Source organism: Anaerovirgula multivorans, assembly GCF_900188145.1.
Taxonomy (GTDB): domain Bacteria; phylum Bacillota; class Clostridia; order Peptostreptococcales; family Natronincolaceae; genus Anaerovirgula; species Anaerovirgula multivorans.
Genome location: NZ_FZOJ01000016.1, coordinates 57,672 through 104,267 on the forward strand (window position 1 = coordinate 57,672; position 46,596 = coordinate 104,267).

The 46,596-nt window shown below is 34.0% G+C and carries 33 protein-coding genes, 2 pseudogenes and 1 other annotated feature (1 of these 36 cut by a window edge); of the genes and pseudogenes, 7 read left to right on the plus strand and 28 right to left on the minus strand.

Annotated elements, in window-relative coordinates; all coding sequences use genetic code 11:
• A protein-coding gene (locus CHB72_RS15485) for an amidohydrolase family protein (protein ID WP_089283799.1) crosses the window boundary here: on the minus strand, window positions 1-788 show its 5' portion. 82 nt of this gene lie to the left of the window's left edge; only the first 788 of its 870 coding nucleotides appear in the window; it begins with the start codon at window positions 786-788; its stop codon lies beyond the left edge, outside the window.
• Between the two features lie 247 nt (window positions 789-1,035).
• Here CHB72_RS15485 and CHB72_RS15490 point away from each other — a divergent pair, with 247 nt between their 5' ends.
• The gene (locus tag CHB72_RS15490; RefSeq protein ID WP_089283800.1) at window positions 1,036-2,376 is read left to right on the plus strand and encodes an aminotransferase class V-fold PLP-dependent enzyme; all 1,341 of its coding nucleotides are present in this window, start codon (window positions 1,036-1,038) and stop codon (window positions 2,374-2,376) included.
• 335 nt (window positions 2,377-2,711) lie between these two features.
• Entirely contained in the window at window positions 2,712-3,191 is a 480-nt protein-coding gene (locus tag CHB72_RS15495; RefSeq protein WP_330397053.1) for a DsrE/DsrF/DrsH-like family protein, read from the plus strand.
• Between the two features lie 67 nt (window positions 3,192-3,258).
• Here CHB72_RS15495 and CHB72_RS15500 read toward each other — a convergent pair whose 3' ends face one another.
• Window positions 3,259-4,083 carry a Gmad2 immunoglobulin-like domain-containing protein gene (locus CHB72_RS15500; RefSeq protein WP_089283802.1) on the minus strand — a complete coding sequence of 275 codons (825 nt, stop codon included), beginning with the start codon at window positions 4,081-4,083 and terminating at the stop codon, window positions 3,259-3,261.
• Between the two features lie 243 nt (window positions 4,084-4,326).
• The gene (ileS, locus tag CHB72_RS15505) at window positions 4,327-7,431 is read right to left on the minus strand and encodes an isoleucine--tRNA ligase (RefSeq protein WP_089283803.1); all 3,105 of its coding nucleotides are present in this window, start codon (window positions 7,429-7,431) and stop codon (window positions 4,327-4,329) included.
• A gap of 203 nt (window positions 7,432-7,634) precedes the next feature.
• Window positions 7,635-7,851, minus strand: a binding site (T-box leader).
• Window positions 7,852-8,664: 813 nt separating this feature from the next.
• Between ileS and CHB72_RS15510 the strand changes: the two genes are divergently transcribed.
• The 4 genes from CHB72_RS15510 (at window position 8,665) to CHB72_RS15525 (ending at window position 13,296) form a co-directional block, all read left to right on the plus strand.
• Window positions 8,665-10,029 carry a YfcC family protein gene (locus CHB72_RS15510; RefSeq protein WP_089283804.1) on the plus strand — a complete coding sequence of 455 codons (1,365 nt, stop codon included), beginning with the start codon at window positions 8,665-8,667 and terminating at the stop codon, window positions 10,027-10,029.
• A gap of 26 nt (window positions 10,030-10,055) precedes the next feature.
• A complete protein-coding gene (locus CHB72_RS15515) occupies window positions 10,056-10,352 on the plus strand; it encodes an ArsR/SmtB family transcription factor (protein WP_089283805.1) in 297 nt (98 codons plus the stop codon).
• A gap of 346 nt (window positions 10,353-10,698) precedes the next feature.
• Window positions 10,699-11,877 (plus strand): M20 family metallopeptidase, encoded by a 1,179-nt coding sequence (locus CHB72_RS15520; protein ID WP_176431407.1) that lies wholly within the window; start codon window positions 10,699-10,701, stop codon window positions 11,875-11,877.
• 12 nt (window positions 11,878-11,889) lie between these two features.
• The gene (locus CHB72_RS15525; protein ID WP_176431408.1) at window positions 11,890-13,296 is read left to right on the plus strand and encodes a YfcC family protein; all 1,407 of its coding nucleotides are present in this window, start codon (window positions 11,890-11,892) and stop codon (window positions 13,294-13,296) included.
• 122 nt (window positions 13,297-13,418) lie between these two features.
• On the opposite strand, the gene CHB72_RS15530 is transcribed toward CHB72_RS15525, so the two are convergent.
• From CHB72_RS15530 to CHB72_RS15650, 25 genes and pseudogenes are all read right to left on the minus strand, one after another.
• Window positions 13,419-14,432: an electron transfer flavoprotein subunit alpha/FixB family protein gene (locus tag CHB72_RS15530; RefSeq protein WP_089283807.1), complete on the minus strand. Its 1,014-nt coding sequence runs from the start codon at window positions 14,430-14,432 to the stop codon at window positions 13,419-13,421.
• A 15-nt stretch (window positions 14,433-14,447) separates the two neighbouring features.
• The gene (locus CHB72_RS15535; protein ID WP_089283808.1) at window positions 14,448-15,230 is read right to left on the minus strand and encodes an electron transfer flavoprotein subunit beta/FixA family protein; all 783 of its coding nucleotides are present in this window, start codon (window positions 15,228-15,230) and stop codon (window positions 14,448-14,450) included.
• 15 nt (window positions 15,231-15,245) lie between these two features.
• Entirely contained in the window at window positions 15,246-16,385 is a 1,140-nt protein-coding gene (locus tag CHB72_RS15540; protein WP_089283809.1) for an acyl-CoA dehydrogenase, read from the minus strand.
• Between the two features lie 492 nt (window positions 16,386-16,877).
• Window positions 16,878-18,020 carry a beta-aspartyl-peptidase gene (gene iadA, locus CHB72_RS15545; RefSeq protein ID WP_089283810.1) on the minus strand — a complete coding sequence of 381 codons (1,143 nt, stop codon included), beginning with the start codon at window positions 18,018-18,020 and terminating at the stop codon, window positions 16,878-16,880.
• A 16-nt stretch (window positions 18,021-18,036) separates the two neighbouring features.
• Complete coding sequence (gene nhaC / locus CHB72_RS15550; RefSeq protein WP_089283811.1) at window positions 18,037-19,473, minus strand: Na+/H+ antiporter NhaC; 1,437 nt, start codon at window positions 19,471-19,473, stop codon at window positions 18,037-18,039.
• Between the two features lie 229 nt (window positions 19,474-19,702).
• On the minus strand, window positions 19,703-21,706 hold the full coding sequence (locus CHB72_RS15555; protein WP_089283812.1) for a sigma-54 interaction domain-containing protein: 2,004 nt from the start codon (window positions 21,704-21,706) through the stop codon (window positions 19,703-19,705).
• 562 nt (window positions 21,707-22,268) lie between these two features.
• Window positions 22,269-24,446: a tyrosine-protein phosphatase gene (locus tag CHB72_RS15560; protein ID WP_207652580.1), complete on the minus strand. Its 2,178-nt coding sequence runs from the start codon at window positions 24,444-24,446 to the stop codon at window positions 22,269-22,271.
• A 251-nt stretch (window positions 24,447-24,697) separates the two neighbouring features.
• Window positions 24,698-25,030 carry an EamA family transporter gene (locus CHB72_RS15565; protein WP_330397054.1) on the minus strand — a complete coding sequence of 111 codons (333 nt, stop codon included), beginning with the start codon at window positions 25,028-25,030 and terminating at the stop codon, window positions 24,698-24,700.
• A gap of 254 nt (window positions 25,031-25,284) precedes the next feature.
• Window positions 25,285-26,478 (minus strand): annotated as a pseudogene (locus CHB72_RS15570) (IS1182 family transposase); the annotation flags it as partial.
• A gap of 251 nt (window positions 26,479-26,729) precedes the next feature.
• Window positions 26,730-27,611 (minus strand): hypothetical protein, encoded by an 882-nt coding sequence (locus CHB72_RS15575; protein WP_089283814.1) that lies wholly within the window; start codon window positions 27,609-27,611, stop codon window positions 26,730-26,732.
• A 318-nt stretch (window positions 27,612-27,929) separates the two neighbouring features.
• Entirely contained in the window at window positions 27,930-28,253 is a 324-nt protein-coding gene (locus tag CHB72_RS15580; protein WP_089283815.1) for a hypothetical protein, read from the minus strand.
• A 376-nt stretch (window positions 28,254-28,629) separates the two neighbouring features.
• Window positions 28,630-28,872 (minus strand): hypothetical protein, encoded by a 243-nt coding sequence (locus tag CHB72_RS27060; RefSeq protein WP_089283816.1) that lies wholly within the window; start codon window positions 28,870-28,872, stop codon window positions 28,630-28,632.
• 192 nt (window positions 28,873-29,064) lie between these two features.
• Window positions 29,065-29,895: a hypothetical protein gene (locus CHB72_RS15590; RefSeq protein ID WP_089283817.1), complete on the minus strand. Its 831-nt coding sequence runs from the start codon at window positions 29,893-29,895 to the stop codon at window positions 29,065-29,067.
• 521 nt (window positions 29,896-30,416) lie between these two features.
• The gene (locus CHB72_RS15595) at window positions 30,417-33,182 is read right to left on the minus strand and encodes a S8 family serine peptidase (RefSeq protein WP_089283818.1); all 2,766 of its coding nucleotides are present in this window, start codon (window positions 33,180-33,182) and stop codon (window positions 30,417-30,419) included.
• Between the two features lie 157 nt (window positions 33,183-33,339).
• Window positions 33,340-33,762, minus strand: coding sequence for a hypothetical protein (locus CHB72_RS15600; RefSeq protein WP_089283819.1), 423 nt, complete (start codon window positions 33,760-33,762; stop codon window positions 33,340-33,342).
• Window positions 33,763-33,808: 46 nt separating this feature from the next.
• Window positions 33,809-34,723 carry a DUF4367 domain-containing protein gene (locus tag CHB72_RS15605; protein ID WP_089283820.1) on the minus strand — a complete coding sequence of 305 codons (915 nt, stop codon included), beginning with the start codon at window positions 34,721-34,723 and terminating at the stop codon, window positions 33,809-33,811.
• Between the two features lie 82 nt (window positions 34,724-34,805).
• Window positions 34,806-35,351 carry a sigma-70 family RNA polymerase sigma factor gene (locus CHB72_RS15610; RefSeq protein ID WP_089283821.1) on the minus strand — a complete coding sequence of 182 codons (546 nt, stop codon included), beginning with the start codon at window positions 35,349-35,351 and terminating at the stop codon, window positions 34,806-34,808.
• Window positions 35,352-36,163: 812 nt separating this feature from the next.
• Window positions 36,164-37,051 (minus strand): subclass B1 metallo-beta-lactamase, encoded by an 888-nt coding sequence (bla, locus tag CHB72_RS15615; protein WP_141131447.1) that lies wholly within the window; start codon window positions 37,049-37,051, stop codon window positions 36,164-36,166.
• Window positions 37,052-37,655: 604 nt separating this feature from the next.
• The gene (locus tag CHB72_RS15620; protein ID WP_089283822.1) at window positions 37,656-38,381 is read right to left on the minus strand and encodes a hypothetical protein; all 726 of its coding nucleotides are present in this window, start codon (window positions 38,379-38,381) and stop codon (window positions 37,656-37,658) included.
• Window positions 38,382-38,662: 281 nt separating this feature from the next.
• Entirely contained in the window at window positions 38,663-39,718 is a 1,056-nt protein-coding gene (locus tag CHB72_RS15625; RefSeq protein ID WP_089283823.1) for a DMT family transporter, read from the minus strand.
• A 481-nt stretch (window positions 39,719-40,199) separates the two neighbouring features.
• Window positions 40,200-41,603: a dipeptidase PepV gene (pepV, locus tag CHB72_RS15630; RefSeq protein WP_089283824.1), complete on the minus strand. Its 1,404-nt coding sequence runs from the start codon at window positions 41,601-41,603 to the stop codon at window positions 40,200-40,202.
• A gap of 194 nt (window positions 41,604-41,797) precedes the next feature.
• Entirely contained in the window at window positions 41,798-42,628 is an 831-nt protein-coding gene (locus tag CHB72_RS15635) for a transporter substrate-binding domain-containing protein (protein WP_089283825.1), read from the minus strand.
• 46 nt (window positions 42,629-42,674) lie between these two features.
• Window positions 42,675-43,322: an amino acid ABC transporter permease gene (locus CHB72_RS15640; RefSeq protein WP_089283826.1), complete on the minus strand. Its 648-nt coding sequence runs from the start codon at window positions 43,320-43,322 to the stop codon at window positions 42,675-42,677.
• Window positions 43,323-44,078 (minus strand): amino acid ABC transporter ATP-binding protein, encoded by a 756-nt coding sequence (locus tag CHB72_RS15645; protein ID WP_089283827.1) that lies wholly within the window; start codon window positions 44,076-44,078, stop codon window positions 43,323-43,325. It abuts the gene before it with no gap.
• Window positions 44,079-44,444: 366 nt separating this feature from the next.
• Entirely contained in the window at window positions 44,445-45,620 is a 1,176-nt protein-coding gene (locus CHB72_RS15650; RefSeq protein WP_089283828.1) for a MalY/PatB family protein, read from the minus strand.
• Between the two features lie 474 nt (window positions 45,621-46,094).
• On the opposite strand from CHB72_RS15650, the pseudogene CHB72_RS15655 reads away from it, so the two are divergent.
• Window positions 46,095-46,409 (plus strand): annotated as a pseudogene (locus tag CHB72_RS15655) (transposase); the annotation flags it as partial.
• Window positions 46,410-46,596: the final 187 nt, after the last annotated feature.

Genomic DNA, 46,596 nt, shown 5'->3' on the forward strand with positions numbered 1-46,596 from the left:
TTTATTTCATCTAATAAACCACTTCCATGACCTACTTTATAAGCTCCAGCATCACTACCTAAAGCTATCTTTGTACCTATTTTCATAGCTTTTTCTATATTCTTAATCTGTCCGTCATATACCCTATAAATAACATCCCGTTCCTTTTGAAATCTCATATCATCAGAAGCTAGAATATTACCTAAAGGGGCAAGGGTAGGGATCCATATAATACTTTTTTCAGCCATATGATAAAGTTCTGCCTCTGAGATTAAATATCCATGTTCAATCGTATCAACACCTGCTTCAATCGCTCTTTTTACTCCCTCTTCACCATTAGCGTGAATCATCACTGGTATATTATGATACTTTGCCGTTTCAACCATATATTTCAATTCATCTATCGAGAAAGCGGTTTCTCCAACCTCCCCATATTTTTTGAAGCTCACCATCCCCGTCATTACAATTTTTAAATGGTCTAATCTATTATTTAAAAGGATCTGAAACTCTTTTTTAAAACTGTTCACATCAACAATTGACTTACCTAAAAAGGCGCCATAATGTCCTTGTTTATAAATAGCATATATAGGGGATTTGTAGATCATACCCTCTGTTTCAGCTATTTCTCTAGCTAATTTAGAAACTTCAAGGCCATCTCCTCCATCCCTTACTATACTGATTTTATACTTTTTATATCTTCTTAGGATTTCTTTTATGTATTTTATTTTCTTATCTATACTGGCGGCTTCCCACAGCTTTTTATTATACAGGTTATTAAAAGCAACGTGGACATGGGCGTCAATCAACATTGTATTACCTACTCTCTGTATTGTAAATTTAGAAACTCTTTAGAGACTCTATTGTTCTTTTCATTTAAGAACATAATCCTATTATCTTATATATATCAATAAACTTCAAACCCATAATTTATCCTTTAGTGTATTGCTAAGGCTCTCACTTCAAATAAACAAACTTAATGGTATTATTCTTTAATCACCCTTTTTGTTTTTACACATAGAATGATTAGAAAAAGATCATGTAAGGTGGGTGAAAAAAGTGCAATACATAAACCAATTTTCAAACTATAGAAAATTGATTGCAGGTATTGATACAAAAGTACCTTTAAGCAATAGTAGATACTCTACTGCCATTAACTTTGATAATGCTGCTACAACCCCTCCCCTTCTCCCAGTACTAGAGGAAATCATTAAATTTTCTCCTTGGTATGCTTCAGTCCATCGAGGTGCAGGCTACAAATCTCAATATTCATCTCAATTATATGAGGATGCTCGGAGCATTGTCGCTGATTATGTAGGCGCCAACCTAACTCATCATACGGTAATATTCGTAAAAAATACTACTGAAGCTATTAACAAGCTTTCAAATAGATTACTAAGCAGCTACGGAGATGCTGTGGTTCTATCTACTTGTATGGAACACCACTCCAATGATTTACCCTGGAGAAATAAGTACCAAGTTGACTACATTGATATAGATCAGGAGGGAAAGCTTTCTATAGAAGATTTACAAGAAAAACTTAGACAATATAGAGGAAAAGTAAAGCTTGTTACGATCACTGGGGCTTCAAATGTAACTGGCTATAAAAATCCTATCCACGAAATAGCTCAATTGGTTCATGAATATGGTGCTGAAATTCTAGTGGATGGAGCACAATTAGTACCTCATGCTCCTGTAAATATGAAATCCCCTGATGATCCTAGACATATTGATTATCTAGCATTTTCAGGCCATAAAATGTATGCTCCCTTTGGCACCGGTGTTTTAATTGGCTCTAAAAAAGCTTTTAAAAAGGGAGCACCGGATTATACTGGTGGAGGCACAGTTCAGCTAGTTACCCATCAGCATATTCAATGGCTTGATCCTCCCTTAAAGGAAGAAGCTGGTACTCAAAATGTAATGGGGGTAGTAGCCATGTCAAAGGCTATAAAGATTTTAAAGGATATTGGCATGGAAGAAATAGAAGATTATGAAAGAGGACTGACAGCCTATACCTTGAAGCAGTTGAGTCGTCTACCTCACCTCCAGTTATATGTTGATCGTCGTCATGTACATGATCGTGTCAGCATCATACCCTTTAATATAAAAGATATGCCTCATGACTTAGTAGCAAATATACTTTCTCAAGAGGCCGGTATTGCTGTTAGAAGTGGTTGTTTTTGTGCTCACCCCTATATTCAACGGTTATTAAATGTGCCTCAGGATGAAATGCAGAAACGAATTGAAGATCCTACACTTCCTCACCCTGGAGTAGTGCGGGTCAGTTATGGTTTCTATAATACCTATCAGGAAATAGACATCTTAATCAATACCCTTCACAAAATTCTTAATAATAAGAAGGCATTGATTGAAAAATATCAAAACAACCCTCACGTATAACTGCATAAAAGTAGATGACCATAAGTAGACAACAGAAAGTTTGGCTTGCAACTTTCGTGTTGGTCACTTATACAGAGTGCAAGTTTGATTTATAACTTTTGAGTCAGTCACTTTCACAGAGTGCAACAAGTAAAATGGCTACTATTTTCTGTAGCCTTTTTTTGCTTATCTAGTTTTTTACATAAGCATACGCCTCCAAATTATAAAGACGTATATTTATAAATCACATCGTCTCCTACGTATAATAAAAAATATAGCTTTGGTTAGACTAAAGCTTATACCGTTGATGGTAAAGAAGGATGGTAAATTCTATTAAATTTAAGGAGGTTACAGATTTGGAGAACAAAAAGATAAACCTTCTCATGTTTAGCGGGGAATATGATAAAGCGTTAGCAGCCTTAATCATCGCCAATACAGCTAGAGAAATGGAAGCTGAAGTAACAATATTCTTTGCTTTTTGGGGGTTATTTTTAATTAGAGATCCTGAAAAAATGACATTAGAAGATAAGACTACCTATGAAAAAATGTTCAGCATGATGACCCCAAAGGGACCAGAAGAATTACCTTTATCTAAAATGAATTTCAGTGGTTTAGGAAAACAAATGTTGCTGGAAATGATGGAAGAGGATGAAGCACCAAAGCTAATAGACTTTTTAAACGGTGCTGTTAAAAAAGGCGTACGCTTCTATGGCTGTAAACTATCTATGGAAATCATGGGATTAAAAAAGGAAGAGTTTATTCCTGAGCTAGAGGTAGTAGATGCAAAAACCTATTTACAAGACGCTTTAGCATCGGACATGCAGCTATTTATATAAAAAATTGGGAGAAAGCCGGATAGCTTCTCCCTTTCAATTGAATAAGAAAAGATGTTGAAATTTTAGATTATTGGCTAGTATTTTTAAATCTAACAGAAACTTGTTCCCTCATAATATATTCTCCGTCCTTTGCACTATATTCCCCAACCTCTAGTCTGCCTTCTTCTGCATCAGGAACAGGATATCTAATCTCATCCTGGAAATTACCCCAGTAGGGTCCACCCGCATCTGCCTGTAGATGTTCTTCATGGATGAGTTCATCTTCATCATCAATAATTCTTACCACAAAAGCACCTTCAAAGGCAATAATTCTTCCCCTCACTTCTACTGGATTATCTATCTCTTGATTTTCCTCTGGTAATTCTAATGTTGCAAAAACCAAAGTGCTTTCAGTAGGCAATTCTTCCCCCTCCGTAGTTCTCACTTCATATTCGGCTGCCATATCTGTATCAATTTGTAAAATGACAGAAGGATAAGCAATTGCCTGAGTAACTACATCCTCGTCATCGGGAACCATATACTCTATGTAAATCACTCTAGGGTATTCTTCTTCATCATAATCCACTACCCGAATCCCATAGCCTCCAGTAGGTCTTTCACCAGCATTGATTTTTACATAGGTTGCATCTGGATGCTGATGTATGTAAGCCCCCTCTTGATTCTCAAACTGCTGAAACCATTCCCTTATGGATTCTGGCACTGTAGCTTCCTCCACGATCCTCATTCTGTCTCGTAGATCCTCTTTAATCTCATGCTGCTCATTTGGAAGTTCCTCTCCTACATCTGTTGGATCTCCATTCTGCTGTGGTGGTGCTGGCTGTTCCTGAGGTTGGCAGGCTACCATAACTATAATTAGAAATATGCTCATAATCAACATACTAATTTTTCTCATCTTCATACCTCCTCTTCAATAAGGGCTTTGCCCGTCATTCAACGTTTTCAGTGGGAGATTAGACTCCCACTGAAAAAATTAAGTGGAACCCGCCGCCTATAGAGGCGGGGGACATCTTAATTTAGTTATATTTAAAATGCCCATATTTCTAATAGTTATTTTCTTTTTTCCCTTTAATTATTCAGTATAGTTCTTATAAACAACAAAAAATCTCCAGAGGATCTCTGGAGATTTTTAATTATATTATGCTTTTACTTTTTCAATTTTAATACCTGTATCATGGTCATTTAAGTTTTGCTTCTCAAAACTATCATCTTTGACTCTTTCTATACTGACAGCCAAAGTTTCCTGCATAATATAATCCTTATATAACTCTAAAGCTTTAGCAATTTCATCGTCTCCATCAAAGTAGACCTTGATGTTATCAATTACTTCGAAGTCATTGTTCTTTCTCATCTGCTGAACCTTAGATACAAACTCTCTAGCAAAACCTTCATCAATTAATTCTTCAGTTAATGTAGTATCTAAAATTACAAATAGATTGTTTTCCATCTCTACTGTAAAACCTTCTTTAGCAGAAATGTTAATCATCACATAATCCTTTGTAACTTCTACCTGATCACCATCTATATCTAACATGATAGCTTCTCCAGCTTCTAGTTTAGGTACTACCTCAGAAGCATCCAGTGTTGCTAAAGCATTTCCAAAGGCTTTTATTTTGCTGCCTAATTCAGGTCCTGCTACTCTAAAGTTTGGCTTCAAGTTAAAGTCCATGAAATCCTTTAGATTCTTTTCAAAGTGAACTTCCTTTACATTTAGCTCCTCTTGAACCAAAGGTACTAGATCAGAGATTAAAGCCTCATATTTACCGTCCACCAAGATTTTTTGCAATGGCTGACGAACCTTAATTTTCGCTTGAGCTCTTGCAGCTCTGCCTAATCCTACTAAATCTCTTACAAGGTCCATTCTTTCCTCTACTTCTTTATTAACCAAAGCAGCATCTGCTTTAGGATAATCTGCAAGATGTACAGATAACTCACCTGTCAAATTCTGATACATTTCGTCTGCTAAGAAGGGTGAAAAGGGTGCCACTAGCTTAGATACTCCTACAAGGATTTCATAGGTTGTATTGTATACTGCTTTTTTATCATCGTTTAACTCAGTAGCCCAAAAACGTCTTCTAGCTCTTCTAATATACCAGTTGGACAGGTCCTCATTAACAAACTCTTGAATCTTTCTTACCGCCTTTGTTAATTCATAAACCTCCATATCACTTCTTACTTCTCCAACTAAGCTGTTGTATTTTGATAAAATCCACTGATCCAGTTCAGGACGATCCTTATATTCTATGAAGAAATCCTTTGGATTGATTTCATCTGTATTTGCATAAAGGGTAAAGAAGGCATATACGTTTTCAATGGTTGAGAAGAACTTGCTCTGTATTTCCTTTAAGCCTTCAATATCAAATTTAGTAGGTGTCCATGCTGGAGACACATGAAGTAAATACCATCTTAAGGCATCTGCCCCGTACTTATCAAACATTTCAAATGGGTCAACAGTATTTCCTTTAGATTTTGACATCTTTTGACCATTTTTATCTAAAATCAAGTCATTTACTAGCACATTCTTGTAAGGAGATTTCCCCATTACAAAAGTAGAAATTGCAATGAGAGAATAGAACCAACCCCTCGTTTGATCGATACCCTCACAGATAAAGTCCGCTGGGAATAACTGTTCGAAGTTCTCTTTGTTTTCAAAAGGATAATGATGCTGAGCAAAAGGCATAGCGCCACTATCAAACCAACAATCAATAACCTCTGTTACCCTTGTCATAGTGCCTCCACAATCATCACATTTCAAATGAATGTCATCTACATGGGGTCTATGGAGTTCTATTGTTTCATCTATTTTTTCTACAGCCCTTTCCATTAACTCTTTTCTTGAGCCTATAGAGGCCTGATGTCCACATTCACAACGCCAGATGTTTAAAGGTGTTCCCCAATAACGATTTCTAGAAATTGCCCAATCATTTAGGTTTTCTAACCAGTTGCCAAAGCGCTTTTCCCCTACATAATCAGGGTACCAATTCACCGTATTGTTATTTGCAATTAATTGATCCTTTAGCTTAGTCATTTCAATGTACCAGCTAGGCTTTCCATAATATAACAGCGGTGTACTACAACGCCAGCAGTGGGGATAATTATGATTCATTTTTTCCTTTTTAAATAGCTTTTCCTGTGAATGAAGCCATTTAATAATATCTATATCTGCATCAATAACAAATTGTCCTTCCCAAGGGGTAGTTGTGTATTTACCTTCTTCATTTACAGGCTGTAATACTGGTAGATCATATTTTCTACCTACTTGATAGTCGTCTTCCCCAAAGGCAGGAGCAATGTGAACAATACCTGTACCGTCCTCTGTTGTTACAAAGTCAGCCAGCGTAACAAAAAAGGCTTTTTTGTCTGGCTTTACGAAAGGCATCAATTGCTCATATTCTACATATTCTAAATCTCGACCCTTTAATTCCTCTAATACTTCGTATTCATCTCCTATAACCTTTGGTGCCAATGCCTTTGCTATAACATATACCTTATCATTGTACTTTACTTTTACGTAGGTTACTTCAGGATGTACAGCTAGGCCAACGTTAGATGCTAACGTCCAAGGGGTAGTTGTCCACACTAAGAAGTATTCATCTGCACCTTTTCTCTTCATGGGCACGATTACGGTATTGGATTTGATTTCTTTATATCCCTGTGAGACCTCATGGGAAGCTAGTCCAGTTCCACATCTAGGACAGTAGGGAAGAATCTTATGACCCTCATAGATATAACCTTCCTTAAAAAACTTATCTAGAATCCACCATACAGACTCAATATAATCATTGTCCAAAGTAATATATGGGTTATCTAAGTCTATAGTATACCCCATTCTTCTGGTCATTTCTCTCCATTGCTTTTCATAAGAGAAAACAGATTCTCTACACTTTTCGTTGAAGGCAGCAATACCATAGCCTTCTATTTCTCCTTTGCTGGAAAGCTTCAATTGTTTTTCTACTTCGATCTCTACAGGTAAGCCGTGGGTATCCCACCCCGCTTTTCTCTTTACCTGTTCTCCCAACATGGTATGATATCTACACACAGAATCTTTTAAAGTTCTAGCAAGTACATGATGTATTCCTGGTTTACCATTGGCTGTAGGAGGCCCCTCAAAGAATACAAAGGATTTTTTTCCCTCACGATTTTCAATACTTTTGTCAAGAATTTTATTTTCATCCCATAATTCAGCGACGGCTTTTTCTCTTTCAGCTACAGGAACATTGGATAAAGGTTTGAATCCCTTCATTTTTTATCATCCTTTCTAATATATTTAATGTGATAACTTTCTATCAATGGTGACACTATACTTGAATTTTAATATACTAAGGGCTACATTTGCAGCCCACGGTTTTGGGCGAAACCGTAGACCGTGTATATTAAAATTCTTAATCCCACATCTAGAAACAGATTACTAAATTCATCAAAAAATATAAAAAGTCCCTAAAATCACTTAGGGACGAATAAACCGCGGTACCACCCTCATTACAAGATAATAACTATCTTGTCACTCGAATACATCATAACGTATGTCTACGGAAAATCCTACTGATGCTTCAGATCTTCTGCTCTGAGGTGATCTTCATAAAAAGCCCCTAATAATCTCTCACCAAACGATTATCTCTCTGGAAAGGTTCCTCTTTACTACTGTCCTCTTCATAGCATTTGCTTCTTAAAATTTTTTGAGAGTACAACTACCTTTTTTAAATCTTCAAAATACATTATACATTTACTTTTATCTAAAAGTCAAGTAGTTTGATATTTTGAAACATTCTGTCGTATTGTTTGAATCTTGACAGTTTTTGAGAAAAGTATACATAGTAGATATTTAGTTACATGCTATTTGTTTCTTCTTATTTTGCTCCATAAGTTTATGAAAAAATTTCCTATCCCCAAAATTTCGCCAATATAATTTGCAAATCTCATATAAAATGAGACTTAATTCAGAGGGAGTTTTTACTCCCTCTGAATTGTAGCCGAATTTACTTCGAGGATGTAGTGCTTGATCTCCCGCTTTAAGTAGACAACCGAAAGTTTGGTTTCTAACTTTCGTGTTGGTCACTTAGTTTGTTTATCTATAAGCAGATAACCAAAATCTTTGATTTTGTGTTAGTCGCTTAGTTTGTTTATCTAGAAGAAGCGGGAGTCTTAGCAATACACCGAAGGATAAATTCCTATAATTGTAGTAAATACAATTAAAACTATGAAAAAGCTTAGGCCAGACTGAATATATTCGATAATTCTCTCCTCCTTTACAAGCAGTGCAATAAGCGGACTATTCTCACCTTTAGTTGTTTTTTTGCAATGCTTCCATGGTAAACTTAGGAAAATGCTATGGTTTTGTTTGTACAAAATCTAGGTAAATAGATTTAAATAGAATTATTTTAATTATTTTAATTATTTTAAGATTGTGATACAATAAATTTTAATGAAACGTCGATATGTGTAAACATAACAAAATGTATTGTTGGGGGAACAGACAATGAAATTAAAAATTCCTAGTTCTTATGTTTTATTATTTTATATTATTATTGTTTTAGGATTAGCAACATATATTGTACCAGCAGGAAGTTTTGATAGAGAAATAGATACCAAGACAGGAATAAATTATGTAATTCCAAACAGTTATCAAGAAATAGAAAAAACTCCAGTTTCTGTTTTCCAACTATTTAAAGCAATACCTCAAGGAATGATGGAAGCAAGTGATATCATAATCTTTGTCTTGCTGACAGGAGGAAGTTTCGGTATTATTCAAGCTACTGGAACTATAAATGCTATAATAGGTAGTTTAGTTCGCAAATATATAGGTAAAGAGAAAATGCTTATTCCTATACTCATGATAATTTTTTCCTTGGCAGGAGCCGTATTCGGAACTGCTGAAGAGGCCCTGCCCTTATATCCTATGGTAATAGCACTTGCTACAGCCCTTGGATTTGATAGAATAACTGGAGTAGCAATTATCTTACTTGGTACTGGTGCTGGATTTGTGGCAGGATTTTTAAATCCTTTTACTACTGGAATAGCTCAAAGCATATCAGAATTACCAATATTTTCAGGAATTTTCATGCGAATTATTTGCTATCTTGTATTTCTTTCAACAAGTATAATCTATGTCTATAGACATGCTAATAATAATTGTGATAAACTTCAATTAAATGGAAACATCAAAAACTTTAATATACACAAAGTACCTACATTATCATCTGAACATAAAAAAGTAATGGTTGTGACTATTATTTCATTTATATTTTTGATAATAGGTATCGCAAATTATGAATTTTACATATTAGAAATATCCACTACATTTTTAATTATGGGCATAGCTTGTGGAATAGTTGGTGGGCTTAATCCTGGAAGAATTTCATCTGAATTTGTTAAAGGTGCTTCTAGTTTAACCTATGGTGCATTAATTATTGGTATAGCTAAAGCTGTTTCGGTTATTATGATTTATGGAAATATTATGGATACAATTATATATAACCTATTAAAACCAATAGAAGGTTTTGCTCCAACTATCAGTGCTACAGGAATGTTTATAGTTCAAAGTATAATAAATATATTTATTTCATCTGGCAGCGGGCAAGCGGCGGCAACAATGCCTATAATGAAAACATTAGCAGATATGTCTGGCATCACAAGACAAACAGCAGTACTGGCTTTTCAATTTGGTGATGGGTTTTCTAATATTATTAGCCCTACGTCTGGATATTTTGTAGCTGCTTTGGCTATTGGAAGAATAGAATGGAAAGAATGGACAAAATGGGTTCTGCCATTATTTATAATATGGTGTATACTAGGATGGATTTTAATAGTTATTTCATACTTTATAAATTACGGTCCTTTTTAAATTAGCTTAAGATAGTAGGTGTACTTATGTCGGGAATCATTGAAAACAATTTACAATTAGAAGTTATTAAAGCTTTAGGAGATGAAACTAGGTTGCAAATTTTGGAAATACTGGGAAAAGGCGAATTGAATGTAAGTGAAATTGCCGAAAAATGCACAGTTTCACGGCCTACTATATCACATCATTTGCAAATATTAAAAAGAGCTAGAATAGTTGAATCTAGAAAAGAAGGAAAGGAAATATATTATTCAGTAAATATGTATACATTAACGTCCTTATCAGAATCTATGTTAGGATTTGTAAGTTTTGGAACATTTAATTAATATTAGTAGATGGAAAGGATTTGTGCAGAAAACAAGTTGATATGTTTAAACATATAATTTTTTAAATAAAGGAGGGATATTTTTTTGAACAACATGTTTATGAACTTAAACACGTAGACGCATTTGTGAAGAATATAACCTCGAAAACTTTTTTAAAAACCTGAAATTTGTATTGAGATCCGAAATCAGGTTTCTACAGCCAACCCGAGATAAAATGAGACTTAATTATCTGGGCTTTGGAGCTTTCGAGGAAATTAGAGGATTTAAAGGAGGTGTTTATTTTGAAAAGTTGAGAGCAATGAGATCATATTATAAATTTCTACACGAACTAGAGGGGGTTAATAAAATGGAATTGACAAAATTAATAAGTCAGGAAGAAATAATTGACATAACAAAAAATCTTATATCAATAGAAGGTCATAAAGATATAGAGGATAAGGAATCAAAAGTGGCCTATTACATTAAGAATTTGTTAGAGAGTGAGAATATTTTAGTAGAACTTAACGAAATAGAAAAAAACAGACCTAATGTTTATGCAAAAATAGAAGGACAGGATAAAAAAATTGAATTAATGTTTAATGGACATATAGATACTATTCCAGGATTTAGCATGGATTATGAACCTTTTAAACCATATATAAAAGATGGGAAGATATACGGTAGAGGCTCTGCTGATATGAAAGGGGGAATCGCCGCCATGCTCGCTGCTATGTTGGCAGTAAAAAGAGGAGGTATAAAATTAAATAAAACAGTTATGTTTGCAGGCGTAATAGATGAGGAAGAACGTTCAAAAGGAACAGAACAACTTATTAAAGATAATATCATTCCACAAAATGTAGTTATAGGTGAACCTACTCAGTTAAAGATAGGAATAGCTCACAAAGGCATGGAATGGATAGAAGTAAAATTTAAAGGTAGAGCAGCCCATGGAAGTAGGCCTCATGAGGGGATAAATGCTATTTATATAGTATCTGAATTCTGTAGATTAATCAATGAAAAGTTGCAATTCGAAATAGAAGCTAGAAAATCCGAGCTATTAGGTAGTGGCACCATTAATTTGGGATGTATACATGGTGGTAATGACCCTAATATAGTGCCTGATAGTTGTAGCGTGCAAATTGACAGAAGATGGTTGCCCAATGAAACTTTAGAATTTATACACAAAGAAATAGAAGAAGTTGCCAAGGATGCAGCAGAAAAATTTGGAGGAATTTATGAAATTAGAGCAATGCGTGAATTCACAGCTTCAATGATTAATAGACCCTATAGCATTGACTCTGATCATGAATTAGTTAAAAATGCCCTTGAAATTGTGGCCGAAATAACTGAAGAAAAACAGGTACCAAAAGATTTTCCAGCTTGGAGTGATGCAGGGTTACTATCTAACCATACAAATGCTAAGTGTATCATTCTAGGTCCTGGAAGTATTAATCATGCACATTCTAATAATGAGTTTTGCGATGTAGATGAAATAATTAAAGCTTCTAAAATCTATTTCAATTTAATTAAAAAATTTTGTTTATAAGGAGAGAGAGAGATGGAAAAGGCGAAAGATATAAAAAAAATTAAAATACCACATACTTATGCTTTGTTGTTTATTGTCATCATTTTAGTAACTTTGTTAACTTACATAGTTCCAGCAGGTGAATTTGATAGAGCACAAGACACTGAAACAGGTAGAATCTTTGTTGTTGCAGATAGTTTTCATGAAGTGGAAAGGATGCCGGTATCGCCTTTTGGATTGTTTAAAGCAATACCAAAAGGAATGGAGCAGTCAGGCTATATAATTTTCTTTGTATTAATGATAGGTGGTGCCTTTGGGATAATTCAAGGAACAGGAGCCATAGATGCTGGAATAGTTGAAGTAGTAAACCGTATGAAAGGAAAAGAAAAAATGGTTATACCTGTGACCATGTTTATTTTCTCTTTAGCAGGAGCTATACTTGGTTCCGCTGAAGAAATGTTGCCATTCTATCCAATAGTTATATCCCTTGCCCTAGCATTAGGATTTGATACGCTTACCGGTACTGCAATGGTTTTATTAGGGGCAGGGGCAGGATTTGCGGGAGCTTTCCTCAACCCATTTACTATAGGAATAGCTCAAGGAATAGCAGGATTGCCACTATTTTCAGGGATGTGGTATAGGCTTATAGCATATGTGTCAATCTTAGGAGTTACAATAATATATGTATATAGATATGCAAGTAAAATCCAAAAAAATCCAGAATTAAGTATTACTTATGAAGAAGATAGAAACAAACATGAAGATTTTAACTTAGATGAAATACCACAATTCACGAATAAACATAAAATGGTTATGGCCCTACTAGGCATTGGTCTAGCCATCTTAGCATATGGAGTTGTAAGATTAGGTTTCTATATAACTGAATTAACAGCAATGTTCTTAATCATAGGCGTTCTTGCAGGTGTTTTTGGTGGATTGTCAATCAATCAGGTAGCTGAAGAATTTGTAAATGGTGCAAAAGAATTAGTGTATGGAGCATTAGTAATAGGTCTAGCAACTTCAATTATGGTAGTAATGAGTGAAGGGAAAATAATGGATACAATTATATACAGTTTAGCTAATCTAGTGAAAGGCCTCCCACCTGTTCTAAGTGGTATAGGAATGTTCATAGTTCAAAGTTTTATAAATTTCATAATACCATCTGGCAGCGGTCAGGCGGCTGCTTCAATGCCAATAATGGCGCCTATGGCTGATATAGTTGGTATCACCAGACAAACAGCAGTACTAGCTTTCCAATTTGGAGATGGTTTTTCAAATGTTATCAACCCAACATCAGGGTATTTTATGGCTGCCCTAGCAATAGGTGGCGTGAAATGGGAAAAATGGGCTAGATGGATGCTGCCACTACTTTTAGTTTGGTCAATAATTGGCGTTACCTTAGTAGCAATATCAGTAATAATAGGATATGGCCCTTTCTAAACATTTATAAAAGTAGATGACCCAAATCTTTGATTTGCTGTCAGTCACTTTCACAGAATACAATCAAAAATCGCTGACTCTTTACTTTATAGAGTCAGCGATTAAATTGTTTTGAACATAAACTACTTTTCCTGCCCCTTTATCTGTCTAATCTCTTCTGTTACAGCAGGTATGACTTTGTTGATATCTCCCACAATTCCTAAGTCTGCTATTTCAAAAATTGGTGCAGAAGCATTTTTATTAACTGCTATAATCAAATCTGATTCCTCCATGCCGGCTAAATGTTGAATAGCTCCTGAAATGCCGCAGGCAATGTATAGGTTTGGCCGTACTGTTTTTCCGGTTTGTCCTACTTGACGATCTCTTTCTATCCAACCTGCATCTACTACAGCACGAGAAGCAGAAACAACACCACCCAGTTCCTTCGCCAGCTCTTCCAGTATAGAAAAGTTTTCTTTATTTCCCATTCCTCTGCCACCAGATACCAAAATCTCTGCTTCTTCTATTTTAATCTTTTCCTTCGTTTCTTTAACCACTTCTATAATCTCTACATTGAAATCCTCTGGTGTTAACTTAGAGCTATATTCAACGATTTCTCCCCCACGCTTTTCATCTCGCTCCAATTTAATCATTACCCCTGGTCTTACGGTGGACATTTGCGGTCTATGATCGGGACAGATAATTGTTGCTAAAAGATTTCCTCCAAAGGCAGGTCTTGTCATTAATAAGTTATTTGTCTCTTCCTCTATTTCAAGGGAAGTGCAATCTGCTGTTAAGCCTGTATGGATTCTCGCTGATACCCTTGGTGCTAAATCTCTTCCGATTGCTGTTGCTCCTAATAAAATGATTTCCGGCTTTTTTTCTTCAATAATTTCAGTCATTACCTTCGTATAAGGTTCTGTTACGTATAGATTTAAAAGTTTATCTTCCACCAAAATAACTTCGTCTGCTCCATAGTATATCAACTCATTAGCAACCTTCTTAACATCATTCCCCAACAGTACAGCAGTCAATTTTGTCTTTAAAATATCTGCCAGTTCCCTTCCTTTTCCCAAAAGCTCTAGAGAAACTTTTTGAATCTCTCCATCCCTCTGCTCTGCAAAAACCCAAATACCCTTATAGTCTTTATTGTTCAATGGTAGCCCTCCTAACTATATGATAAATTTTTCCTTTAATTTTTCAATGATTCTTTCCGCTGCTTCCTTTGGAGCCACATCGTAAACCTTGCCTGCAGTTTTCGCCCCTTTAGTAAAAGCCTTTTTTACTTTGGTTGGTGAACCTTGTAGTCCAATATTTGATGTTTCTATCTGTATGTCTTTCAGATTCCAAATATCTACTTCCTTCTCTCTATAGGCATCAAATATTCCACCTATCCTCATATATCGTGCTTCATTCATTTCCTTTAATGTGGTAATCAAACAAGGTGTTTTTACTTTAACCATATAATATCCATCTTCAAAGCTTCGCTTTAAAAGCAGTCCATCCTCTTGCAACTTTAGATCCTCCACATAAGTTACTTGGGGAATATTTAAATGTTCTGCAATCTGAGGTCCTACCTGAGCTGTGTCTCCATCAATTGCTTGTCTTCCTGCAATAATCAAATCATATTCTAGATTTTTTATAGCTGCCGCCAGTGTACAAGAGGTTGCCCAGGTATCCGCTCCTGCAAAAGCACGATCTGTCAAAAGAATCCCTCGATCTGCACCCATAGCCAATGCCTCTCTTAAAGCCAAGTCCGCCTGTGGTGGCCCCATGGATAACACAGTAACATGGGCTCCAACTTCATCCTTCAATTGCAAAGCTGCTTCCAATCCACTTTTGTCATCGGGATTGATAATGCTTGGAACACCATCTCTTATCAAGGTTCCCGTCTTAGGATCAAGTTTTACTTCTGTAGTATCTGGTACTTGTTTAATACAAACGATAATCTTCATAGGTTTCAGCCTCCTCTATTTCAACAAATGTGCAGAAATTACCATTTTTTGCACTTCAGATGTACCTTCATAGATCTCTGTAATCTTTGCATCTCTCATCATTCTTTCAACAGGATACTCTCGTGTGTAGCCATATCCTCCATGGAGCTGTACCGCTTTAGTGGTGACCTCCATCGCCACTTCTGACGCATAAAGCTTTGCCATAGCCGCTTCTTTTGAGTAGGGTAGTTTGTTTTCCTTATGAAAAGCCGCCTTATAAACCAGCATTTTTGCAGCTTCTATCTTTGTGTACATGTCTGCTAATTGAAACTGCGTATTTTGAAAGGCTGCAATAGGTTTGCCAAATTGTTTTCTTTCTTTCACATAATTTATGGTTTCCTCTAAGGCCCCTTCAGCGATCCCAAGGGCTTGGGAAGCAATCCCAATACGTCCTCCATCTAAGGTCTGCATTGCAATCTTAAAGCCTTTTCCTTCACTGCCCAAAAGATTTTCCTTTGGAATTTTACAATTTTCAAAGATTAATTCACAGGTGGCAGAGCCTTTAATTCCCAACTTCAATTCTTTCTTTCCAATAGTAAAGCCCTCTGTATCTGCTTCAACGATAAATGCAGAAATTCCCCTTGTTCCTTTGCTTTTATCCGTCATAGCCATGATCACATAGATATCTGCATAGCCTGCATTGGTAATAAAAATCTTCGTTCCATTTAAAAGATAATAATCTCCCTGTAGCTCAGCTGTAGTCTGCTGTGCAGATGCATCGGTTCCAGCGTTTGCCTCTGTTAATCCAAAAGCTCCTAGTTTTTCTCCTTTAGCTAAGGGGATTAAATATTTTTCTTTTTGTTGTTCTGTTCCAAACTCATAGATAGGTGCCGCACATAAAGAAGTATGGGCTGATACAATTACCCCTGTGCTGGCGCACACCTTTGATAATGCTTCTACAGCCATTGCATATGCTAAAATATCTCCCCCTTCTCCACCATATTTCTTTGGAAAGGGAATTCCCATAAATCCGTATCGTTTCAATTTTTCTAAGGTCTCCACTGGAAATTGTTCTTTTTCATCAGTCTCCTCCGCCAGTGGTTTTACTTCTTTCTCAGCAAAGTCCTTATACATTTGTTGAAGCATGATATGCTCCTTTGATAAGTTAAAATTCATTTTTATGCCCCCTTACATTTTTATAATCTAGCTGAGTTGCTTTTCATTCACTTTTTTGTTTTTTAAAAACTTTATGTGCTTTTTTACATGTCATTATATAAATATTCTATCATATTGTTACTTAATTAACAAAAGGTTGTTTAAAGAGTTTTAAAAAATATTTTTACTAGAGAATATTTCTTTCGTAATTGATTTTATTCACGGTAGATGAGTATTAATATAATAAAAAAAGCATCTTCGATGCTTTCGCTGGGTGAAACAACTAAGCGATCAGCACAATTTAGCAAGCTAAATTGGCTGCCTGCTTATAGGAAACCCTAGGTTTCCTTCGACGACAGCAAAGCTGTCTGAGCACCTTCCTTAAGGCGGGCAGGGGATTTCATCCCCTACAACCCCTATTTTTTATATACTAGGAAAGTAGAACTTTCCTAGTATATAAAAAACCACCAGCTAAGCTAGTGGCTTTCTTTATACAATAATGGTTCCTCTTTGCTATTCGTATGTCCCTCTTTTCAGTAATTTGCCCTCATGCATCATTAACTCACCATTTGCAATGACACCTTTTATTTCAATATTGTTATCAATAATTAGCAAATCAGCATCAGAGCCTTCTTGGATAGTACCCTTCTGTGGATAAAGGCTTAAAGATCTTGATACATTGGTTGTAATAAATTTCAGCGCTTTTTCTAGATCAAAACCTATCTCTAAGACCATATTTTTGAATTCTTCATAAAGACTAGTTACTTGAGATACACCTATTTCAATCATTTTCCCATAAGCATCATAACGAGACCAACTTCCATAACCATCAGAGCTAATTGTAATATTTTCTAGTGGAACATCCAATTCCTCCGCTCTTTGAATTACCTTTCCCGGAGATAACTCTTTATATATTCCACAAGTCAAATCAATGATACCGCCTCTCTTCGCATACTCGAAGGATGCCATCAGAAGTTCTTCCTTCCGATTAACATGGGTAGGCCTAATCGTCCTAATAGGAATGTCTGTTTCTTCAAGCACTTCATTGATTAACTGCAGACCCTTTTTCCCATTACCCATATGGACTACTACAATTCCTGCTTTGTCTGAAAGCATTCCAGCCACTCTTGCATCCGAGGCCAATCTTGCTAGCTCGTCATGGGTCAAGCTAGATGATCTATGGTCTGAAATAGCCACTTTAGCTCCAATAATCTCCTCGATAAATACAATATCCTTCTTTACTGAGTCAGTTAAAGTTACTGTAGGAAACTCATAGGAGCCTGTATGGACATAAACCGATACACCTTCTTCTTTTAGAGCTTTAGCTTTAGCCACGAGGTTTTCCATACTTCTCGTTGTAGAATCCGTTCCTAAAAGTCCTACTACAGTTGTAATTCCAGCTTCAATCAACTTAGATAAAGTTATCTCTGGCGCTCTTGTCTTGAAACTGCCTTCTCCTCCACCGCCAGTGATGTGAACATGCTGATCAATAAAGCCAGGAATTAACTTTTTTCCACTTCCATCAATGATTTGAATTTTATCATTAAAGACTTCGATATGATCATCTATCAAAGCAATTTTATTGCCACTTATTAAAATATCTTTTATTCCTATGTATCCTGGATCATAAATTTCTATATTTTTTACTAATATCATAATATTCTACCCCTTTTTATATGGCTTTTTCTTCCTTCTCCTGAGTCTTATTAAGAGGCGCTATCCCGAAGCCTGTAAAGGCAAAGATAATAGCAAATACGATTCCCATGTAGTTTAGAATTGCCCATGGTAAATACTCAATTGTCGAAACTCCTAGGGTAGCTGTCATATAGGCCCCGGCTGCTGACCAAGGAATTAGCGGCACAAGTACAGTTCCTGAATCCTCCAGAGTTCTTGAGAGGTTTTTAGGATGAAGATTTCTTTTCACATAAACATCCTTGAAAAGCTCACCAGGAATTAAAATGGAAAGGTATGAGCTTCCAGTAACAAAAGCCACAGTAAAACAAGAAGCAATGGTAGATAATATAATCCCACTTGTTGTTTTTACCTTTGACATAAGAACATTCAGCACGACATCTAACATGCCTGACCTACTAATAATACCTGCGAATCCCATAGCACAGAAAATAAGAACAGTTGTCCCTGTTACCGAAACAACCCCACCTCTGTTGATCAATGTAATTACACTAGGGACTACTTCTCCTTCAAAACCAGTCATCGATACATTGAAACCTTGTATCAAAGATGCAAACCCATTTTTAAGTGTAAAACCCTGAACAAATACTCCAAGTGCTATAGAAAATAAACTTGTTCCTAACATTGTGGGTATTGTAGGCCATTTCTTTAAAGAACCCAGAATAATAAGCACAACTGGTAAAAGCAATAGAATATTCCAATTAAACATACTACTTAATTGATTTTGCAATGCTATCACTGTCTCTGGGGTATTGGCATTTCCCGAAGCCCCAAGACCAACAACTAAATAGACCCCCATGGCTACAAGTGCTGCTGGAACTGTTGTATAAAGCATATGTCTAATGTGCTCATAAAGCTCACTTCCTGCAGCGATTGGTGCTAGATTTGTTGTATCAGAAAGAGGTGATATCTTATCTCCAAAATAAGCACCTGCCACTACTGCACCTGCAGTAGCTGGTAGCGAAACCCCAAGTCCTCCTGCGATTCCCATCAAGGCAACACCAATGGTTCCGGCGGATCCCCATGAAGTACCTGTCACAGTTGATAAAATCGCAGAAATAATAAATGCTGTTACTAATAGGAATCTAGGGCTAACAATTTGTACTCCATAATAGATAATCATTGGTACAGTTCCCGAAAACATCCAAGAACCGATTAGGAAGCCTACACTCCAAAGAATCAGTGTAGCCGGAAGAGCCTTTGCAATTTTTTCAATAACCCCTTCCTGCATTTCACTCCAAGTGTAGCCTAGTTTCCATGCTATTGTTCCTGCAACAAATGCAGAAAGTACTAGTATGGGTTCCGTCCTAAATTTTAAGTATCCAACACCAAAGGTCAAAGCTAATACCATAAATAAAATTGGTGTCACTGCCTGCCCAAAAGAAGGTGTTTTCTTTAGGTTTTGGTTTTGACTCATATCATCTTTCCTCCTATAAAATATATTTTTATTGCCATTTTATCTATTTGCAATTCTTATGCCATTTTGTAACAAATGAAATATAAAAACTATACCTACTCCTTAGTTAAACTATTGTCTTAATATTTATAATAATTAATCGTTTTAACTAGGTTTATAAATAAAAAAATATAGCCCTAAGCATTTGTTTCTGGCTATATTTATCCAATTCATGGTTAAATTTATCCAATCATTTATAGTACTCAAGAACTCTATTTCCTTTTTTCGTAATAATGCAACCCTTTTTATTACCCTGAGCTTCTATTAAATTCATTTCGTGAATTTTCTTGATAATTCGTCGAATCTTCCCTTCTCCAATATCTTTATTCTGTTTTTTTGCAATATAAGCAAGGGTTGTTCTACCAATACCTCCATCGCTATTCTTATCTATTTGTCCTAAAACCCATAGTTCATCAGTATCTAAAATAACCCTTTCCTCTTCTTTATGATTGTCTAACATATAGTAGTGTAAAGCAGAAGAATCGAATCTTTTTTCTTCATAAATAAGAGATAAATATTCCACTAAATTAATCAACTCTCTTACATTACCTCGCCACTTATAATTTTCCAGAAATTCTAAAACCTCTTTTTCAAAAAGCTCTTCTATACTTTGTATTTTCCCTTTACCAAAATTAATATCGATGAAATGCATCAGTAAATATTTGATATCATCCCTTCTTTTCCTGAGGGGAACCGTCTTTAGTGGAAGTATATTCAATCTAAAAAAGAGATCTTCTCTAAAGCTTTCCTCATCAACAAGCTTAAGTAAATTTTTATTGGTAGCTGCAATAATACGAACATCTACAGGTATTTCTTCAAGAGCTCCCACCCTTCTTATCCTTTTTTCCTCTAACACTCTCAATAGCTTCACTTGAAAGTCAAGGGGTGCATCGCCTATTTCGTCAATAAAAATGGTTCCTCCATTGGCGATTTCGAAAAGTCCCATCTTTCCTCCTTTTATAGCTCCAGTAAAAGCTCCTTCTTCATAACCAAAAAGCTCACTTTCCAGAAGACTAGGGGAAATAGCAGCAATATTAATTGGAATAAACAGATTTTTTCTTCTATAGGAATTCATATGTATAGCCTGGGCCAGTATTTCCTTTCCGGTTCCATTTTCTCCTTGTATTAAAATGGTTGCATCCGTTTTCGAAAACTTCTCGGCTCTTTTTAGCACTTGTTTTGCTTCACTATTAATAGACAGATAATCATCAAATGTATAAAGCTTTCTATTGATTCTTTTTTCGTAATTTCTACGAATTTTGTGACCTAGCTTCGATATTTTATCAGTATAGCTTACAGTAATAAGATATCCAAGTCTCTTATCAAAGTTTACTTGTCTCGTCTCTACTAAAACCTCTCTACCTTCCAACTCAGTAATCCATGATTTATGGTCTTTTAGAATAGCCTCTGAACTTTCCATGAATTGTAGGAATTCCTTTGTCAATAAATCTTTTTTCTTTTTCCCAAGAATTGACTCCAGCTTTGAATTAACGCTTATCATCATGCCCGAATCATCAACAAAAGCGATCCCATGCTCGACACTATTTAAAATTGTTTCCAGCATCTTCTCAGACTCTAAAGCATTTCTTCTACTTACATCAATCGATCTAGATATTTCTACAATATCTCTAATATATTCTGTTACAAAGCTTTCCTTTAATAACTCTTCTATCTGGAGCTCCGAAACAATCTCATGGATCGTTCGGATATCTAATATCCTAGATCCAATATTGATGATATTGTTTACAGTGTAAGGTGCTAGTTCAACCTCTCCAGGCGTAATAACGATCTCTTGTTTTGAATAGCTCCCGCACCCTGGGTAAAAAGGATAGTATTTTATATGATTAAGTCCGATCTCATTAAGCTGTTCTATTGCCTCTAGTGCAGAGCTTTGACTATCATTAACAAGAAGTACTTCTGTCCCCTCTGGGATGGAAATAACCTCTCTTATGTTCCTATGATTAATTACCCGACTTGCAATTAAATAAGGAATTTCAATATTCAAATGCTTTAATATTAACTTTGCAACAAGTTCACTTGTAAATAAGAGTAAATCTCCTTCTATGTCTTTCTGAAAAAACTCAGTCATTAAGATCGTCTCTACATAAATATTTTCTCCTAGTAAGCTTCTAATTTGTCGAGCAACTTCTTCCTCTGTACATTTTCCTCCACTAACGATAATTAATTTTTTCATAACATTCCCCCATGCTATTGTAATTCCTGAATGTAGAACATTAGCAGCTATATTTTTCTCCGAAATAAATCTTGTTGCTTCCAAGGATTATTTCTAACAGCATATTATTTTTATAAATAATTTGCAGTACATCCTTCTGCATAAATATTCTACATAGGCTATAGAAAATTCCTCCTTATCTTTTAAATGTTATGCCAGATATTCACTGGAAGATGCTACCTGGCCTACAAATGATATGCTTTTGATTCACATAATACAAACGGAAATCCATATCTCATTAAAAGTAAAACAGGACCTTGCTTTTTTATGCAAAATCCTGTTCTAAAATTTTTTGTAGTCTTCCCATCAATTCTACTTTTAACTTCTGTCCAATCTTAATCATACTAAGATCTTTAGTGATCTCCTTATTAAGATTATAAATTTCTATCTAACGTGTGCCGTCTCCAAGCTACTTCTTAGCTATATTCCATAAGAAATAACCTTTAACAGCAATATCATCAGCTGCCGTTGTAGTCTTTTTTTTATCATCGTTATTCATATTGCTTGCCTAGTCAGTTTTGGCCTATTTTGAAGTTGAGGCTTTAGCAGAAAGTTTAGCCTTTAATGTCTCAATCTGCTCATTTGTCATACCACCTGCAAGGAGATAGTTCTTTGCATCTGCTGCAAGGTCTGCTTCACTTAAATCATCGTTTCCTGCAATAACCTTAAGCATTGCAAGTACATCCTCAGAAATCAGTTTGTACTGATCGGTGTCTTTTTGAACGTCATAATAATTAATATAGCTTTGCATGTAGTCTTCAACAATCTCACCTTTAGATGCGCCCATTAAAGATCCAAGCAGTGCTGAGAAAAAACCTGCACGATCCTTACCTTCTGTACAATGGAAATGATAAGGTCCTTTATTTTCTGACATAAACACAAGACCTTCAATGATACTTGCTTTAAATTCATTGCTTGTATAGGCAAGTCCCATGTTCAGAGGTAATACCTGATTATCCTTGTAAAGCGCTGCATAGTATGGAGATGCAAAATCTTCCGCTTCAAGATAAGCATTAATATTTTCAGGTGAATCAGCAAGATTAACAACCGTATTGACCTTAGCTTCACTAATAAGTTGATTTGAATAAGCAGCACGTCCAAGTTCATTATTTATTGGGCTTGAACTACGATAAAGCACGGCTGGAGCAATATTACCCATTGTAATATTACGGAAGTTAGCGAATACCTCATCAGATGAATAATCTGCTCGGTTATTGGTACGCTCTAATTTACGAATCTCATACTGCACAAGATACTCCTCAGGACCAGTAAGCATAATAGTTACTTTATCACCAAGCTTTATGTCAGCGATCTCATCGAGCTTTCCATAGTTGATACATACTCCTATGTTGGTATGCCCTGGATATGCACGAACTAGTGGGTTACCACTGTCTACATAGTAACCATCTAGAAATGGTGCTTCAAGTACAAAACCGTTATTAAATATAACTGTTACCATATCACCTGCACTAAATCCTAAATTATAGAAATCTTCAATGAGAATATCTGTTGATGCATGTCCATATTTTTCTATTTCTGTAACCGTAGCTGATATACTTGGGGTTTCATAAATGGAATCAACTGAAAGTCTTGCCTTAAGAGCTGTAATCTCATCTGAAGTCATACCAATTCTTTTAAGATAGTTCTCTGCAGCTGCTGCAAGGTCAACCTCTGAGATGTCGGTTCCCTTTTCATATTCGCAAACAATTGTAGTTAAGGAAGCCACAATATTACTGCTTGCTATGGATGTATACTGCTCGCTGCCTTCTTCAACTCCATAATAGTTCTCATAGGTGGTCATATAATCAGCAACTACTTCGTCAAGTGTTGCACCCATAAGGGATTCTAATACAGCACTTGCAAATCCTGCACGATCTTTACCCTCTGTGCAGTGTATTAGATAAGGTCCCTCATTTTGGCTTAAGAAACGAAGTCCCTCAACTAATTTATTGGAGAAATCTTCTCCTGAAATATCAACGTCCATATTCAACAGTATAACCTTACCTTCATCATAAAGCGACTTATAATAATCAGAATCAAAATTATCCGATGCGATATAACCTTCAATTTCTTCCTCTGAATCAGCTAAATTAAGTACTGCACCTACTCCGACAGCCTCAGCTAGTGCATCAGAATAAGCTGCACGACCTATTTCATTATTTATAGGGCTGCTGCTTCTGTATAAAACAGCGGGCTTAATTCCAGTAGTTGTAATACTACGGAAATTAGCAAATATAGAATCCGTTGCATAATCAGAACGTATATCTGTACGTGTTAACTGATGAAGCAGATAATCTGAAAGATAACCTTCCTTTTCTAATAACGAAAATGATACCTTATCATCTACGTTCACATTATATGTAGTGGAAAAGTTACCCATGTTGATTGCAACAACGAGTAAATTACTTTCCTGGTTATCACGTACTACAAGACTTCCTGTATCTACATCACTGTAAGATGTACAGAAAGGTATTTCAAGTACGTTATCACCCACCACAACTTTAAGGATATCACCTAATTCGTACCCCGCCTCATAGAGGGCCTTAGGTTCAATATCCATTGTAAGGTTGCCATATTTTTGTACCTCTGCAACAGTCCCCACTACTTCAGTATGGGTCTCTGTTGCTATGGCTGTAATTGATAGTGAAAATACCATCATAGCAACCACAAGCAATGAAATCATTCTTTTTGTCTGTTTCATATTTCTCCTCCTCATCATATTATTCGATAATCTCCTCTACACCAGTTTCATATATTTGAAAAATCAGTTTTATTATACCATTTTGCTATTGATATTACCATAAGTCTGAATCTAAGGAAACATTTTCAATTACGGGGACGGGGTTCTTTTACTTTCACTCTTCTTTCCTGCTCCCTTTGGCATCATTATCACCTCGAGTTTATATTAACCTATATCAACATCAAATTATATCGAAAACAACAATTCCGTCCCTAAAATATAAATAAAGCAATAAGAGATGTAACTACAATCTCAAAGTTATTTAATAATGAAGCATTTGAAGCTGTAGTCATCGTCAACCCAATCATTAAAAACATTGGTGCAGCTATATCTAAACCGATCATCCCTATAGTAAATGGAAGCTCTTTTCTCCCAATTTTAGCTTCTTTCTGTTTGTTTTTCTTTGTGTTTTTTATCAAGCTTATGAATAACATTCCAATACCTGCTCCAAGATATAGTAACGCTGCCATAAGCATGGGAGGGATCGTTTCAAGTAAAAACTTAGAAATTGGCGCGCTTATTCCAAACAGTGCAGCTGCCAGTATCGCTTAGATTACTGCTACATATTGTTTTGACTTAATCATTTCTTTTCCTCCGATAATATAAGTATCTCTTACTAATATTATACCCCTACCACCTGTAAAATTGTTAATAAATTAACTTGAATTTCTTAACAATTTTTAACACCTTATGACATTGAGTATGATAAATTTCTATTTTATTCTTTTTTTCTACTTGCCTCGGTATATTTTACCATCTCAGAAATACTATATCAAATTCTTTTCCTCAGACAAGTCCCTGTCCCCTTGTCTTTTCCTGCTCTCTTTGTACACTCTCTACATTTTTCTTTTTCAAAATAGTATTTATAGGTCTGTTTTCCGCTTTTATCTTTTCTGTGTTTTTTATTTATTGTTTTATTTCCTTGACTACAGAACCATTCGTCGGAATCTTTGTTATAACTGAACCTTTCTTCATCTATTTTATAGGCCATTTCACTTACCGGGATGTATGCCCTTGCTTGCATTTCTTTTATCGTATCTAGTATTGGTTTTCTAAAATAGGCTTTATCTCCATATACTTCTTTAGGTTTCAATCCTGTCTTCTTTGTTAATTCTATTAATTCTTCAAATCTTGTTCCATCTACATAAGCTCCATTGGCCACCGTTATAGCTGTAATTATCCTTTCGTGGGTTGTAATAATGTATTCGTTTTTATAGCCAAAAAAGTCTGCTGTTTTACTCTTATGCCCAACTCTTGCATCCTGATCTACTATTGAGCGGACTCCTCTTTGTTCTATGAATTTGGGGTCTTGTAGTATTGCTTTAGCGTTTTCTACAACTTTGTGGGTTTTGGAGTGTTCTTGAGGATTGATGGTGTTTTCAACTTTTTTTATTTCTGCTTCCAGATAGTTCTTCATAACCTTCTTTGCTTCTTTCTTGTCCTCTATCCCTTTGTAATCTGGGATATTCTGTTCTATATCTTCTGGGAGTGTTCCTATCTCTTTTTCGTAAGTTTTAAAAATTCTCTTTGCCAGTCGCTTCATTACTCTTTCTGGTATGGCTTTAAAGGTGTTGGCTTGGGTATGGGTTGCATCTATGCTTATTCCTTTATCTTTTATAATCCCCTTATCAACACATTGCTTTACGATTTCAATAATTATCTCGTCTAAGGTTATGTCCCTTAATCTATGTACTCTAAATTTTGAAAGCAGACTGGCATCTGGTAAATCCTCATCTGGATTTATTTTAAGAAACCACATGTAGGTCAGATTTAAAGAGACTTCTTCTATCACTCTTTCATCTGATAGGTTATACAGGTATTGTAGTACAAGAAGTCTTATCATAAGTTCCGGATCTTTAGCTGGTCTGCCATAATATTTGTTGTAGGTGGTCTCTAGTAATTTTGTTACAAAGCTGAAATCAATAGCTGCATTTATTAATTTTAGCGTATGATTTTGGGGTATTTTATTGTATAATATTGAGTAGATGCTAATTGATTATTTGAGTCTTTAAGCATTGAAAATCCTCCTTTTGGTTATGGTTTCTTGTCAATTTCATTATACCAAATTAAGGAGGATTTTTTTGCTTATTTTATTATGTTTTTCTAATTTTACATTTATTTACATCGTTTTTCAGTGGTCTCCCCTGTCCCCTTGTCTTTCTTAGGAGACAATAGTAAATCTAAGTCACTATCGTCTCCTTATATAAATTAAAATCGTTAAATTGTCGAACTTAATTCAATTACTTATTTTTCTTCAGTTTCTTCTGTTTCTTCTGTTTCTTCTGTTTCTTCAGTTTCTACAATGTCTTCAGTGTTTACTGATTCAAGCACGAACTCACCTATGACTGTTTTGCCATCAAGCTCATATAAAGGTATTTTTTTTGTATCTTTATTTTTTTGTTTTTCTTTTTGTTTCTTTATAGCTTCTTCAGGATTATTAGCTTCTTCAGGCTCAAGATCTTTAGAACGAACATATCCTAAAGCGCCATTTGAACCACGAGCTTTAATCAAGTCTGGAGCCACTCCCAAAGTAGCTTCTTGCAATCCTGAACCATATGTTTCACCATTGCTATTTACTTTATACTCTGAATTATCTAGACTTGTTGATGCCTCATTAATATTAACAACTTCGTTATTCTCAGGAGTCATAGAAGTATATGATAAAGTAGATTTACTTCCATCTTCAAGAGTCATAATAGGACTCTTGTATGTATAATACGTGTTATATCCATTTCCATTATATAACTTAACTTTTCCATAACTATAGTAAGATCCATTATGTTCTGCAAATGTAGGTATATTCATTCCTACTGTTCTTTCACCACTATAGCTCCATTCTTTCGCTGAACTATATAGATAATCATTTGAATCATATACTCTAGGAAGTGCACCCATAAGTCCAGCTTGAGCACTTCCACTAGTAAGACCTACGTATGTTCCTGCTCTTAAGCTTTTATATCCATCTTTTATATCAGCAAAATATTCGTAACTTTTGCCATTTACTGTAGCAGTTTTATGATTACTTTCACTAGCAGTTGCAAAAACTATTCCTCCACCTAAAACACCTAAGGCTAAAACAAAAGAGCCGGTAGCTAAAGCTAAATTTTTACAAAAATTTCTTTTCATTTTTTATACTCTCCTTTTCTCTTTAATAATATTACTTTTTATTCATATTATTTACCTAGATTTTGTATAAACAAGACCATAGCATTTTCCTAAGTTTACCATGGCAGTATTACTAAAAAACAACTAAAGGTGAGAATAGCCCACCCATAGAAGTATTTTTTATCCACAAAAAATCCTAAGAAAGGCGGTATCTCACCTATGAAAAGTATATCATTTAAACTAGATGAGAATAAAGTGGTAAATACTTCTGCTTGGCTTGTTTCTTTAATTCAATTTGCTAATTTGGTAAGGATGGGCAAATTAAATATTCTCATTTACTTACCAACATAGAGGCTGATTTGTTACATACATACGATAAGCATTATATCCTTCAGTTTGATTCCAATGCCTGCCACTAGAACCAATGGATTCATTATTAATTACTAGATAACTATCCCTTGGTACTCTATCATTATCATCAAAATCATCTTCATTTGCTTCAATCGCTACTTCTTCAAGACTAACATCAGAATCATCTTCACTTCCTTCAATTACTGCTTCTCCAATAGATCCTTCAATAGGTTTTAGATTAGTACTTGCAAATACAAAGCCTACTAAAGATAAAAGTAGAAGTAATGATAGGGTTAATGTTATTCTTTTCATTTTAATTCCTCTCGTATTTGATTAATAACTTACTATGCATTTTTCATCTGGCTTCCAAGGTTCAAAATTCGCTGAATGAATCAGAAACGATGATATAGAACCTTGAAAGCCTTATAAAATAGGTGGTATCACATCTATCATAGAAAATCCTCCTCTCATAACAATTTAAAGCAAAAACACCCGTTGAAAACTTTCTACAATTATTTCCTGTTTTTGCCTTATATAATACATAACAGCAAAATCTATTAATTTGTCACGTCCATGGAAAATTTTTTTCTAAAATTTGTAATACCCTGTTTTAGTTTGCTTCTTTCACATAGTTGGGTTCTGCGTAAATAACTTCCGTAAGTCAATAGAGACAGCAGACCTACTGTTCTCAGGATCTATCATTTTTGCTAAAAACTCCCCAAATTGTAAATACTATTCCACTCAACAACAGAACAATAGAAATAATATACGGAAAGATAAGTCTTAAATTAACTACAGTTTGCCAATATGCCCCTAGGCTATTACTCCATTCTGTAATATTATTGAAATTTGCAGATATTATTATTAACGTAGTAATATATATAATCGTGCCACAAAATAAAAAATTTAGACCTGCTATAACTTTTTTCAATTTCCTCTCCTCATTTCAGTTAAAGGTTAATTAAGACGAAAAGAACTTGCATCTATTTTGTATCAAAAAAGATTATATTCAAATTCTATGTAATCATTAACTATAACATTAATTATAATATAATCTACCAACATAGAATTTGAATATTTTTAACAGCATCTGCGAAATTTTAAAACTGTTCTTTCTATTTTTTTAATTAACGTTTGGTGCACTTGTTGGTGGAGAAGGAGAAGTTGCATTAACATTCTTTGATGTATTCACTCTTGACCACACTTCATGTGTTTTGTTTACTTCAACTTTATTTGTACCTTCTCTATCTTCGTATCCAACAGATTGATATATCTCACCATTAGGTAATGGAATAATAGTAGTTCTTTTCATTACACCTTTCCACGTTTCAAGGTCATAAGTAGTATAAGGTCTCCATGCCATAGTAGTCCATGCAGGGCAGGTTGCACTTTCTGATACAGTATACGAATTTGTAGCTGTAAAACTGGATTTAAAAGTAGTTTTTACTTTTTTGATGTCCCCAGATCCCTCAAAACCCAGTGTATAGGAAATACTTTTAGTTTCACTGGACCCTTTAGTCATGCCAACGCTTGATCTGTAAGCATCAATTCCTACCCATGTTTTTGAATAGGCTACATATCTTTTTGAGCTTGCTAAATAAGGATGCTTGTGCCAAGTATATGTATCATACAATCCTCTTGGCATTCGTTCATTCTCATCCGCATTTTTGTAGTAATCAACTAATTGTGAAACATCTTCATCTGACAACTCGGTCTTTTCTTTTATAGCCGTTGAAAGTTCTTCTGCAGTCATTGCCATGGTTTCTTCCCTTGTTAATAGAATCTCTTTTTCAATACCTTTAGGCATCTCTACTTTTGGCTCTCTATTAATGTAAATATCAGCATAAAACTCATGGACTGTATTATCATCAATAGTATTTATATTAGCAAACGTCGTAAATGAGCTCATGAAAAACATTGTAAAACAAATAACTCCTGCTATTAGTTTTTTCATATAAAATCACTTTCCTTTCTCTTAGCTCAAGGTACAAAATCGTAATGAAAGTACTTGAGGAAATTTTTTGTTATATTTAGTACAACTTTCTCAGTATTAATCACTGATTAAATATTTGGTGCAACTAGGCTGTGTCTTTATTCGTTCATGTAGTTAATAGAGTCTATTTAGTGAAAAGCAGTACTAGAAATTCTACAGGCATACTTTCTTCTTCAAAAATAACTTCCAAAATACAATAACTTACCATACATTTTTCATCTGACTTCCAAGGTTCAAAATTTGCTGAATGAATCAGAAATTATGATATAGAACCTTGAAAGCCTTATAAAATAGGTGGTATCACATCCATCATAGAAAATTCTCCTCTCATAACAATTTAAAGCAAAAACATCCATTAAAAACTTTCTGGTAAAAGTTCTTCAATTTTTTCCTGTTTTTGCCTTATATAATACATAACAACAAAATCTATTAATTTGTCACGTCCGAGGAAAATTTTTTTCTAAAATTTGTAATACCCTGTTTTAGTTTACTTCTCTCACATAGTTGGGTTCTGCGTAAATGACTTCAGTATAAGCATTAAATATATCAACCGCCTTGTCTGCTTCATCTACACTGGAAAAAGCATACACATAGGCATTAATCAGTTTCAGATAATCAACTTCCTCTATTTGATCAAAATTATGCTCTTGAGAAAGTGTTCTTATAAATTCATCGATATTCACATTCTGTTCAAACTTCACAATAATTTTATCTGTTTTTTCATCTATTTCGGCATTATCTTTGTAATATTTGATGGTAGCTTTAACATCACGCCCAAAAATGTCTCTTGGCAAACTTGCTATTCTTCTACTTGATACACTTGAATAATCTGACACAATAGCTTTAAATGCATTTACAGAACCTCCACTCAACACTTTTCCATTCAGGCTATTTAGTGTCGTAACATTATCTTTGTTAGTTACAATAGCTTTTATATCAGTTGCTGTTAATCCCTTGTTATTAGCCCATATCAAAGAAGAAATTGCTGTTACATAAGGTGTAGCCATAGAAGTACCACTACTGTATGTGTACTGATTATTCGGAAATGTACTATAGACCATCTCACCAGCTGCTGCTATATCCGTTGGACCTCCATAGTTTGAGAACGATGCTAATTCACCATATTGGTTTAATGCAGCTACCACAAGGGAATTATCATGGTAGTAGCAAGCTGGATATTCCGGATTGATAGATAGATCCTTGCCATCGTTTCCAGCAGCTATAACAAATAAAATATCTGTTGCATTAAGCATGGCTTCCTGCTCAGAAACGGCTGGGTTATAACCACCAAAGCTACAGTTTAATATGCGGATATTATTCTCTTTACAATATTCAATAGCATTCACAAATGCAGCAATTGAACCAGTATACACATCACTATCGGTTAGACGGCTTCCCAAGACCTTTAAGGGTACAAGATTGGCCTCTAGAGCTACGCCGGAAATACCTTCTCCATTGTTTGTTTCTGCTCCAATAATACCGGCCACATGGGTGCCATGCCCCGCCCTAGCGGAAGCAGAAGAAGTCTTTTCATTTGTAGGAAATACATCTTTCATACTATGGGTAAAATTATATGCTAAAGATAAATCAAGTTTGACTAGATCAGGATGGTTGTAATCTGCCCCTGTGTCAGCTACGCCAATGTTGAACCCATCACCTCGACTATATTTCCATGCAGGAATAACATTCGCATCTAACCCGTTTAAGGGATTTAATAGTCCCCACTGTTCAGCAAAGCTAGGATCATTGGGCATATCTAATCTTTCTATAACAGCATTGAAGATATTTTGTGTGTCTTTAAACTCTTTCCCAGTTATCTTAATGTAGTAGGTTTGTTCTTTAATAAAGGTATTTGCTAAAACAAAAGGTTTCTCTCCAAAGACACCATCGTTCTCCATTATGATATTTTCTTTGGTATCGTCAAATAAGACGCCATAGGTATCTATATCTCCCGTAGTAGTAATAAGACAGCTTCCTGTTGTATCGGGTGTGAAGGCAAGCCAATATTGAGAATCGATAGTTGGAAGAGAAATTTCTAACTCCCTTCCTTCTACTATCTCCGTGGGGTTATCATAATTATTAAAGGTTGTATCTATTGGCTCTTCTTCATCTTTCTTTATATTTAAAGAAAATTTACCAGTTCCAATGCCGTAATGTCGCACTTCAATAAAATACAAAGTATTTGCTTTTAATTCATTTCTTATTTCAAAATTTCCATAAAGGTCGTTAGGCTTGTCATCGTTAGCAGCAATTTGGTTTTTGTTTTGGTCATAGAGATAGCCGTAGGTATCCGTTGTCCCTTTGGTATATATGGAATAGATCCCATCTTCTGGAGGTGTAAATTTAAAGAAATTGCTATCACCCTTAAACAATATTTCTCCGGGGATTTCATTTAATAGTGTTGCAACTTTAGCAGTTTCAAAGGAGTGACCATACTCAACAGTCTTTTTTGGCTGATGTTTTACTGAAAGGGCATAATAGTTGTCCTTATCAAATGACCCATTGTATCCAATAACTTGAACATAGTACCATTGATTAGGAGTTACTTCCTTGATGGTAATAGTTTCAATGCTGTTAGTACTACAAGAGGATGCAATTTGTTTCTTATTTGCATCAAAAACATAAATATCAAAATCTTTACCAGCAGGGATATCTTGTAAAACAAAGATTGCATCCCCTTCTTCATAAAACATGGTTTGAAAAAAATCCTTATCTGACTTTGTTCCGATTTGACCATATATAACCGAGTCAAATAGTTTATTTGCAGTTTTAAAAGAATCGTTTTTCTCCATTTCATAAACTTTTGTACTTTTAACCATTCTGTCGTAATCTGTATCATCGTTTGTATGCATGCTCTGTTCAACTCTATTTACATCTAATAGTGCTCCTACAACATCACTTCCTTGTTTATCATAGATACTGAATAATCCTGTATAGAAATCTCCATTTGCGGTGGTTGCTGTAATCCTATATGTATGATTCAATAAAATTCCTGGAAGTAATTCTTTTTCCGATAATTCATGATCATAAATAGTTAATTTATGATTAGCTTCTTCATCGAATATGAATATACGCATTGGTTCATTTACTGAGATTATTACATTCGGTTCATTATTATTCTTTAGTCCATCTACATAAATCTTAAATGGTATATCTGACTCTCCTGCAAATACCTGAACAGAAAAATTAAACATTAAACTACAACAAAATAAAACCATTATCATACACTTCGCTACTACTTTTTTCATTGAAATCCTCCTTTAAAATTCATTTTACTAATTTCTCACTATAAAAAAATAATTTTTTCAACTGTTTTCTCACGTCAATTTATCAATGTCACCAATAAAATATTTTTATTTACCCAATGAAAAAGTAATATAGCTTTCACCATATTACTTTTTATTTTTAATAAATTATTTCTGAACGAGTATCAGCATATACTCCATTAAACAATGCTCTATATGTAGCCTTTACTCTGTATGTTTTATTTTTGTAAATGTTACAACTTTTAGAGCGAAAAAGATTAACATTTGATGAGGAATCACTCCATGATGTTAAGCGTTTCCATTCTCCATTTTCATAATATTGCAGTTCCAAGCTAACATAGCATGTTGAACCTTGTTTCACCTGCATCTGATAGCTCACTGTTGCCTTATCATCAGATACATTTAATGTTGTTTTATAACTATAAATAAAGAGACTTTCTTTGATTTCTCTGTCCTCTTCTACTTCTTCTATTTCATTAGCTAAAGCAGAAACATTTTGAACTAAAAATACACAAGTAATTAATACTAATCCAAAAGCAAAACACTTAAACATTTTTTTCATATTTATTCTCCTATTATTTTTAATTTTTCCTGCATTTTTCGATCTATTATTTGATTAAATTTTCGATGAACATTTTCACTGTACTTAAGTTATCAAACCCCATGGCTAAATAGTCTGCATTATTCTCATTCCATGTTGCCACGTACACATCAATATTTTTCATTATGTAATAGTCGATACCATTTAACCTATAAACTTCAACTGGTTCATTTGATTTCTCTATTACAGTATTATAAGGAGTATTCCCAGACTTAAAAACAGAAATCCTATAGTAAAGTTCATGATTCTCATTGATATATGTGGCGAAAATTTCAGTTGATTCCTCAAATTCAGACACAACTATACTTTTGACAACATAAGCTTCAAACAGATAGCTGGGTTTAAGAATTTTTATATTGTACTCTTTTTCAATACTCTCAAAATCCATGTATTCTCCCTCGGCTAGTGTCGCGTCTGTAATTTCCCCTACTTTAATATCAGAGTTATCAATTCTCTGATCATTTTGCTTAGTTTGTACACTCTTTTTTATAAAGGTTTCCTCCGTCCAAGTAATAAAAGGTTTAAATATATTAATCCCTGCAAATACTAATGTACCCATATTTAAAAGGATGAGGAGCATCATAGATGTAAACACCACCCTATAGAACTTCGTTGATAAGATGGGTTTTATTGTATTTCCTTTGTTTTTTTGTAAAACTAAAAAGTCTTCCCTTGCTTTCTTTGCCTTTGGTAATGTCTCTTTTTTAAATTTTGTCAAAAAATCCTTGGCTGAAATCTCCACCTTAATTGGTTCTATCTCTTCCATCTGACCAATCGTCTCTCTTAATTTATCAATATCTCTTTCATCTTTGATAAATTTCATTTGTTCTTGAAGCAGTTTCTCAAGTCTGTCTAACTCTGATCTCCTAGAGCAATTAGCTTCGATAGAGGTATTTTTGTTAATACCATCGAAGTTTTTCACAATAATCACCTCTTTTCTATTTGAGCATAATAGCCTAATATTTTGCTCTACTAAAGATATAACAGCAAAATATTCGATTTTGTCACGTTCCAATTAAATATTTTTTTATTTTTTCTTTTACCCTATATCCAAGAGAAGTGATTGCAGAATAACTTTTCTCTTCTTTTTTGGCAATTGATTTGTTATCAAGATCGTCTCTAAATTTACTTAATAAGTATTTCATTTCACTTTCGCTCAGTATTTTTTGAAATTCTTCAAATAATTCACCGTTATAAAATTCCTCATGATATTGTAATTTGTTTTCATTATGTGTATTAATAGGTACCGTTTCTATACTCCCTATTTCAGTAATCATTTGTCCATTCTCTGTTCTTTTTTGAATTCTTGAAATACTTCTTGTCCTATATCTTTTTATACAAAAATTTAACCCTGTATATAGCCAAGCAATTTTATTAGGATGTTCATATAGGTCCTTCGCCTTATAGGTAGCCATATACCATAATTCGTTTAGAATATCCTGGGCATCTTCAATATTACCTATACGCTTTTTAGCTACTTTAAAAAGTTCATCATAATAAGTACGAACCATTTCTTCTATAAAATCATCTAATTTATCCTTTTTCTCCATTATATTCTCTACCCTCTTTTCATTGCTTAGTTTTCTCTAAGCCACATAACATAGGGACACCTAGGTAGTCGTTCCCTTTGCTTCCCTGTTTTTCTAGTTTTTAGTTACTCTCCTTTACACTCTCAAAATCGTTTATTATATTCTCTGCATTAGTAAAAAGGATGCAAACATTCAATATACTCCATTTTTATTCTTTCAGTTTTACAATTACTTAAAATAATTTGCTCTTTATTGTAAACTTTTCAATATATTGATCAATATAGTATTTATTGTAAATTTAAATATAATAGTATGATAACAAAAAATATACTGAGTTAATGTATATTTCGATGAATTGCAATATATGTCGTTAACCTGTCTTTTTTGAAATTCGCCGATTTAATGTGAATCTATTGTAGGAAAAAAGTCGTTTTATAACGTAACTTTCACAAATTCTATTCTTGAACTCTTTAATAATGATAGAATGGATAGAATCTCTTATTGACCATAAAAAAAGCATCTTCGATGCTTTCGCTAGGAAACCCTAGGTTTCCTTCGACGACAGCAAAGCTGTCTGAGCACCTTCCTGAAGGCGGGCAGGGGATTTCATCCCCTACAACCCCTATTTTTTATACACTAGGAAAGTAGAACTTTCCTAGTGTATAAAAAATAGAACTGAGAATATCAGTTCTATTTTCAAAAAATCGCCGTCATCTTAATATTACCCCTATTAGGTGGACATATGCAAAACAACCCTATAACCATCTTTTTTATAGTCTTATTATTCCTTCTTGCGGAAGATATCCATTTTCAGCATCTGTTTTCAATAGAGCCTAATTTTTTTCCTCACATAGCTGTAGCGTAAACTTTATTAAATCTATATTCCCCCATTTTCCATGACCTGGAATGACGGCTTTGGCATCCTTATATCGGTCTAATACCTTTTTTACAGAATTTGGCCATTCTTGAAGGTTTGCATCTGCTACATTGCCTAAGTCCTTTGACTCCAAGCTTTTAATCATGCATCCTCCAAAGAGGATACTCCTCTCAGGGAAATACACGACTAAATTATCTGGTGAGTGACTCTCGCCAGGATAATATACTTCTATCTCTTCACTGCCAAATTTGAAATATAGCAAATCTGTTTCAGCTAAATCAAAAAGTTCCGTCGGTGGTACATAAGGTATTTTTTGATATGCCTCATAAAAGGCCTTTGATTCGGGTGTATTTAACCAAGACAACATAAGTTCTCTTGATGCTTCTCCGGCCTCATAAATCAGCTGCTCCGTCATAGAAGAACCATATACAGGTACATCCTTTTGAACTAAGACTTGATTGCCCCCTAAGTTATCAAAATGAAATCCTGTATTAATTGCTAACAGCTTCCTCTCTCCAAAATGCTTATTAATCCAATTTAGTAATTCTTCCGTAGCTTCTGGTGTATAAGGTGTATCCACCAAAACGATATCCCCACTTTGCATTTCTACAACCATTGAATTCCCAGGCCACGGAAACTCATGATTTATAACATACACACCCTCCTGGATTTCTTCCACATACAAATTTCCTCCAATTTCAACTACAGGAAACGCTTCCTCCATTGGTGATGAATTTATCTGTTTTTTCTCTTCTTGAGTTGTCATATTTATACCTGAAGAACACCCTATGGCCCCCATCGTCATAAATATTCCTATTAACACAATTATCACTGTATTTTTCATTTTCCAAGCCTCCTTGATGGATTTTTAAGTGGACCTACGACATAATCCTCCTTCCTTGCATTGTATAAAATAGAATAAATAGATTACATATGTAATCTATTTATGTTAATAGCTTACACCTGTAATCCTATTGTGTCAATATTTTTCTATAACAAAATAAAAAAATACTTCTTTGCTTTGTGATAAACCAAAAAAGTATTTTAAAATATCTTTTCATTTATTTTTAATATAAAAATACGCCTATGAATTTTAATATACTAAGGGCTAAATTTGCAGCCTTTGACCATTCTTTTAAAGTCAATGGCGAAATGTAGACCGTGTATATTAAAATTCGGCTATAGAGGCGTACACCTATATATATAGAATGTCCTTATCCTTTAGAATCGACATGGTTATATCTCTCATCTGCTGACCACTTGCATTATCCTCAAAATCTTCTTTTTGCAACAACTTAATAATTTAATTTTATCATTCTCGATTCTTGTGGAATCTTTTTTGATTGTCGCTGGTATAGCTTTGTTATCTAACTTTTCTTTTAAATGTAACTATATACACATTTTTAGTTTCTATCTTATTTGATTTAACTTAGGTCTTCAATATTCACCTAGGGAATATACTTTTCAATAGAAACTACAATTTTACTATATGGAAGATAAGATATTCTATAATATTCATTTTTTTCAATATCCATATCCCTTAATAAGGTATTAGGACATAAAAACCTCTTTCTTTCTTCCCATATAACAAAGTCATGATTATTAAGTATTTGCAATGGTGTAGGTTTATCAGTATAATACCCACCTTCTATCTCTGTTCTATCTCCTTTTTTTATCATTCCTTCGTATATCTCTATTTCTTCTTTTTTCAACAATGCAATATCAGAATGATACCGCTCTACTATGTCCAGTACTTTTTCGTCCCGCAAATATACAAAAGAAAGAAAACCTGCAAAAACAATCAATATCACAGACAATCCCATTTTCCCCTTCAACATCATCGCCTGCTCTTGTAGATTTTTTCCATAATTATTACCTTTGAAGCAATGTATGATTAATCGTGTACATAGTATGGTTGTACCAAGTATTAGCCACATCAGCATAGCTAGATTACTCCAATAGGTCAACCTTAAAACAGCGCCTGCTTCCCCAAACTTTTCCAATGAGAAATATCTTGGTATAATACTTGGTAATTGCAAAACTATTAAAAAGCCTCCTAAATATAGTATAAATAACACAAATGGCATCATAATTTGAAAAACAAGCCATAACCTATGATTTTTTACAGTAAACTCCTTATCATTTTCCTTATAATAAACCTTTCTACTATCCATAAAACACTCCTAGAGTAAGATTTTCTCCACCACTTCAGAGATAACTATCCTATATAATAAAGGCAAAAAACGCCATAGTTTATGGCAAAATTATTCATAATTAATTTATCGGCCGGGTTAATACTAAACAAAACACATCAAAAGACCTATCCTTTTTACGCAGTCTTCCGCTCACCATGCTTTCCCTCAAACAGTAGGATAATGTATGCATGGGGCAATATACTTGCCCCTTTGTTCCCATAAGAAAAGCGACTGAGTTAACAGGCGCTCTGAAATCACATTCAATGTGAATGGGCATGATGTATATCTGGAGTATGATCATGTTCATGTTCCACTGCCTCATGGGTATGCTCATGACTATGTTCCCCACTTGTAAAGCCTTCATGAGTATGATTGTGATGCCCTTCACTATGGTTATGCCTATGTTCATGGATGATCATTTTGTGGATATGCTTATGATTATGTTTTTCTACAGCAGCATAATAGGTACCAAAAACCATTAAAATAGCTGCCATTACAAAATTCCATGTTATTGCTTCATTATACATTAAAAGTGATAATCCTACACCTATAAAAGGTGCAACAGCATAATATGCACTAGTCCTTGCAGCTCCTAATTCCCTTTGGGCAGTCACATAAAAGAATATACTCAACCCATAGGCAAAGAAGCCTAGGATTAGGGCTATAAATATATACAATACATTACTTGCATATTCTTTATTTAAAAGTGCTATGATGAGTGCTCCCAATCCAGATCCTAATCCCTTAACAACGACTATCTGCATAGGGTCTTTTAGAGACATCATTCTTGTACAATTGTTCTCAAATCCCCAACAGATGCAGGCTAGTAAAACAAATATGGAACCTATTGAAAATGAAAAACTACTAAAATCAGCTACTGATAAAATAATGCTTGAAATCGTAATAAAGAAGATGGCTAGCCACAATCTTTTGCCAATTGCTTCTTTAAATATAAATAAAGCAATAAGAGATGTAACTACGATCTCAAAGTTGTTTAATAATGAAGCATTTGAAGCCGTAGTCATGGTCAACCCAATCATCAAAAACATTGGTGCAGCTATATCTAAAACAATCATCCCTATAGTAAATGGAAGCTCTTTTCTTCCAATTTTAGCTTCTTTTTGTTTGTTTTTCTTTGTGTTTTTTACTAAGCTTATGAATAACATTCCAATACCTGCTCCAAGATATAGTAACGCTGCCATAAGCATGGGGGAGATCGTTTCAAGTAAAAGTTTAGAAATTGGCGCGCTTATTCCAAACAGTGCAGCTGCCAGTATCGCTTGTATGATTGCTATATATTGTTTTGACTTAATCATTTCTTTTCCTCCGATAATATAAGTATTTCTTACTAATATTATACCCTATCATTTGTAATATTGTTAATAAATTAACTTTAGTTTCTTAAAAATTTTTAAACACCTTATGACATTGAGTATGATAACTTTCTATTTTATTCTTTTTTCCTACTTGCCCCAGTATACTTTACCACCTCAGAAATACTATATCAAATTTTTTTTCACAGATAGGTCCTTGTCCCCTTGTCTTTGCTTTATTGAAGATGAAGCAACAATCAAGAAAATTCTGATACATCTTAACTTGTGGATGCCCCAGAATCATGACTCGCCTAAAGACGATAATGACAACTTCACAATTCATATACAATCACATACAGCTATGAATGGTGGGAAGCTGTGAATAATAATAGTTATTATGATTTTCATAGTCCCTGAAGCTTTCTAGCTAAAATAGTTTGAGGGGGCTTAATTAATGAAAGATTTTATTGCTACGTAAGTTTTTTTATTTTGCAAGTTCATATAAAGCATGGGCATATATTTCTGTATTCTTGATTAAATCTTCTATACTGATGTATTCATCTTTTTGATGCGCCGTTTTTTCTTGACCTGGGAATAAAGGTCCAAAAGCTACTGCATTATTCATGACTCTTGCATAAGTTCCTCCTCCAATGGTTATTGGCTGCGCATCATTTCCTGTTATTTTCTTGTACACACCCATTAACTTTTGAACTAATTCATGCTCCTTTGGTAAATAAATTGGTTTTTTATGTCTTATTATATTCGTAGTAATTGCGGATCCTTCTAAAGTTTCTCTTATTCCATTCATCACTTTCTCTATTGTATAGGTAATTGGATAGCGAATATTTACTGTTAATTTTACCTTTTCTTCATTTAAATCGATTATTCCCACATTAAATATTAATTTTCCTGAATCCCTATCTTCTAATTCGCAGCCTGCTGATTCTCCATAATACGCCATTCCAATTTTATCTTTATAAAACTTTATAAAATCGCCTACATCACAGCCGCTTAAATTCATTTCTCCTAAAAATTCCATTAATTGAGAAATAGCATTTTGTCCATTTTCAGGAGTAGACCCATGGGCTGAAATTCCATAGGATTTTATTATTATCCTATGGTCTTTTACCATCATTTCTATTTTATAGTTGTTCTTTTTTATAAATTCATCAAATGCATTTTTTATAGATAAAACCTTCTCATCTTTGGCGTATAGCAATGCTTCACAATAATCTGGAACCATATTCGGTCTATTTCCACCTTTTATGCTTTTTATTTTCACACTGCAATTGCAAGCATCTTTAAAATTCTTCTCATAGTCAAATGTAATGATTCCTTTTTCTCCATAGATCACAGGATATTCTGCATCAGGGGTAAATGCCATATCTGGTGCTTTTTCTTTGCTTAAATAATGTTTCATACATTCCCATCCACTTTCTTCATTTGTTCCAAATATAATTCTTATTTTTTTATTTAAAGAAATATTACTTTCTTTAATAGCTTTCATAGCATAAATAGCCGCCATGGCAGGCCCTTTATCATCGATGGTTCCTCTTCCAAATATTTTTCCATCATGAATATGTGCTTCATATGGAGGATAGCTCCATGTATTTACATCTCCCTCTGGAACCACATCTAAGTGAACAAGTATTCCAACAACCTCTTCTCCTTCCCCTAAATCTGCATGTCCTGCATATCCATCAAAATTTTTTGTCTTAAGTCCTATATCATCACAAAGATTTAAAGCATATTCTAAAGCTTCATTTACCCCTTCGCCAAACGGCATTCCTTCTTTTGCATCATTTTCTACACTTTTTATTCTTACTATTTCTTGGGTATTTTTTATAATCTCCCCTCTCATAGCTTCTACTATTTCCTTAAAATTCATCTTTTTACCTCCTTTTGAAAAACAATAGAATTTTTAAAATTAGTAATTATATGATGTGTTTTTATATCTCCTAAATTATGTCTAACTGAACCCTTAAAATCATTAAATATAGATATGATTTATTTTTATGACATAAAAAAAGACAAGCCTAATTTAAATAAGGTTAGCTTGTCCTAATTTTATCTTATAAAGAATTAATTAGCAATTTGAGCATCTTCTGGCTTTTCGCTGAAATCCATACCATACCATTTATTATATATTTCTGACAAAGTACCATCTTTTTTTATTTCCTGAATAGCTTCTGTAATAATTTTATTTAATTTTTCTGAATTAGCATTTCCTTTTTCAAATGGATATGCTTTTGCTCCAATTGTAACATCTTCTTCAATCATTCTTGCATCTAAAAAACCATTTTTAATCTTATATGCTGTTTCAGCTGCTGATAAAAGCATCACATCCACTTTTCCTTGACGGAAAGCTTCATTTAATAGCTCAGAGCTATCATATGTAACTAAATTAATATGGATTCCCTGTTCCTCAGCAAGTTTTTGAAATAAGTTTCCACCATTTGAACCAGCCGTAAATCCACAAGTCATATCAGAAATATCTTCTAATTTTTTAAGATCCGTTCTATCAGAATGTACAACTAATTTTTCTGGAATATATGCGTATGGTTCTGAAAAATCATACTTATCCTGTCTCTTAGCATTAATTGTAATAGTATTTCCTACTGTATCAGCTTTACCAGAATCTAAGTATCCAAATAAAGTGTTAAATTCACCGGTAATAAATTCAACTTCAAGACCAGTTTTTTCAGAAATAGCATTCCAAATATCTAGCTCATGTCCTTTATGTTCTCCATTTTCTATATAGGAATTGGGTACGGAAGAAGAACCTGATGCTACAATAATTTTAGTAGGTGTGTCTGCTTTTACTTCTTTTTGTTCGTCATTTTTTTCACTTCCACATGCTGTTATACTAAAAATCATACAAATAAATAATAATACGGAAAGTGTTTTTTTCATGTTATTTCCTCCCTATTTTTAAAAATATAATCTATATAAATTAAATTTATATTTTGAATAACTTTTGAGTTTTTTCCACAAAAATTACAAGTACCAAATAAATCACGGTTACACATAAATATGCTTCAAAGAAACGAAGACTTAATGCAGCCTCTATTTTTGCTTTTGCCATTATATCAGCAAGCCCTACTGTAAATCCTAATGCAGACCCTTTAATAATACCAATAAATCTATTTACAAGAGATGGCAATGCTATAACCAATGCCTGGGGCAAGACAACACGTTTCATTGTTTGATACTTTGTCATACCCATTGAATAACAAGCTTCAAGTTGTCCTACATCCACAGATTCTAAAGCCGCCCTTAAATCTTCTGCCATAAAAGAAGCTGTATTTAACGTAAGGGCAATTACAGTTGCTTGAAATGCTGTCATAGATCTTAGTACTGGGATTACACTAGGCAATCCAAAATATAATATAAATAGCTGTGCAACAAGTGGAGTAGCTCTAAAAAATGTAATGTACACTCCAAAAAATTGATATAATCCTAATATTTTATAATATCTCACAATGGATATGATAATAGATAATAGTAATGTAAATGCCAAAGACACCAAAGATATGGCTATGGTTAACTTAAGTGCAGGTAAAACAATTGGGAATAAATTAATAAACCATTGAAAATCGAAATTCATTTACTCGGCCTCCATGCTATTTACAGCAACTTTATTCACAAAATTTCTAATTCGTTCATTTGTACAATTTTCAAATATTTCTTTAGGTGTTCCCATCTCTGCAATACGTCCATTCTCTAAGAAAATCATTTTATCAGCAACTTCTTTTGCAAACTTCATTTCATGGGTTACAATCAACATTGTTTTTTTAGTTTCTGCTGCTAACTGTTTAATTACAGCTAGGACCTCTCCAACTAATTCAGGGTCTAAGGAAGATGTAGGCTCATCAAACAAAATTACATTTGCATTTACAGCCATTGCTCTTGCAATCCCTATTCTTTGTTGCTGACCTCCTGACATTTCTTTTGGATATGAATCTCTTTTTTCTAAAAGAGTTACTTTTTTAAGCAAATCAATAGCAATTTTTTCCGCTTCTTCTTTACTTTTCTTTTGAACCGTTATCATAGGTTCCATAATATTTTGAATAGCTGTTTTATTTTTAAGTAAATTATAATTTTGAAAAACCATAGCTGTTTTCTGCCTTAATACATGAATATCTTTCTTTGAAGCTGTCTTCACATCTATAGTAAAATCATCTATTGTCACGTTACCTTCTGTAGGTCTAACCAAAAAATTAAAGCAACGAAGAAATGTAGACTTCCCTGAACCTGACGGACCGATTATTACTACAACTTCACCTTCGCTTACTTGCATATTAATATCTTTTAAAATAATTTGTTCTCCAAATTGCGCTTTTAAATGTTCAATCTTAATCATTTTTCTATATCCCCTAGCCTTTTATTCACCTCTAAAGTCGGTCAGTATTTATACTCTTCATTACATATAATTGAAAGCAACCGTCTATAAAATCATAATTCTAGAAACTTATGTAATTTATGGAAAACTATACTTATCCTTTTTAAAACATTAAATTTTTTGACTATTTATTTTTATTGATTTGTCTATTGTTTAAGAAGCACAATAACGTCATTATATCAGAAATAATACCAATTAATCATTGTGTTATTAAATGCTTTACGTTTCAATTATAGATATTTTCTATGATTGAAGGTTGTACATATTCCTTTACTGCCTTGTTAACTTAAGAAATTCTACGCTATCCTTCTTTTATTTTCTTCACAATTATAAATATTCTTCAACGGCTTTTCCAATTCTTGTTAATCCTTCTTCTAAAGTTGTTCTAGGGCATGCAATATTGATTCGCGTATATCCTTTTCCTTCTTCACCAAACCATCTTCCTTCATCTAATGCGATCTTTGCTTTGTTTATCATAAAGTCATTAAGGCTTTCATCATCTAATCCTAAATCCCTGCAATCTAGCCAAACTAAATAAGTGCCTTGAGGTTTGTTAGGTTTAATGCTAGGGATATTCTTTTTACAATAATCAATAATAAATCTGCAGTTTCCTTCTAGATACTCTAGTAGCTGCTTCAACCACTCTTCTCCATGTCTAAAAGCTGTCTCAACTGCAACTAAGCTAAAACAATTATTTCTTTTGATGCCTAAAATATCTAAAAATCCTTTAAATTGTTCATACGTTTTTTTGTTTGGAAAAACTACAAATGAATCTTGAAGCCCAGCGATATTAAACGTTTTAGTTGCCGATAAGCAAATTATTGAATTTTTACGAAATTCTTCAGATATTGATGCAAAAGGTGTATATTTATTTTCACCGTATACTAATTCCCCATGTATTTCATCGGATATAACCGTTATGTTATTTTCTATACAAATATTCCCCAGCTTTATAAGCTCTTTCTTTGTCCATACTCTACCAACAGGATTATGTGGGTTACAAAGAATAAGGTACTTAACCTTGTTATCAATCTTTTTCTTTAAATCTTCATAGTCCATAACATAATCGCCATCTATGTTTTTCAAAGGATTGAGTACTAGCTGTCTTCCATTATCTTTTACAACATTTAAAAATGGATAATATACTGGTGTTTGAACTATAATTTTATCTCCCGCTTTAGTAAATTCTTTCATTAGAACACTTAAGGAAGTAACTACTCCTGGACTATTTGCTATCAACTCCCTTTTTATATCCCAGTCATACCTTCTTTTATACCAACCTGTAAATGCATCATAATATGAATCTGTTCTTGAAGTGTAGCCAAAAATTCCTTGCTCTGCTCTAGCTTTGATTGCATCTATCACTGGCTTTGGAGACTCAAAATCCATATCTGCAACCCACATAGAACATAAATCTTTTCTTCCAAATTTGGATTCCAGTTCATCATATTTTGCTGAATAATTATTGCTTCTATCTATTACTTTGTCAAAATTGTATTTCATATAATCCTCCTTTTGATTTTTTCATTATATATTAACTTTCAAAATTTATTTTAATCTTACTATTGCTTTCTGAATGAAGTGCACTTAAACTAGACATAAGGGTTTCTCCTTTTGTTATGTGATAGTGTGGTAACTTCATTTTAACAAAGTTGAATCCCTTTTTCTATTTTTCGGTTTCACTTTTTAGGTGAAAGCAATTCAATCGGATAATATAGTAGCTATGTGATGCTAGGTACCATCAGATAAATTGTGATGAATAATTAGGGATTATAGATATTAATACATCTTTCTTCTTAATTACTATAGTTTTGCATTTTTAAAATAGCTACCAAAGATTGACGTAATAATTTACAAAATAAAAGAGGAATATATAGACACAATAACCCCGGTGAAGGGGTGATAATTGTGTACATTTATATTCCTCTTGAAGTACTTCAGTTACTATTATTTCCGAAGGAACTATTATCAATACCTATAAAATGTCGTTTGGTTGCCCTTCGCCTATCAGATGAAATTGTCAATGAACATAGACGAAAAGCCAAAAAGAAGGATAAATCCCAAGGTAAACAACTAACCGCTAAAGAAATTGAGTTACTGGCATTTAATATCATAATTACAAATGCAAATGAAGATATGCCCTCCTCTGAAGCAGTATGTGATCTATACCGTGCCAGATGGCAGATAGAGCTTGTATTTAAAGCATGTAAGAGTTATTTAAACATAGATAAATTAGGAAATTGTGGACTTTATCAGCTGGAATGTCTAATTTATGGGCGTTTAACAGCCATTTGACAGGGAGCAGTTCACACTCTAAAGGATTTTATATTTTCAATAAACTAAGTAACCGACACCATGGTCTCCTCCGTATCCATACAAAAACTCAAAGCTGCTTCTACCATTAACTCCACCCCTACTGCCAAAGCATCTTCATCGGGGTTGAATTTTGGGTTATGGATCGGTGCAAAATCTTTAAAAG

Excerpts from the sequence above, each read along its gene's own strand:
- CHB72_RS15560 (WP_207652580.1), bottom strand. The coding sequence starts at position 24,446 with ATGAAACAGACAAAAAGAATGATTTCATTGCTTGTGGTTGCTATGATG.
- bla (WP_141131447.1), bottom strand. The coding sequence starts at position 37,051 with ATGAAAAATACAGTGATAATTGTGTTAATAGGAATATTTATGACGATG.
- CHB72_RS15645 (WP_089283827.1), bottom strand. The coding sequence starts at position 44,078 with ATGATTAAGATTGAACATTTAAAAGCGCAATTTGGAGAACAAATTATT.
- CHB72_RS15620 (WP_089283822.1), bottom strand. The coding sequence starts at position 38,381 with ATGGATAGTAGAAAGGTTTATTATAAGGAAAATGATAAGGAGTTTACT.
- CHB72_RS15525 (WP_176431408.1), top strand. The coding sequence starts at position 11,890 with ATGGAAAAGGCGAAAGATATAAAAAAAATTAAAATACCACATACTTAT.
- nhaC (WP_089283811.1), bottom strand. The coding sequence starts at position 19,473 with ATGAGTCAAAACCAAAACCTAAAGAAAACACCTTCTTTTGGGCAGGCA.
- CHB72_RS15595 (WP_089283818.1), bottom strand. The coding sequence starts at position 33,182 with ATGAAAAAAGTAGTAGCGAAGTGTATGATAATGGTTTTATTTTGTTGT.
- iadA (WP_089283810.1), bottom strand. The coding sequence starts at position 18,020 with ATGATATTAGTAAAAAATATAGAAATTTATGATCCAGGATACATAGGA.
- CHB72_RS15510 (WP_089283804.1), top strand. The coding sequence starts at position 8,665 with ATGAAATTAAAAATTCCTAGTTCTTATGTTTTATTATTTTATATTATT.
- CHB72_RS15520 (WP_176431407.1), top strand. The coding sequence starts at position 10,699 with ATGGAATTGACAAAATTAATAAGTCAGGAAGAAATAATTGACATAACA.
- CHB72_RS15575 (WP_089283814.1), bottom strand. The coding sequence starts at position 27,611 with ATGAAAAGAAATTTTTGTAAAAATTTAGCTTTAGCTACCGGCTCTTTT.
- CHB72_RS15535 (WP_089283808.1), bottom strand. The coding sequence starts at position 15,230 with ATGAAGATTATCGTTTGTATTAAACAAGTACCAGATACTACAGAAGTA.
- CHB72_RS15590 (WP_089283817.1), bottom strand. The coding sequence starts at position 29,895 with ATGAAAAAACTAATAGCAGGAGTTATTTGTTTTACAATGTTTTTCATG.
- CHB72_RS15635 (WP_089283825.1), bottom strand. The coding sequence starts at position 42,628 with ATGAAAAAAACACTTTCCGTATTATTATTTATTTGTATGATTTTTAGT.
- CHB72_RS15540 (WP_089283809.1), bottom strand. The coding sequence starts at position 16,385 with ATGAATTTTAACTTATCAAAGGAGCATATCATGCTTCAACAAATGTAT.
- CHB72_RS15555 (WP_089283812.1), bottom strand. The coding sequence starts at position 21,706 with ATGAAAAAATTAATTATCGTTAGTGGAGGAAAATGTACAGAGGAAGAA.
- CHB72_RS15500 (WP_089283802.1), bottom strand. The coding sequence starts at position 4,083 with ATGAGAAAAATTAGTATGTTGATTATGAGCATATTTCTAATTATAGTT.
- CHB72_RS15650 (WP_089283828.1), bottom strand. The coding sequence starts at position 45,620 with ATGAAATACAATTTTGACAAAGTAATAGATAGAAGCAATAATTATTCA.
- CHB72_RS15515 (WP_089283805.1), top strand. The coding sequence starts at position 10,056 with ATGTCGGGAATCATTGAAAACAATTTACAATTAGAAGTTATTAAAGCT.
- pepV (WP_089283824.1), bottom strand. The coding sequence starts at position 41,603 with ATGAATTTTAAGGAAATAGTAGAAGCTATGAGAGGGGAGATTATAAAA.
- CHB72_RS15600 (WP_089283819.1), bottom strand. The coding sequence starts at position 33,762 with ATGAAAAAAATGTTTAAGTGTTTTGCTTTTGGATTAGTATTAATTACT.
- CHB72_RS15610 (WP_089283821.1), bottom strand. The coding sequence starts at position 35,351 with ATGGAGAAAAAGGATAAATTAGATGATTTTATAGAAGAAATGGTTCGT.
- ileS (WP_089283803.1), bottom strand. The coding sequence starts at position 7,431 with ATGAAGGGATTCAAACCTTTATCCAATGTTCCTGTAGCTGAAAGAGAA.
- CHB72_RS15580 (WP_089283815.1), bottom strand. The coding sequence starts at position 28,253 with ATGAAAAGAATAACATTAACCCTATCATTACTTCTACTTTTATCTTTA.
- CHB72_RS15625 (WP_089283823.1), bottom strand. The coding sequence starts at position 39,718 with ATGATTAAGTCAAAACAATATATAGCAATCATACAAGCGATACTGGCA.
- CHB72_RS15640 (WP_089283826.1), bottom strand. The coding sequence starts at position 43,322 with ATGAATTTCGATTTTCAATGGTTTATTAATTTATTCCCAATTGTTTTA.